Origin of the sequence: Kitasatospora sp. NPDC048722, from assembly GCF_040650235.1 — a bacterium.
Lineage (GTDB): Bacteria > Actinomycetota > Actinomycetes > Streptomycetales > Streptomycetaceae > Kitasatospora.
Genome location: NZ_JBEZGX010000029.1, coordinates 1 through 56,129 on the forward strand (window position 1 = coordinate 1; position 56,129 = coordinate 56,129).

A 56,129-nucleotide genomic window follows, 5' to 3' on the forward strand; every position below is an offset into this window, starting at 1 on the left:
ATGGCCGACGCGGTGGAGTGGGCGATCGACCTGGCGGGCACCGCGTCCGCGCTGCTGCTGGCGCTGCTGGCCTCGCACGGACAGAAGCCCGTCTAGGTGCCCGGCCGCACGGTGAACCGGATGGCCGGTGCATAGCGGGGCGAGGCGAAGAGCGACGCCCGCGACGCGTTCGTGATCGCGGAGACCTCCAGGGTGCTTGCCGGAATCGGGGTTCAGCTGCGGGAGAGGGGTCAGTTCTCGTGGAGCGCGCGCATCAGCGCGATCTGGCGGTGGTCGCGTTCGGCGGCCAGTTCGGTGACGCTGCCCTCGGCCAGGAACTCCTTGGCCTGGGCGATGAGCAGGGCGAGCGTGGGCTCGTCGAAGGAGGGAGTGCCGAGGGCCGGCCAGGCGGCTTCCATCTGGGGTCCGAGGTGGGCCAGGAAGTCGGGCAGTCCGCCCTGACCGCCGCCCAGGTGGAAGGAGCGGAAGGGGCCGTCCACCGCCCAGCGCAGGCCGATCGAGGAGGTGACGATGGAGTCCAGCTCCTGCTCGGTGACCACACCGGTGGCCACCAGGTGCACGGCCTCGCGGAACAGCGCGGACTGCAGTCGGTTGGCGACGAACCCGGGGACCTCCTTGCGCAGCACCTGGGGCTGCTTGCCGAGCGAGGCGTAGAACTGCCGTGCCTGCTCGACGGTTTCGGCCGAGGTAAGCGCGCCGGGGACGATCTCGACCAGCGGGATCAGATGCGGCGGGTTGAAGGGATGCCCCACCACCAGCCGCTCCGGGCTGCGCAGGGCCTCGGCGATGGCGGTGGCCGGGATGCCGGAGGTCGAGGTGGCCAGTAGCGCGTCCGCCGGGGCGCATTGCTCGATGCGCTGCCACAGCTCCTGCTTGAGCAGCAGCCGCTCCGGGCCGTTCTCCTGCACGACATCGGCCTGCGCGACAGCGAGAGCCACGTCGGGCTCCAGGCACAGGCGCGCGCTCAGATGCGAGGTGTCGAAGCCGAGTTGCCGCAGTGCCGGTTCACAGGCGGCGAGTTCGGTGTCCAGGTAGGCGTCCAGGTCGGGGCGCGGGTCGCAGACGGTGACCTCCAGGCCGCCTGCCAGGAACAGGGCGGTCCAGGAGGCGCCGATCAGGCCGGCGCCGACGACGGTTGCGCGGATGGGGCTCATGCGGAAGGCACTTTCTTGAGGTAGTCGTGCAGGGGTTCGGCGGGGGAGAGGGTGAGGTCGGCCAGCACATGGGTGGCGCGCACGACCTCGCGTACGGGCAGATCGGCCAGCGGTGCGAGCGCGTGCTCGAAGAGCTGGAGCCGTGCGGGCCCGGACCAGGCACCCTTGACGGTGAGATCGGTGATCCGGGTGCGGACGAGTTCGCAGCGCAGGGGAGCGCCGTCGTATCCGCGGTCGATACCCAGCAGGTAGGTGGGCGCGGCGAGTTCGGCACGGGCCTGGGCGGGGTCGAGCGGCTGGTGCTTGTAGCCCATGGTCGCGGTGGCCACCCGCAGCGAGCCGTGGTCGAGGGTGCCGACCAGGGTGTCGCCGTCGACGTACAGGCGGGGCCATCCCGCCTTCTTCGGGTACGCGCTCAGTTCGCGCCCCGAGGCGATGGCCGGTGCGCTGTCCACGTACATCGCCAGACTGAACTCGCCCTGCTCCCCGTCGAGTTCGACCGGGATCAGCTGGCCGGACTCGCTGTAGCTGCCGAGGCCGGTGACGTCCGGCATCCGGATGACCTCGAAGCGGACCAGCGGCTCGGGCACGGCCAGTGGCTCGGGGACGACGCGCCGCAGGGCGTCGGGGTCGGTGCGGTAGGTGATCGTCAGGTACTCGCGGTCGGTGAAGCGGTACGGGGGCAGCGGGTAGGCGGGGGAGTTCACCGGTGTGGTGAGCAGCAGGTCCGGGATGTCGCCGGCGCGCATCGGGATCACCAGGCCAGGGTGGAGGCACCGAGGGGCTCGGCGCCGCGGGTGAGACGGGGGCGCAGCGTGGAGTACGCGATGCGTGTCGGCAGATAGCCGGTGCTGCCGAACGGGCCCTCGACAGTGGCGAGGTGACCGGCGGCGTCGGTGGGGTCGGGGGCGGGCAGGCCGCGGACCTGCGCGCGCGGGAACAGCCCCAGGTCCTGCACCCACATCGAGACCTTGGCCAGATCCACGTGCACCCGCCAGGTCCCGCCCTCGCGGGCCCGGCGGCGCAGTGCCTCCACGGTCCCGGCTGCGCCCAGGATCGCCGCGAGGTAGTCGTTGAGCAGGTAGGTGGGCGGCAGCCTGGGCCCGTCGAAGGAGCCCTCCTCTGCGGAGAATCCGCTTGCTGCACAGGCGAGTTGGTCGAATCCGCCGCGCCGCGACCACGGTCCGGTCGTGCCCCAGCCGTGGAAGTCCAACAGGACGAGTCCGGGCCGCTCCTCGGCCAAGGCCGCCGGGCCGAAGCCCTTGGTGTCCAGGTTCAGGTAGTTGCTCACATACACGTCCGTCTCCGCCAGTACCCGGCGCAAGGCCTTCGCCTGGCCGGGGACGTTCAGGTCGCAGAAGGCGGCGCGCTTGCCGATGCCGGTCTCGATGATCATGCCGTTGGGGTCGGGGTGTGCGGGGGAGGACAGGTGTAGTACGTCCGCGCCCAGCTCGGCGGTCATCCTGGCGGCGATCGGCCCGGCGATGACGTGCGTGTTGTCCAGCACACGCACGCCGGAGAGTGGAAGTTCGGCCCCGCCGGGGAAGGGCTCGGGCGCGCTGTCGCCCAGTTTGTCGATGTGGATCAGCGGGCCCCGGTCGAGCAGCCGGCCCTGCGGGTGCTCGCGCCACTCGGCCCGCGTCCGTACGGCGATGGCGGTGCCGCCCCGCGCGCAGATCGCCTCCTCCAGTGCGAAGGCGTCCCAGTGTGCGACGGCGTCCGCGATCCGCTCCCGGTCGGGCTGGCAGTCCAGGACCTCGCACGCCGTATCGCGCAGATGCGGGTAGCTCAGCAGCACATAGACGTGGCGGCCGTCGGCGGCGCGGTAGAAGTCGCTGTTCCCGAGCAGGTTCGGGTCCTCGGCGAGTGCAGTGACGGCAACGCCGTTGACGCTGGTCAGGAACACGGCCATCAGCTGGTGCACGGCCGACTCCACCGACACGGTGACGTCCTGCCCGTCCCCGCCGCGCTCCCGCCACAGCGCGGCGACCTCCGTGCCGAGCGCCGCGAGCGCGGCCGCGGCGGCGTCGCCGATCCGGTGCACGGAGGGGGTGACCGGGTCGGCGCCGGTGATGGCGACCTTGCCGCCTGCGTCCGCGGCGCCGACGCCGAGTTCACGGTAGAGGTCGTCGAGTACGTCATGGGGAGTGTGTGGCATGACCGGGATCCTTCCGAAGGACTTCTGCTGCCTTCAGGAAAGCTGCGCCCCTTCGGTCCGGTCCAATATGACTTCCAGGCGGTGGTGATATGGCCCGTCATATAGAGGGCCGTTCACCTGCAGTGATATGCCTGACCCCTGATTTTCATAGGTGTATCGGTATTGGACGCAGGCTGCCTGTTCGGACTTTCCTGGATTCACTGAACGATCCCGAAAAGGAGGCGAAATGCCGAAGGAAGGAATGCTCGCCGGTGTCCGCGTCGTCGAACTCGGCAGCGTGATCATGGTGCCGTACGCCGCCCAGCAGCTCGGCGACCTGGGCGCCGACGTGATCAAGGTCGAGCCGCCCGGCGGCGACATGACGCGCAGCTACCCGCCGATCCGCCACGCCGGAATGGGCGGTGCGGCCCTCAACCTCAACCGCAACAAGCGCAGCGTCGCTCTCGATCTGAAGGCCCCGCACGGCCGCGAGGCGCTGCTTGCGCTGCTCCGTACCGCCGATGTGTTCCTGACCAACATCCGCCCGCAGGCCCTGGTCAGGCTCCGGCTCACCCCCGACGAACTCGCCGCCACCAACCCGGAGCTGATCCAGGTCAACGCCCAGGGCTTCCGCAGCGACAGCGAGCTCGGCACCCTCGCCGCGTACGACGACATCATCCAGGCCGTCTCCGGGCTGGTCTGGCTCAATCAGCAGGCCAGCGGGCAACCGCACTTCGTTCCTACCCTGCTCGCAGACAAGATCTGCGGCCTGCAGATCACCCAGTCCGTGCTCGCCGCTCTGCACCACCGAGCCAACGGCGGCGGAGGCCAGCACATCGAAGTGCCGATGGCCGATGTGATGATGGCCTTCAACCTCGTCGAGCACCTCGGCGAGGCCGTGCTGGAGCCCGACGGCTCCTTCGGTGCACCCCGCTCGATGAGCCGCGCCCGCCGCGCCCAGCGCACCGCCGACGGCTGGATGTGCATCCTGCCGCACAGCGACCGCAACTGGCGCGACTTCACCGCCTTCGCCGGCCGCCCCGAACTCGCCGACGACCCGCGGTTCGCCACCCGCGCCACGCGCGCCGCCAACGCCGACGAGCTCTACCCCGTACTGGACGAGCTCGCCCGGCAGCACACCACCGCGACCTGGCAGGACTTCTGCCACCGCGTGAGCATCCCCGCTGCTCCCGTGCACTCGATCGCCTCGGCCACGGCCAGCTCGTACGCCCGCGAAGGCGGCCTGCTCACCGAGGTCGAGCACCCCACCGAGGGCGCCTACCGGTCCATCGCCCGCCCGGTGCGCTACTCCGCCGACCCCGTCCCGCCGCTGCGCCCCTGCCCGGCCATCGGCGAGCACACCGACGAGGTGCTGCACGAGGCCGGCTTCGACACGAACCTGCTGCGCCCCGCGCACACCGCCTGAACAGGAGTTCGCCATGACCGGCACATCTGCACTGCTGCCCGCCCAAGCCCTCGAACTACGTCTGGAGGTCCGCCGGTTCCTCGACGAGGAGCGCGCCCGCGGCACCGTGCTCGGGCGCCCGGATTCCTGGCTGACCGGCTGGCTGCCGGAGTTCAGCCGCAGGCTCGCCGAGCGCGGCTGGGTGGGCATGGCCCTGCCCGAGGAGTACGGCGGGGGCGGCCTGGGCTTCGCCGCCCGAGTGGTGGTGATCGAGGAACTGCTCGCCGCCGGGGCTCCGGTCTCCGCGCACTGGGTCGCCGACCGCCAGGCCGCGCCCTCGATCCTGGCCCACGGCAGCGAGGAGCAGAAGAAGCGCTTCCTGCCCGCCATCGCGGAGGGCCGCTGCTTCTTCTCCATCGGGATGAGCGAGGCGCAGGCCGGTTCCGACCTGGCGAACGTGGCGACCCGCGCCGAGCGTACCGACGGCGGCGGCTGGAAGCTGACCGGCACCAAGATGTGGACCGGCGGTGCGCACGTCAACGACTACGCGATCGTCCTGGCCCGCACCAGCGACCACGCCGACCGCCACCAGGGGCTCAGCCAGTTCATCGTGGACCTGCGCGCCCCCGGGGTGCGCGTGGAGCCGATCCGGCTGCTGACCGGCGAGCACACCTTCAACTACTTCCACCTGGAGGGCGTCGAGGTCCCCGACAGCATGCTGCTCGGCAGCGAGGGCGACGGCTGGGCGCAGGTGACCGGTGAGCTCGCCTTCGAACGCAGTGGCCCGGAGAGGTACTTGAGTACCTTCCCGCTGCTTGTCGCGCTGGTGCGTGAGCTGTCGGGCCGCGCCACCACCGCCGACCAGCAGTCCCGCCTCGGCGCGCTCCTCGCGCGGGTGTGCGCCGTACGCCGGCTCTCCCTCGGGGTGGCCGCGGCGCTGGACGCGGGACGCCCCGCCGACGTCCAGGCAGCCCTGGTGAAGGACCTCGGAACCCGGCTCGAAGGCGAGGTGGTGAACGAGGCCCGGCGGATCCTGCCGGTGGCCGCCGACGCCGGAGCCACGCCCGGCACGTACCCCGAACTCCTCGCCATCGCGCTCCTGCACACCCCCGCATACACCCTGCGCGGCGGCACCAACGAAATCCTTCGCGGCATCATCACCCGAGCCCTTGAGCAGCAGGAGCAGCAGTCATGAGCATCTCGCAGCAGCTTGCCGACGTCCGTTCCGCAGGGCGCACCGCAGGGACCGGGTCCGGATCCGCGTCCGGGCCGGTCGCCGAAAGCATCCTCGTCGCCCGGCCGCTCGCCGAGCGCACCGGACTCGTCCTACCCGCAGGCCCCTTGACCTACTGCCTGGCCTCCGACCTGGCGATCACCTGGGCCCGCCCCGCCGCCTTCCACGTCGGCCCGGCGGGGACCATGGGCGAGGACCTCGCCCTACGCGTCTCGGGCACCCTGCCCCGCGTGCCCTGGGGCGGCAGCGCCACCGTACTGGTCGTGGCGCAGGGTCCGGGCGGACCCGTCCTGTTCCCCGTCGACCCCGCTCGTACGACGGTCGCAACCGGCTCCAACCTCGCCGGAGAGTCGCGTGACACCCTGCACCTGGCCGACTTCCAGGTCCCTGCCGAGCTCGTACGCCCCCTCCCCCCGGACCTGCTGACCGAGTGCGAGCTGCGCGCCGCCTTGGCGCGCGCGGCATTGATCGCCGGGGCGGCCGAGCGCTGCGTCGAGCTGACGGTGGCCCACACCTCCGGTCGCATCCAGTTCGGCCGGCCGCTCAGCCACTTCCAGGCCGTCAAGCAGGAAGAGGCCCGGCTCATCGAGGAGTCCGCGCTGGTCGGCGCCGCAGTGGAAGCAGCCGGTGAAGCGGTCGAACTCCACGGCTTCGAGGCCGTGTTCGCCATCGCCGCCGCCAAGGCCCAGGCATCCGCGTCGGTCGCAGAGATCACCAGGATCGCCCACCAACTGCACGGCGCCATCGGCTTCACCGAACTCAGCGAACTGCGCTTCGCCACCACCCGGCTGTGGTCCTGGCGCGACGAGGACGGGGACGAAGCTCACTGGTCGGCCCGCCTCGGCCGTACGGCGCTCGCACAGCGGGCGGAGGACCTCTGGCCCCTTCTCACCGGCACGAAGGCATGGTGAATCTCTAGGATCTTGGCATGGACCTCACGCCACGCCTGCTGGAGCAGTTCACGGTACTTGCCGAGGAGAAGCACTACGGCCGGGCGGCCGAGCGGCTGATGATGAGTCAGCCACCGCTCAGCCAGGCCATCCAGCGTCTGGAGCGGATCGTCGGCGCCCGGCTGCTCGACCGGAGCAGCAATGGCGTCGAACTGACCGCAGCGGGCGCGGCGTTCGCCGCAGATGCCCGTCACCTGCTGGACGCCCAGCAGGCCGCACTCGCCCGCGCCCGCCGGATCGCCTCGGGGGACGCGGGCGAGGTCCGTGTCGGGTACATCAGCGGTCTCGCGCACTGGCACATACCCCGGCTGTTGGCCAATGCGGCACGCGATCTGCCCGACCTGCGCATCCAGTTGACCCAGGCCTCCTCCATCGCCCTGGTCGAGGCGCTACGGCTGGGCTCCCTCGACCTCGCCTTCATCCGCACCGCACCCCTGCAGGCCGATGACCTGGAACTGCTGGAGCTCGGCCGTGAGCGGGTGTATGTCGCCCTGCCCGAGACCCACGCGCTCGCGGGTGCGGCCGAACTCTCCCTGTCCGCCCTCCGGGAGGACTGGTTCGTCTTCGTCAGCGAGCGGGCCCTGCCCGAGCTCGCCCGCAAGGGGCAGCTCATGTGCCGCCGCGCGGGCTTCACGCCCCGGATCAGGGCCCGCGCCGACGACCTCCCCGGACTCCTCGGCTACGTCGCCTCCGGGCTGTGTGTCGCCCTGGTCACCGAGCACACGGCCGATCTCTCCTTCCCCGGTGTACGCGTGGTCGCCCTCGCCGACGCCGGCCCCGAGTTCTCCGTCGCGATCCGGGTCGTGCACCGTCCGGACCCAGACCCGGCCGTCCCCGCACTACTGGGGCACACCGCGTCCTGGTTCGACGCGGACTACTGATCGCCCCCCGGGGGGCATGTGGACGAGGCAGCCGAGCGCATCCAGCGCGAGCGAGGGCGGCGCCCTTCCAGGACACCGTGTTGTGCTCTTCCGCCTGGTATCTGCCGACGGCGCAGGTGGGAGCGGATCCGCAGGTCAGGGCCCTGTCTGACCTGCGGAAACGAGGAGGGATCGAACGGCGTTTCCGCAGGCCAGAGGGGGTCCTACAGGTCGTAGTACAGCTCGAACTCGTGCGGGTGCGGGCGGAGGGCGATCGGGGCGATCTCGTTGGTGCGCTTGAAGTCGATCCACGTCTCGATCAGGTCGGGCGTGAAGACGTTGCCCGCGAGGAGGTACTCGTGGTCGGCCTCCAGGGCCTCCAGGACCGCCGGGAGGGAGGAGGGTACCTGCGGGACGTTCGCGTGCTCCTCGGGAGCGAGCTCGTAGAGGTCCTTGTCGACGGGCTCCAGCGGCTCGATCTTGTTGCGGATGCCGTCGAGGCCGGCCATCAGCATCGCCGAGAAGGCCAGGTACGGGTTGGAGGAGGGGTCCGGCGCCCGGAACTCGATGCGCTTGGCCTTGGCGTTGGAGCCGGTGATCGGGATGCGGATCGCGGCCGACCGGTTGCGCTGGGAGTAGACCAGGTTGACCGGCGCCTCGAAGCCCGGGACGAGGCGGTGGTAGGAGTTCACCGAGGGGTTGGTGAACGCCAGCAGCGACGGCGCGTGCCGCAGCAGGCCGCCGATGTAGTAGCGGGCGGTGTCGGAGAGTCCGGCGTAGCCCTGCTCGTCGTAGAAGAGCGGCGAGCCCTCGATCCACAGCGACTGGTGGACGTGCATGCCCGAGCCGTTGTCGCCGAAGATCGGCTTCGGCATGAAGGTGGCCGTCTTGCCGTTGCGCCAGGCGACGTTCTTGATGATGTACTTGAACAGCATCAGGTCGTCGGCCGCGTGCAGCAGGGTGTTGAACTTGTAGTTGATCTCGGCCTGGCCGGCGGTGCCGACCTCGTGGTGCTGGCGTTCGACCTCCAGGCCGGACTTGGCCAGCTCCAGCGACATCTCGGCGCGCAGGTCGGCGAAGTGGTCGACCGGCGGGGTGGGGAAGTACCCGCCCTTGTACTTGACCTTGTAGCCGCGCACGTCGCCCTCGGCCGCACCGGTGTTCCAGGCACCGGCCTCGGAGTCGATGTGGTAGAAGGACGCGTTGGCGCTGGTGTCGAACCGCACCGAGTCGAAGACGTAGAACTCGGCCTCGGGCCCGAAGAACGCGGTGTCGGCGATGCCGGAGGAGGCCAGGTAGGCCTCCGCCTTCTTGGCGACGTTGCGCGGGTCGCGGCTGTAGGCCTCGCCGGTGACCGGGTCCTGGATGAAGAAGTTGATGTTGAGGTGCTTCTCGGCCCGGAACGGGTCGAGCCTGGCCGTGGCGAGGTCCGCGACGAGGGCCATGTCGGACTCGTGGATGGCCTGGAAGCCGCGGATCGACGAACCGTCGAACATCAGGGTCTCGGACGGGTCGAAGGTCGCCGCAGGTACGGAGAAGTGCTGCATGACGCCCGGCAGGTCGCAGAAGCGGACATCGACGAACTTGACGTCGTTGTCCTGGATGAACTGCTTCACTTCGGCGGCGTTGTTGAACAAAGCATCCTCCTCGGCGTGCGAATGCGGCTCACCCTAGGAACGGTCCGTTTCCGATCGGTGACTCGCTCGTTTCCTAGATGTTAACCACACCCGCCGAACGGGCGGCAAAGTCGTACGGTCCTGGGCAAAACGCCCCACCGGCCTGCCCACCTCCCGATAAGTGGTCTGGACCATTCGGTAAGCCCGGTCACCGGGATTCACTCGGTCGGGGAAGGCTCGCGGACGACGGGGGAGCCGGTGGCGGCGCGCGGCGACCGCCCGGTTAGTGTGGATTCGTGGACACCAGAGAAGCGTTGGGATCGTGGATCGACGGCCCGAAGGCGGCCGCCGAGAAGATGGGCGCCGACTTCGGCTACCGCGGCGAGCGCCTCGGACTGCCCAAGGAGGGCCCCGGCTCGATCGCCGGCCCCGGCCGCCGGATCGGCGCCCTGTTCGTGGACGGCTGGCTGGTCTCCCTGGTCGCCTACGGACTGCTGGGCAAGGGCACCGCGTCCTCGGCCAACCTGTGGACGACGCCGCTGTTCTTCGGCGTCACCGCGCTGCTGCTCGCCACCTCCGGCACGACGGTCGGCAAGCGGCTGTTCGGCCTGAGGGTGGTCCGGCTGGACGGCCGCCGCGCGACCATCCCGCAGGTGCTGCTGCGCACGCTGCTGCTCTGCCTGCTGGTGCCGCCGCTGGTGTGGGACCGCGACACCCGCGGCCTGCACGACAAGGCGGTCGGCACCGTCGAGGTCCGGATCTAGCCGAGGCCCGTGAACGAGGCCCCGGGTCCCGTGAACGAGGCCCCGGGTCCCGTGAACGCCGAACGGCCCCGCCGCTCCAGAGGAGTGGCGGGGCCGTTCGTGTCGACGGGGGAGGGTCAGCGGGCCTGGCCGCCCTTGGGCATCCGGGCGCCCTTGGGCATCGGGCCCTTGGGGATCGGCGCCTTGGAGAGCAGGTCGCCCAGCGCGCGCAGGCGGTCGTTGGTCTCGGTGACCTGGGCCGGGGTGATGGCGCGGGGCAGGCGCATGAGGTGGATCTGCAGCTTCTTGAGCGGGATCTCACCCTCGCCGTTGCCCACGACGATGTCGTGCACCGGCACGTCGCCGACGACACGGGCCATCTTCTTCTTCTCGGACGCCAGCAGCTGGCGGACCCGGTTCGGATTGCCCTCGCCGATCAGCGCGATGCCGGCCCGGCCGACGGCGCGGTAGACCGCGTCCTGGTTGCGGGTGACCGCGACCGGGGTGGAGTTGGAGCTCCAGCCGCGCTTGATGTTGTTCAGCACCGCCGCGACGGCGCCCGGCTGCCCCTCCATCTGCCCGAACGCGGCGCGCTCGGCCCGGCGTCCGAAGACGATCGCCATGGCCAGGAAGGCCACGATGAAGCCCAGGATGCCCAGATAGACGGGGTGGTCGATTGCGAAGCCGATGGCGAGAAACACGCCGAAGGTCAGCAGGCCGACGCCGGCGATGATCAGGCCGATCTTGGTGTCGACCTTCTTGGTCATGATGTACGCCTGGCGGATCTGCTTCAGCCGCCCGGGGTTCTCGGATGTTTCCCTCGCCATAACGCTCATGGTACGTGCCACGGGTACGGGAACTCCAAGCCCGGGTACCCGTTCGCCCGAACCGTGACCCGTGTGCCGGGCAGCCGTCGCGGACAGCGACGAAACGCCCGCTTCCGTGAGCTCCGGGTGCCGTCCGGTCCCGGTGCCGCCGGCCGTCAGCTCCGGGCGGGCTCCACCCCTGTGCCGCCCGCCGCCGTCGGCGCGACGTGGTGCCGGTCCGCCGCGTGCCGGCGGTTCTCGCAGACCGCCGCCCAGGCGTTGCGCCTGGCGTGCCGCTGCCCGCCGGCCATCAGGACGCTCTCGGCGAACCGCACCGCAACTCCGACCGACCGGATCCGCATGCGCATCCCGGGCAACTCCCCTCGTGGCTGAGAAGGATCGAACGACGAAGGACCGAACGGTCTCATCGGGTCCATCGTCACCACTCCGTGTTACCAGTTCGTGACCCGCTGGTCAAAGGCTGATGAAAAACGGAAGGGCGGAGCCGGAGCTCCGCCCTTCAGAACGGCTCGAACCGAGGCGTCCGCGTCAGACCGCGGCCTGCTCGCGCCGCTCCAGCGCCTGCCGGTACAGCCGGCCGGCCCGGTACGAGGAGCGCACCAGCGGGCCCGACATGACCCCGGCGAAGCCCAGCTCCTCGGCCTCCTGCTGGAGCTCGACGAACTCGTGCGGCTTCACCCAGCGCTCGACCGGGTGGTGGCGCAGCGAGGGCCGCAGGTACTGGGTGATGGTGATCAGCTCGCAGCCGGCGCCGACCAGGTCGGCCAGCGCCTGGCTGACCTCCTCGCGGGTCTCGCCCATGCCCAGGATCAGGTTGGACTTGGTCACCAGCCCGGCCGCCCGGGCCTGGGTGATGACGTCCAGCGAGCGCTCGTAGCGGAACGCCGGGCGGATCCGCTTGAAGATGCGCGGGACCGTCTCGACGTTGTGCGCGAGTACCTCGGGGCGGGAGGAGAAGACCTCGGCCAGCTGCTCGGGCACCGCGTTGAAGTCGGGGATCAGCAGCTCGACGCCGGTGCGGCCGGCCTCGCGGTCGGCGGTCATCGCGTGCACCTGGCGCACGGTCTCGGCGTACAGCCAGGCGCCGCCGTCCTCCAGGTCGTCGCGGGCGACGCCGGTGATGGTCGCGTAGTTGAGGTCCATGGTGACGATGGACTCGGCGACGCGGCGCGGTTCGTCCCGGTCGAACTCGGCGGGCTTGCCGGTGTCGATCTGGCAGAAGTCGCAGCGGCGGGTGCACTGGTCACCGCCGATGAGGAAGGTTGCCTCGCGGTCCTCCCAGCACTCGAAGATGTTGGGGCAGCCGGCCTCCTGGCAGACCGTGTGCAGCCCCTCCTTCTTCACCAGCGACTGGAGGGCGTTGTACTCCGGGCCCATCTTCGCGCGGGTCTTGATCCACTCGGGCTTCCGCTCGATGGGGGTCTCGCTGTTGCGGACCTCCAGGCGGAGCAGCTTCCTGCCGTCGGGTGCGACAGCGGACACGTGCGACTCCTAGAACTAGACGGGGTACCCCCAGGGTACGCCTGTGGTTGTACGGGCTTCGCCGGGCGTGCCGCCCTGCAATCGCAGGGCAACAGAGCTACCGGCCAGTAGATTCCCCAGTGGTTCCCGAACCCCGGGGCGCGGCCGGGGCCATGGGCGGGGGCCGCGGCCGGAATCCTCAGCGGCTGAGCGCGGGCTCGGGCAGCTCGGCGAGCACGTCCGCCAGGTGCCGCTGGACCACCGGCAGCGCCGTGCCGACGGACAGCTCGCGGCCGAGCTCGTTGGAGAGCGAGGTCACACCCGCGTCCCGGATGCCGCACGGCACGATCTTGTCGAAGAAGGTCATGTCCTGGGCGCAGTTCAGCGAGAAGCCGTGCATCGTGACGCCGCGCGCGACGCGCACGCCGATCGCGGCGAGCTTGCGGTCGTCGCCGCGCTGGCCGGCGTTGGACGGCGCGTACTCGGGGCCGGCCAGCCGCGGGTCGATGCCCAGCGGCAGGCCCAGCCGCAGGGTGAGCTTGCCGATGTCGACCACCTGGGACGGGTCCACGACCGCGTCCGGGATGGTGTCGCCGAGCACCCAGACACCGCTGCGGCCCTCGACCCGGGTGGTCCCCACGCCGAACTCGGCGGCGGCGCGGATCAGCGCCTCCTCCAGCCGGCGGACGTACGCGATGACGTCGATCGGGTCGGGCAGCTTGACGATCGGGTAGCCGACCAGCTGGCCGGGGCCGTGCCAGGTGATCTCCCCGCCCCGGTTGACCTCGACCACCGGGGTGCCGTCCAGCGGGAGGTCGGCCGGGTTGGTGCGCTTGCCCATCGTGTAGACGGACTGGTGCTCCAGCAGCAGCACGGTGTCGGGGATCTCGTCCGCGACCCGCAGCGCGTGCAGGCGCTGCTGCTCCTCCCAGGCTTCCTGGTAGGGCACCGTGCGCTCGCCTATGCCCAACGAAACGAAACGTACGTTCTCGCTCACCGTTTGCCGCTCCTTGCCGGGCGTTCGAGACCAACCTCGCCACTGTACGCCCAAGCCCGATCGGACCGTTCAGCCGTCCACCGGGCACGCTCCCGGGAACGTCTCACGGCTCCGCCAGCAGCTGGAGCCGCAGCGCCAACTGCAGCTCCAGCGACCGCTCCGGCACGTTCCAGTCCCGCCCGAGCAGCGCCTCGACCCGGTCCAGCCGCTGGACGACCGTGTTCACGTGGACGTGCAGCTCGTCCTTGGCCCGCGTCAGGCTGCCCCCGCAGTCGAAGTACGCGCGGAGGGTGCGGACCAGCTCGGTGCCGCGCCGGGCGTCGTAGTCGAGCAGCGGGCCGAGCGTCGCCCCGACGAAGCCGTCCACGTCGTGCCCGTCGCCGAGGAGCACCCCGAGGAAGCCGAGCGCCCGCGCCGACGCGCCCTCGCCCGCGCGGCCGAGCACCCGCAGCGCCCGCAGGCAGCGCAGGCCCTCGGCGTACGAGGCGGCGATCGCCGGCGGGCCCGCGGCCGGGCGGCCCGCGCCGACGGTGACCGGGAACCCGGCCAGCCGGGCCAGCCGTTCGGCGGCCTGCCGGGCGGTCTCCTCGGGGTCGCCGCCGTCCGGTACCAGCAGGACGACGGCCTCGCCGTGCTCGGCGCCGATGCCCCGGGAGCCGAACAGGTACCGCCCGGCCGCGCCCGCGAGCCGGCCGCGGTCGGTGGTGGCGGCGGCTCCGGTGGCCCCGGCGGGTTCGGCGACCAGGACGAGGTGCGGGCGGCCGAGGTCGACGCCGAGCCGCCGGCCGCGCGCGGTGAGCCCGGCGGGGTCGCGGTCGGGGGCGGTCAGCAGGTCGGTGAGCAGCTCGCCGCGGACGCGGTTCTCGGTCTCGGCGACGGAGCGGCGCAGCAGCAGGAGGAGCGCGGTGACGACGCCGGCCCGCTCGAACAGCCGTCGGTCGGCGTCGTCGAGGTCGGGCCGGCCGCGCAGGACCATCGCGCCGAGCGCGTCCTGCCCGGCGAGGACGGCGCACACCCACAGGCCGCCGTGGCGGACGGACCGGCCCTCGGCGCGTGAGGCCGCGATCGCCTCGGTCAGTCCGGCGGCGGAGGCGACGCGGCCGGCCAGCGGCTCGCCCTCGGCGTCCAGGACCGCTATCTCGCCGTCCAGGAGGGCCGCGACGGCGGCGGCGACGTCCGGCACCTCGGCGCCGCGCAGGACGAGGTCGGTGAGCCGGTCGTGGGCCTGTTCGGCGCGCTGGACGGCGGCGGAGTGGGCGCGGACGAGTTCGTTGGCGGCGCCCAGCTCGGCGAGCGCGGCGCGGGTGTCGGCCAGCGACTTGGCGGTGTCCAGGGCGATCGCGGCGTGCGCGGCCAGCGAGCAGAGCAGCGCGACCTCGTCGGGGGAGAAGGCGCGCGGGGAGCGGTCGGCGGCGAAGAGGACGCCGATCACCCGCCCGCCGAGCAGCAGCGGCACGCCGATGATCGCGACCAGGCCCTCGTCGAGCACGCCCGCGTCGATGGTGCCGGTGTGGTGGAAGCGGTCGTCGGTGCGGTAGTCGGGGGTCGCGTAGGGGCGGGCGGCCTGTGCGACCAGGCCGCCCAGGCCGTCGCCGAGGCTCAGCCGCAGGGTCTGGAAGAGGACGGACACCGAGCCGTCGGTGACGCGCATGTACGTGTCGCCGGCGGCCTCGTCCGGGAGGGTCAGGTAGGCGGTGTCGGTGCCGAGCAGCAGGCGGGCGCGGCGGACGATCGCCTGCAGCACGGTGTCCAGGTCGCGGGAGGCCGCGAGGTCGCCGGCGGTGTCGAACAGCGCGGTCAACTCGGCCTCGCGGCGCCGGTGCTGGCGCAGCGTGCGGTGGACGCGAAGGGCCTGCCAGGTGGCGTCGTCGATCTCCTGCAGCACCGCGGCCGGCGCCCCCCTGCGGCGGGCGTCGGCCAGCACCTCGGCGAAGTCCTCGGTGGCGGCGCCGGATCCGAGCAGGTCGAGCAGCCGCCGCAGGGCGGGCGCGGCGCTGGTCTGGGGGTCGTTCATGGTGCGTGCCGCCAATCGGCAGTGGGGCGGGAGCGCGATCGTAGCGGCTGGGCCGTCACGCGGTGGCGGGCTTGGCGACCGGGGCGGTATCGGCCGCCGGGGCTTCGACGTCGGCCTCGGCCAGGTCCTGCCCCTTCGTCTCCCGTGCGCAGAGGACGGCGAGCACCGTGAGCGCCGCTGCCGCGGCCACGTACACCGCGATCGGCGTGGCGCTGCCGTAGTCCTTGAGGAGCGCGGTGGCGATGAGGGGAGCCGGCGCCCCCGCGGCGACGGACGAGAACTGCGCCCCGATCGAGGCGCCCGAATAGCGCATCCGGGTGGCGAACATCTCGGAGAAGAAGGCGGCCTGGGGCGCGTACATCGCGCTGTGGAAGACCAGCCCGACCGTAACGGCGCAGACGAGGGCGGGGAACGACTTCGTGTCCACCAGGCCGAAGAAGACGAACGCCCACACCCCGACGCCGACCGCGCCCACCAGGTACACCGGCTTGCGCCCGACCCGGTCCGACAGCGCTCCGAACGCCGGGATCAGGGCGAACTGGACGGCAGAGGCGATCAGTACGGCGTTCAGCGCGGTCTGCTTGGAGAAGTGCGCGTGCGAGACCGCGTAAGCGAGCACGAAGGTGGTCATCACGTAGTAGGAGATGTTCTCCGCCATGCGGGCCCCCATGGCGACGAGGACCTCCCGCCAGTGGTGCCGCAGGACGGCGACGAGCGGCGGCTGCTCGACGGTCTTGCGCTCCTTCTGGGCGGCCAACGCCGCCTGGAACAAGGGCGATTCGTCGACCGCGAGCCGGATCCACATGCCGACCCCGACCAGCACCGCCGACAGCAGGAACGGCACCCGCCAGCCCCACGCGAGGAACGCGGCGTCCGACTGCACCGCCGTCATCAGCGACAGCACCCCGGCTGCGAGCAGGTTCCCGGCGGGCGCGCCGCCCTGCGGCCATGAGGCCCAGAAGCCCCGCCGGCGCTGGTCCCCGTGCTCGGACACCAGCAGCACGGCCCCGCCCCACTCCCCGCCGAGCGCGAACCCCTGCACCAGCCGCAGCACCGTCAGCAGCACGGGCGCGGCGACGCCGATCGAGTCGTACGTCGGCAGCACCCCGATGAGGGTGGTGGAACCGCCCATGAGCAGCAGGCTCACGACGAGGAGCCGCTTGCGCCCGACCCGGTCCCCGAAGTGCCCGAACACCAGGGCCCCGAGCGGCCGTGCGGCGAAGCCGATCGCGTACGTGAGGAACGCGAGGAGCGTCCCCGTCAGCGGATCGCTGTTCGGGAAGAACACCTTCCCGAACACGAGCGCGGCGGCCGTGCCGTAGAGGAAGTAGTCGTACCACTCGATGGTGGTCCCGATCAGACTGGCCGCCACTACCCGAGGGAGTGAGCGGCTGGGGGCTGCTGCGGTCATGGTCACCACTTCCAGGCCGGGGGAGACGATGTCGCCACAACGTAGGAAGCCCGGCGGCCGGGGCCTATGTGCCCAACCCACATAGTCGCCCCCTGTCTTGCAGCCCTCCACCCCATAACCGGCCCAGCCCGAGGACCGTTGCCCACCCCTCGCCCCGCAACCCCACCCAGCCTCAAGTGGGGCCACTCAAGACCGTCACGTCGACTTCCCACGCGGTGCGTGGGAAGTCGGCGAGGTCGACTTCCCACGCGGCTTGTTGGCGGTGATCCGTGGGTTTCGGAGGTGACTGTGACAGCCCTTGGATGGTCCAGGTCCAGGTCCAGGTCCAGGTCCAGCTGCAGCAGCAACGGCGGAGAGTGCATCGAGGCATCCGGCGGCGTCCCTGATGCGGTCCCTGCGGTCCCTGCGGTCCCTGTCCGTGACTCCAGGGACCCCGAGGGCCCCGTGCCGGCCTTCCCTGTCGAAGCCTGGTCGGCCTTCGTGGCCGTCGTCCGCTCGGGGGAGTTCGGCGAGGTCTGAAGCGGCGGGTTGGTGCGATAAGCACCCTTCCGGCCATGGGCAGTTGACCGACCACCCCGCGTGTTACGTTCCGAACCCGAACAGAAAACAGGTGACCCCGGCGGTGCTACCAACACCCCGGGGTCCGGCACCAGGAGTCAGAGCTCCCACGTGCATCCAACGTACCGAACAGGTACGGCACGTCACCGTGCTTCCCAACGCCGTCCTCCAGTACCGCAAGCCCAGCTACACCGCCCGCGGCCTCCTCGTCGACCTCCTCTCCCGCCCCGACGGCTGGCGCGAGGACGGCCGCCACACGGCCGCCACCAGTCCCCAGGGTCGGGGCGCCCCCCCGGGCCTTCCCCGCCGAGTGCCACCCGTCCGGCGCCCGGTGGCCCGGCTGCCGGTCGCACAGGCAGCCCTCCCGTGAAGAACCGGCAGCAAGAACCCACCCTCCCCGCGAGTCCGGCTGCCGACGGGCGGACCCGACAAGCCGTGGCCGCCCTGTTCCGGGCGATCCGCCCCGAGCCCCGCCTGCGCCTCGGCCAGGCCGAGGCGGGAAAGCTCGCGCCCCTCGTCGCCCAACGGCTGGAGCGCGGCAGCACCCCGGGCGACCTCCCCCAGGCCCTCCTCCCCGGCCTGCCCAACCCACTGCACTGCGCCGCAGCCGTGCGCCGCCACCGCCTGGAGCACAAGATGCCGCCCTGCCGAGCCCCGGAACGCCCACCCACACCCCGGTACGCCGAGTGCGCGGAATGCCGCGACCCCGTCCCCCGCCCGGGCCTCTGCCGCACCTGCAGCGACCTCGGGGCGGTCGCCGTCGGCCATGGCGCCGCAGCCGCTCGGGCCCGCACAGCGCCGAGAAGCGTCCCTAGTGCGCCGTCCAGCCCCCGTCGACCGGCAGGCTCGCGCCCGTGATGTAGGAAGCGGACGGCGTGCAGAGCCACAGGGCCAGGGCGGCGACCTCCTCCGGCTCGATGAGGCGCTTCACGGCCGTGCGGTCGAGCATGATCCGCTCGACCACCTCCGCCTCCGGGATGCCATGCGCCCCCGCCTGGGCCGCGATCTGCTTCTCCACCAACGGAGTCCGGACGTAGCCGGGGTTGATGCAGTTGCTCGTGACGCCGTACGGCGCCGCCTCCAGCGCGACGGTCTTGCTGAGCCCTTCCAACCCGTGCTTCGCCGTCACGTAGGCGGACTTGAACGCGCTGGCCCGCAGGCCGTGGACGGACGACACGTTGATGACACGTCCCCACTCCTGCGCGTACATGTGGGGCAGGGTGCGGCGCAGGATGCGGAACGGGGCCTCCACCATCACGCGTTGGATGAGGGAGAAGCGCTCGGGCGGGAACTCGTGGACGGGGGCGACGTGTTGGAGGCCGGCGTTGTTGACCACGATGTCGGCGTCGGCCGGCAGGGCGTCGACGGCCTGCGGGTCGGCGAGGTCCGCGACGACGGCGCGTCCGCCGATCCGCGCCGCGAGCTCCCGGGCCGGTTCGGCCGCCAGGTCGACGACGTAGACCCGGGCACCGGCCCCGGCGAGGGCCTCGGCGCAGGCCCGGCCGATGCCCGAGGCGGCGCCGGTGACCAGGGCCGTGCGGCCGTCGAGCGGGCGGGCTGTAGTGGTGTCCATGGGCCAGAACGGTAGGAATCCGGCGGCTCGGCTCCCATGTGCCGGGCCACTACAGCATGCTGATGGGCGGTGGTGGTCACCACTATGACGGTCGATCGACGGTTCGACCGTGGAAGCCCAAACCCATCCTGTCCCGGCTTCCCCACAATGGGCGCGGTTGCTTCACCCGTTCGGAGGATTGCTCGGTCAGATCCACCCATAGCGCCCGAATGCTCGCTACATTCACGCCGATTCCCGACAGGGGGCGCCGCCACAGGCAGCCGAAGCGCTGGTAGAGCCCGGTGCGGCGTCCGAGAGGTGTTGACTGATATGCCCCAACGGCCTGCAACCGACAGCCCGGCGTACGGACCGCTCGACCCGCTCGACCAGCACTGCGGTCCGGTCGGCCGGGCCCTTCCGGACGCCCCTGACGCCCTGACCGCCCACGCCCCGGCCGCCGACGAGCTGCGGCTGCCCGAGCAGGCCACCCCCGACCGGCACCAGCCCGCGACAGCCACGGCCGCCGCGGGCACCGCGACGGCGACGGCCACCGCGACCGCCGCGCCCCCGGCGCCCGCCGCCGGCCACGCGGGCCACTCCGGGCCGGCCCCGCAGAACGGCCAGCTGGCGGCGCTGATCGAGGAGGCCGGCTTCTCGCACGCCGGCCTGGCCCGCCGGGTCGACCAGCTCGGCCTGGAGCACGGCCTCGACCTGCGCTACGACAAGACCTCGGTCACCCGCTGGCTGCGCGGCCAGCAGCCGCGCGGCGCCACGCCCGCGCTGATCGCCGAGGTCTTCACCCGCCGCCTCGGCCGCCGCCTCACCGCCCAGGACCTCGGCCTGGACGCCTGCGCCCCGGTCTACGCGGGCCTGGAGTTCGCCGAGACGCCGCAGGAGGCGGTGGACATCGTGGCGAGCATGTGGCGCAAGGACAACGGCCCCCAGTCCGAGCTGCGCCGGATCGCCTTCACCCCGGCCGGCCTGGTCGTCCCCAGCCGGGACTGGCTGATCGGCCGCACCGACGAGCGCGTCGCCCGGGACGGCTCCACGCTGGCCCGCCCGGACGCCGCCACCGGCCCACCGCCTGCGGGCCCGCCGACGGCGAACGCGCCGGGGGCACCGGCCCTGGGCCCGGTGCGCGGACCGGCCCCCGGCGGCCCCGGCCCGCGCCCCGCGGCCACGGCCGCCGCGCTCAACCGCGTCCCCACCCAGAGCCGCCGGCCGCCCGCGGCCGTCGAGCCGCCGTACGCCGACCCGGCCCGCGAGCAGCGCCCCGCCCTGCGCGTCGGCCGCGGCGACATCGCCGCCATCCGGGCCGTCGGCGACCTCTTCCGCGCGCTCGACCACGCCTACGGCGGCGGCCACGCCCGCCAGGCACTGGTGCGCTACCTGGAGAGCGAGGCCGAGCCGATGCTGCGCGGCCGCTACGGCGAGCAGATCGGCCGCGCCCTGTTCGGCGCGGTCGCCGACCTCACCAGGCTGGCCGGCTGGACGTCCTTCGACATCGCCGCCCACGGCCTCGCCCAGCGGTACTTCGTCCAGGCGCTGCGCCTGTCCCAGGCCGCCGGCGACCGGGCTCTCGGCGGGTACGTGCTGGTGACGATGAGCCAGCAGGCCGTCCACCTCGGCCACGGCCGGGAGGCGGTCCAGCTGGCCCGGGTCGCCCAGCAGGGCGTGGGCACCGCGGTCCCGCCCGTCGTCCAGTCGCTGCTGCACGCCGCCGAGGCGCGCGGGCACGGCCTGCTGGGCGACGTCCGGGCGTGCACCACGGCCCTCGTGCGGTCCGAGCGGTCCCTGGCCGCGGCCCGACCGGGCGACGAACTCCCCTCCTGGGCCCGGTACTTCGACGAGGCCCAGCTCTCCGACGAGTTCGCCCACTGCTACCGCGACCTCCAGCAGTGGCGCACCTCCGCCCAGCACGCCGAGAAGTCGCTGCGGCTGCGCTCGCCCGCGTACGCCCGCAGCCGGATCTTCTGCCGGCTGGTGCTCGCCACCGCGCGGCTCGGCATGGGCGACCTCGACGAGGCCTGCACGATGGCCACCGACGCGCTGCGGGCGGCGGGGGAGATGCGCTCGGCCCGCTCGCTGGAGTACGTCCGGGACTTCCACCGCCGTCTCACGCCCTACCGGGGCAGCCCGGTGGCCAGGGCGTTCGAGGAGACGGCCCGCCAGGCGGGGGTGATCTGACCCAGCAGGCCGGACGACGGATGCCGACGGATGCAGGGCCGGGCGCACGACGACGCCCGGCCCGCACCGGCTTCGGCCCCACGAGCAGTCCGGCTCACCAGCTCTCGGCGCGCACCCGCGGCCGCCCCGCCTCCGGCGCCGGAGGCCGGATGTCGCCGCGCAGCCGCTGTGCGGCGAGCGGGAGGAGGAGCACCGGGAGCATCCCCGCGCCGACCAGCGCGGCGGCCGTCGAGGACGGCATGTGCCCGGCCCCGACCTCGATCGTCGTGATCACCACGACCAGCGGCGGCGCCGTCGCGCCGTACAGCCCGAGCGCGCCGCGGTCGCGCCGCCCGAGCCCGGCCGGGGCGAGCAGCGCCGCCGGCGCCCCGCGCATCGCGAGCAGCAGCACGAGGAACGCCGGGACGAGCAGCAGCGCCCTCGGGGTGGGCGCGCTGGTCAACCGGGACCCCTTGGACGGCGCCTTCGCCGGGTTCGCGCTCACCACCACCTGGGAGAGCGCGGTGACCAGGTCGTCGACGTGCGCCCAGCCCAGGACGTCCGGTCCGATCAGGACGCCGAGCACGACCTCGAACACCACGGTCGGTACGGCGATCCACCGCAGCAGCCGGTCGGCGAGCAGCGGCGCGGCCACCGCGGCGGCGGGGATCAGGATCAGCGTGACCGGGTGGACGGCGGCGCTCGCCGCGCGACCGGCCGCAGGGCCCGGGTGGCGGCCGTCGCACCGGGCGGGACCATCCGCGTAGCGGTCGTAGCGGGCATGTCGGCATCCTGGCACGATGCCGGTCCGCCGCCCCGGCAGGCCGTCCCCGTGTTCCGGGCAGCCGCGACCGCCGTCAGGCCGCGGCCTCCGCCTCCCGCGTGGACGCCGGCAGCCCGAGGTCGCGCAGCACGGCCCGCGCCGCCCGCTGTCCGGAGACGAGGGCGCCCTGCACGGAGCTGGTGTCCCGGTGGTCCCCGGCGACGTACAGCCCGGCGAGCACCCGGACCGGCCGCTGCGGGTTGTGCGGCGGCGGCATGGCGGGCAGCGCGTCGGGCAGGTGCCGGACGCTGAGGAACTGCCAGCCCCGGGTCGACGTCCCGTACAGCTCCGCGAGCCGGGCCCGGACGGCCGGTTCGAGCCCGGCCGGGCCGCCCGCGTCGAAGGCGCGCCGCCCGAGCACGGTGGTCGCGACGAGCGCCTGCCCGGCCGGGGCGTACGAGGGGTCCAGTTCGCTGAGCACCAGCGAGTGCGCGACGAGCGGCGGCTGACCGCCGGGCCGGTCGGCGTCCAGGAGGAGGACGGGTTCGTTCACCGGGGACCGGTCGGCGGCGTGGAAGAAGGTCGTGACGGGGTGGAAGTCCGGCAGCCGCAGTCCGGGCATGAGCTCGACGGCGGAACGGGCGTCGGTGGCGATGACGACGGCCTGCGCGCCGATCCGGCCGTGCGCGGCGGTCTCGACGCCGTCGGCCGCGATCCCGGTGACCTCGATCCCGGTGCGCACGGTGCCGGCGGGCAGTGCGGCGGCCAGCTGGGCCGGCACGGTCGCGATGCCGCCGGCGGGCAGGCAGAGCCGCCCGCGGGCGTAGCAGCGCAGGACCAGCTCGGCGACCCGGCTGCTGGTCCCGAGCGCCGGATCGCCGAGCAGGGCGCTGAGCAGCGGCCGCAGGAAGCCGTCGACGGTGCGCGGGGCGAGCCCGTGGCCGGTGAGCGCGCGGGCGGCGGTGGTCTCGGGGCGGGCGTGGATCCGCCCGGCCGGGGTGGCGGCGAGCCGGGCCAGGTAGCTGCCGAGGCGGGCCTTGTCCAGCGGGCTGCCGAGCGGGGCCCGGACGGCGGCCTGCCGGGCGGCGGTGAGCTGCGGGTCCCCGGCGCGGTAGCGGCGGCCGGCGCTGTGCACGAGTACGCCGGGCGCCAGCGGGCGCAGATCCAGGCGGTCGACGTCGAGCGCGCGGCGCAGTTCGGGGAACGCGGTGTTGAGCAGGTGGCTGGCGTCGTCGAGCCGGAACCCGTCCAGCTCGCGGGTGGCCGTCCGGCCGCCGATCCGGTCGGCGCGTTCGAGGAGCTGAACGGTGAGGCCCTGGCCGGTGAGCGCGCGGGCAGCGGTCAGGCCCGCGAGGCCGGCGCCCACCACGACGACGTCCGGGTCGGACGGTCGGCGGGCGCGGCGGGTGAAGTCGTACGTGGGCACGGGCGTGCTCCCTCCCTGGTTCCCGGGGCTCCGGCCGACGCAGGCAGCGGGGTGCCGGGACACGGTCCGACGATGTGATGCCCAGTCAGTGTGAGCGTCAGACAAACGCATCGGGCTGGATCGGGTGCCGGGAAGGGCGCGGGAGGGGGCGCGGTCACGGACTGTGCGCCGTGGTGGCCGGGTTCGGGGGTCGGCGGGCGCGCACGGTCACCGGGGGCGTGCAACGCGCCCGCCGCGTGCTCCCGTGCGCCCCCTGTCGGAGCCCCGTCCGACCCCCGCTCGGCATATGCCCCTGGCCAGCACGAACGCCGTACGCCCGGTACGTTTCCGGGCCCCGGCGCGGTACGCTCCGGGGCCCGGCGCGAGCCCGCGGAGGGCAGTCAGAACCTCTCAGAGCGCCGCCCGCACCGCCGCGTCGACGTCCGTGTGCGTGAACTCGAAGCCGGCGTCGAGCAGGCGCCGGGGCACCACCCGGTGGCTGCCGACGACCTCGATCGCGAGCTCCCCGAGCACCGCCTTCAGCACCGCCTCCGGCACCGGGAACAGCGTCGGCCGGCCGAGCACGCGCCCGAGGGCCGCGGTCAGCTCGGCGTTGGTCACCGGCTCCGGCGCGGTGAGGTTGAAGGCGCCGGAGAGGTCGCCCCGGTCGATCAGGAAGCGCAGCGCGGCGACCTCGTCGGCCAGCGAGATGTAGCTCCAGTACTGCCGCCCGTCGCCGAGCCGCCCGCCCAGGCCGAGCTTGAACAACGGGAACAGTCGCCCGCCGGCCCCGCCGGCCGCGGACAGCACGAGCCCGGTGCGCGGGTGGACGACCCGGATCCCGGCGCGCTCGGCGGGCCGCGCGGCGGCCTCCCACTCCACGCACACCTCGGCGAGGAAGTCGTCGCCGAGGGGGGAGCCCTCGTCGATCACCCGGTCGCCGGTCTGCCCGTACACGCCGACCGCGGAGGCGCTGACGAAGACCTTCGGCGCCTCCTCGAGCTCGGCCAGTGCGACGGCGAGCGTCTCGGTGCCGAGCACCCGGCTCTCCCGGATCTCCCGCTTGTAGGCGTCCGTCCAGCGGTGGTCGCCGACCCCGGCACCCGCCAGGTGCACGACGGCGTCGACGCCGGCCAGTCCGTCCCGGTCCACCTGGCCGAGCAGCGGGTTCCAGCCGATGGCCGTGGTGCCGTCGGGCTGCGGACCCGTCCTGGAGCGGTGCCGGACCAGCCGGACCACCTCGTGGCCGTCCGCCGTCAGGGAGCGGACGAGCGCCGAACCGATCAAACCCGTGGAGCCTGTGACAGCGATGCGCATGGGCCCATCCTCCCAGCTCTTAACCCGTGGGAAGTTTGGACACCCCTCATTAGGCTGACGCGCATGCACGATGACGATCTGATCATCCGACCTGCCAGGCCCGAGGACGAGCGCGAACTCGCGGCCCTCAACCGCGCCGTGTGGTCCCCCCTGTCCGAGGTCGCCCCGCAGCCGCCGGAGGAGGACGGCGTCTTCGACGAGCGACACGCCCCGGAGCAGTACCTGCTCGCCCTCCTCGACGACCGGATCGTCGGCTACATCCGCCCGGTCCCGGCCACCCCGCTCGCCAGCAACCGGCACGTCCGCCAGATCCAGGGCCTGGCCGTCGACGCCTCCGTGCGCGGCCGGGGCGTCGGCCGGAAGCTCGTCGAGGCCGCGTGCGCCGCGGCGCACGCCGAGGGCGCGCGCAAGATGACGCTGCGCGTCCTCGGCTGGAACACCCCGGCCCGGCGCCTCTACGAGAGCTGCGGCTTCGTCGTCGAGGGCTCGCTCGCGGAGGAGTTCCTGATCGACGGCTCGTACGTGGACGACATCTGGATGGCCCGCCGCCTCACCGACTGAGCGCCCCGGCCGGTCGTTCGCCCACCACTCCTGACGGCACGTCAGTTGTGAACGAGTGGTGCAGAGTCGTGACCGACCCGCACTGTCTCGACCGCCGTCGCGCCGGGTACGGTACGCCCGTGAGCAACTCGACGCCTCCCGGGTGGTACCCGGTACCCGGTGCGGACGGCGCCCCCGGTCAGGAGCGCTGGTGGGACGGCAACGCCTGGACCTCCGAGGTGCGCCCGCTCCAGGGCGGCGCCGCCCAGGTCGCCGACGCGCCGACCCAGGGCTGGCAGCCGCCCGGGCCGCCGGCCCCGGCCGCCGGGTACGGCTACGGCGCCCCGGGCCCGCAGGACGCGTCGCCGCCCGGCTACGGCTACGGCGGCGGCCAGGCCCCCGGTTACGGCTACCCGGGCCAGGGCTACGGCGCTCCCGAGTACGGCCAGGGCTACGGGAACCAGGAGTACGGCCCGGCGTACCCCGGCGCCCAGCCGCCCGGCTACGGCTACCCGCCGCCGGCCCGCGGCGGAGGCGTGAAGCCGGGCGTCGTCATCGGCATCGCCGCCGCGCTCCTCGTCGTCGGTGCGGTGATCGCCGGCCTGACGCTCGCCGGCGGCTCCCCGACGGCCGACCCGACCCCGAACCCGACGGTCACCGTCACCCGGAGCCAGGACCCGGTCCCCAGCCCGACCTACACGCTCCCGACCACCGTGCCGACCCCGAAGCAGACGCAGCAGGCGCCCAAGCCCGCGCCCGTCCTCAAGAGCACCGTGCCGGACCCCCAGCACGCCATCACCGTCCCGGTGTTCGAAGGCTGGGAGGCGCAGACCGACAGCACCAAGTCGACGGTCTACCTCGGCTCCGGCCGCTACACCTGCCCGGACGGGAACAACACCTGCATCCGCGGCCAGTTCGCGATCCAGAAGGACACCGCCCAGGGCGCCACCGCCAAGGCCGCCGCCGAGGCCGCGATGCCCGACTACGCGGCCGCGATCTTCACCGGGATCACCTCGCACACCGACTCCGGTTCGGGCTACGTCACCGTCGCCGGGGTGCTCGGCTACGCGTCCCGCTGGCACGTCCGCACCTCGGACGGCACCCAGGGCTACGTCCTGCTGGCCGCCGTCCCGGCCAAGGGCGGCGGGTTCGTCGTGTTCGAGGGCGGCGTGGACGACGACCCGGCCGCGCCGGACGCCTCCGTGCTGGACCAGATCCTCCGGGGCATCAAGCAGGACGGCAGCGCCGGCACGGGCACCACGACCTGACCCGCACCGGCGACCGGGAGGAGCGCGCGCTCAGTCCCCGTAGCGCTCCCAGAGCTTGGGGAAGCGTTTCGCCATCGCGTCCGGATCCTCGAAGTCCAGCGGCGTCCCGGACGGACGGCCCGCCTGCCGCCCGCCCACCTCGGGCAGCGGCAGGCCGGTGAGCTGCTCGTAGGCCTCGTCGGCGGCGTAGCCGAGGTCCTCGGCCTCGCCGTCCTCCTCCTCGTCGAACTCGGGCAGGAGGTCGGCCAGGTCGTCCGGCTCATGCAGCCCGCCCTCGAAGACGTCCCGGCCCTGGCCGATCAGCCAGCAGCGGAAGAAGTCGAAGGTGTCCTCGGAGGCGCCGTCGAGCAGCAGGTGGGCGGCGCCCCACAGGTCGTACCGGTAGGCGCGCTGGAACCGGGCCTCGAAGAGCCGGGCGAAGTCGATGACGTCGTCCGGGGTCAGCTGGACGAGGTGCTCCACCAGCCGGTCGGCCTGCTCGTCGGGGTCGCCGTCGGCGGCCTCCCGGGTCTCGTCGATGATCTGCCAGAAGTCGGTCTCGTCCATCACCGCTCCAGCATCCCCGTTCGCCCGCCTCCGCGCATGCCATGGCCCGGCGAAACGCTGGAGACGCCCGGCGGAACGTTCGTCGGCGGCCGTCCGGGAACGGCGGAACCCCGCGCCGTCCGGGGACGGCGCGGGGTTCCGCGGGGACCTCGTGGGGTCAGAGGCCGAGCTCGACCTCGAACTCGCCGGCCTCCAGGATCTCCTTGACCGCGACCAGGTAGCGGGCGGCGTCGGCGCCGTCCACCAGGCGGTGGTCGTAGGAGAGCGACAGGTAGGTCATGTCGCGGATGCCGATGGCGGTGCCGCCGTCGGCCTCGATGACGACCGGGCGCTTGACGGTGGCGCCGATGCCCAGGATGGCGACCTGGTTCGGCGGCACGATCACGGTGTCGAACAGCGCACCGCGCGAGCCGGTGTTGCTGATGGTGAAGGTCGCACCGGACAGCTCGTCCGGGGTGATCTTGCTGTCGCGGACCTTGGTGGCCAGCTCGGCGGTCTTCTTCGAGATGCCGGCGATGTTGAGGTCGCCCGCACCCTTGATGACCGGGGTCATCAGACCCTTCTCGGAGTCCACCGCGATGCCGATGTTCTCGGTGTCGAAGTAGGTGATGGTGCCCTCGGCCTCGTTGATCCGGGCGTTGATGACCGCGTGGGCCTTCAGCGCCTGGGCGGCGGCCTTGACGAAGAACGGCATCGGGGACAGCTTGACGCCCTCGCGGGCGAGGAAGGAGTCCTTGGCCTTGGCGCGCAGCGACATGATCTTGGTGACGTCCACCTCGACCACGCTGGTCAGCTGGGCCTGCTCGTGCAGGGCCTTCAGCATGTTGTCGCCGATGACCTTGCGCATGCGGGTCATCTTGACCGTCTGGCCGCGCAGGGCGGACGGAGCGGCGGCGGCCTTCGGCGCGGCGGCCGGGGCGGCGGCGGCGACCGGAGCCGGCGCGGCCTTGGCGGCCTCGGCGGCGGCGATGACGTCCTGCTTGCGGATGCGGCCGCCGACACCGGTGCCGGTGACGGCGGACAGCGCGATGCCGTGCTCGGCGGCGAGCTTGCGCACCAGCGGGGTGACGTAGGCGTCACCGGCGTCGGCCACCGGGGCGGCCGGGGCAGCCGGGGCGACCGGAGCCGGGGCGGCGACCGGAGCCGGGGCGGCCGGAGCGGCGGCGACCGGAGCCGGGGCGGCCGGGGCTGCCGGGGCCGGGGCGGCGACCGGGGCCGGGGCGGCAACGGGAGCCGGGGCGGCGACCGGGGCCGGAGCGGCAGCAGCCGCACCCGGGGCGCCGATCAGCGCGAGCTGGGCGCCGACCTCGGCGGTCTCGTCCTCGCCGACCAGGATCTTGACGACGACGCCGGCGACCGGCGACGGGATCTCGGTGTCGACCTTGTCCGTGGAGACCTCGAGCAGCGGCTCGTCGATCTCCACGGTCTCACCCTCGGCCTTCAGCCAGCGGGTGACGGTGCCCTCGGTGACCGACTCGCCCAGCGCGGGCAGCAGGACCGGGGTGGCGTCGCCGGCCGGAGCGGCCGGAGCGGCGGCGACCGGGGCGGCCGGGGCGACCGGAGCCGGAGCGGCGGCGACCGGGGCCGGGGCGGCGGCGGGCGCGGCCTCGGCGGCCGGAGCAGCGGCGGCGACCGGGGCGCCGGAGCCGTCGTCGATGATCGCCAGCTCGGCGCCCACCTCGACGGTCTCGTCCTCGCCGACCTTGATCGAGGCCAGGATGCCGGAGGCCGGCGCCGGGATCTCGGTGTCGACCTTGTCGGTCGAGACCTCGAGCAGCGGCTCGTCGACCTCGACACGCTCACCCTCGGCCTTCAGCCAGCGGGTGACGGTGCCCTCGGAAACGCTCTCGCCCAGCGCGGGCAGTGTTACTGAGACCGCCATGGTTTCAGCGACTCCTATCAAGTCTTGCGTACGGAAGTACGGGAAGTACCGGGAACGGGGGTGGAGGCGTGATCAGTCGTGCGCGTGCAGCGGCTTGCCGGCCAGCGCCAGGTGCGCCTCGCCCAGGGCCTCGGACTGGGTCGGGTGCGCGTGGATGAGCTGCGCGACCTCGGCCGGCAGGGCCTCCCAGTTGTAGATCAGCTGGGCTTCGCCGACCTGCTCGCCCATGCGGGCGCCGACCATGTGGACGCCGACCACGGCGCCGTCCTTGACCTGGACGAGCTTGATCTCGCCGGCGGTCTTCAGGATCTTGCTCTTGCCGTTGCCGGCCAGGTTGTACTTGAGGGTGACGACCTTGTCCTTGCCGTACAGCTCGACGGCCTTGGCCTCGGAGATGCCGACGGAGGCCACCTCGGGGTTGGAGTACGTCACGCGCGGGACGCCGTCGTAGTCGATCGGCACCGGCTTGAGGCCCGCCAGGCGCTCGGCGACCAGGATGCCCTCGGCGAAGCCCACGTGGGCGAGCTGCAGGGTCGGGGCGAGGTCACCGACGGCCGAGATGGTGGGCACGTTGGTGCGCATGTACTCGTCGACGAGGACGTAGCCGCGGTCCATCGCGACGCCGTTCTCCTCGTAGCCCAGGCCGGCCGAGACCGGGCCGCGGCCGATGGCGACGAGCAGCAGGTCGGCGTCGATCTGCTTGCCGTTCTCGGTCGAGACGCGGACACCGGCCTCGGTGTACTCGACGCCCGAGAAGCGGGCCTTCAGCTCGAACTTGATGCCGCGCTTGCGGAACGCGCGCTCCAGCAGCTTCGAGGAGTTCTCGTCCTCCAGCGGGACGAGGTGCGGCAGCGCCTCGACGATGGTGACGTCGACGCCGAAGGACTTCCAGACCGAGGCGAACTCGACGCCGATGACGCCGCCGCCGAGGATGACGGCCGACTTCGGGATGCGGTCGAGCTTGAGCGCGTGGTCGGAGGAGATGACGCGGTCGCCGTCGATCTCCAGGCCCGGGATCGAGCGCGGCACGGAGCCGGTGGCGAGGATGATGTGGCGGCCCTCGATGCGCTGGCCGTTGACGTCCACCGAGGTCTGCGAGGAGAGCTTGCCCGCGCCCTGGATGAAGGTCACCTTGCGGGAGGCGACCAGGCCCTGGAGGCCCTTGTACAGGCCGGCGACGACGTCGTCCTTGTACTTGTGGACGCCGTTGATGTCGATGCCCTGGAAGGTGGCCAGCACGCCGAACTCGGCGGCCTCCTTCGTCTCGTCGGCGATCTCGGCCGCGTGCAGCAGCGCCTTGGTCGGAATGCAGCCGCGGTGCAGGCAGGTGCCGCCCAGCTCACCCTTCTCGACCAGGGCGACGCTCAGGCCCAGCTGAGCGGCGCGGAGCGCCGCGGCGTAACCGCCGCTTCCGCCTCCGAGAATGACTACGTCGAAAACGGTGCTGGCGTCGTTCGCCACGTCACGTCCTCCATGCAATGGGGTGTGGATCGCCGGGCCGGTCGCGGTCCGGTGGGTCGGAAGCCTTTGTGGGGCGCCCAGTCGTGCCGGAAATACATCTTCGCACTTGTTCACGGTGGCTGATGTCCGGGTCCGCCCCGCGGGTGTCCCACAGGGTGGTCACGGGGGTGGGAACACCCCCGACGGAAGGGCATCATTGCAGCTCAACGCCGGGTTGGCAGCCGCCGGGCGGGCGCCGCGAAGGCCTTCGGGCACCATCGCTTCCGCACTGCGGAACAAAGTTTCGCCCGCAGCGAACAGGGGTGCGGGGTCGGGTGGTGGCCTACCAGCGGGTAACCCGTCCGGAACGCCGGAGGGGGCCCGGCGCACGCGCGCCGGGCCCCCTCCGAACGGGTGGGCCGGGTCAGGCCTTCGCCGCCGCCGTCCGCTCGGCGTAGGCGACCAGGGTGCGCACCGCGCTCGCGGTGCCGCCCTTCGGGGTGTAGCCGAACGGCGCGCCCTCGTGGAACGCCGGGCCGGCGATGTCCAGGTGCGCCCAGTCGGTGCCCTCGGCCACGAACTCCTTCAGGAACAGGCCGGCCACCAGGCCGCCGCCCATGCGCTCGCCCATGTTGGCCAGGTCGGCGATGGTCGACTCGGTCATGCCCTTGCGCAGCTCGGCCGGCAGCGGCATCGGCCAGGACTGCTCGCCGACCTCGCCCGCGACGGTGTGCAGGGTCTCGCGCAGCTCGTCGTTGTTGGACATCACGCCGAAGGTGCGGTTGCCCAGGGCCAGCACCATGGCGCCGGTCAGGGTGGCCACGTCGACGATGGCGTCCGGGTTCTCCTCGCCGGCGCGCACGATCGCGTCGGCCAGCACCAGGCGGCCCTCGGCGTCGGTGTTCAGCACCTCGACGGTCTTGCCGCCGTACATGCGCAGCACGTCGCCCGGGCGGGTGGCGGAGCCGGACGGCATGTTCTCGGCCAGCGCGAGCCAGCCGGTGACGTTGACGGCCAGGCCGAGGCGCTTGGCCGCGACCACGGCGGCGAACACGGCGGCGGCGCCGGCCATGTCGCACTTCATGGTCTCGTTGTGGCCGGCCGGCTTCAGCGAGATGCCGCCCGAGTCGTAGGTGATGCCCTTGCCGACGAAGGCGAGCGTGGCCTTGGCCTTGGGGTGGGTGTAGGCCACCTTCACCAGCCGGGGCGGGTTCGCCGAGCCGTTGCCGACACCCAGCAGGCCGCCGAAGCCGCCCTTGGTGAGCGCCTTCTCGTCCAGCACCTCGACCTTGAGGCCGTGCTCCTTGCCGGCGGCCTGGACGATCGCGGCGAAGCTCTTCGGGTTCAGGTCGTTCGGGGCGGTGTTGACCAGGTCGCGGGCCCGGTTCATCTCCTCGCCGATGGCGACGGCGCGCTCGACGGCGGCCTTGGAGTCCTTGCTGCCCTTGCGCGGGGCCAGCACGACGAGCTCGCCGACCGGCTCCTTGCCGCCCTCGCCCTTGTAGGTGCCGAAGGCGTACGAGCCGAGCAGACCGCCGAGCGCGACGGCCTCGACCTCGTCCACGGACTCGGCGGGCAGGGCCAGCGCGGCCTTCTTGGCACCGGCCAGGGTGCGGGCGGCGACACCGGCGGCGCGGCGCAGCGTCTCCAGGCCGTAGCCCTCCTCGGCCGCCTCGCCGAGGCCGACCGCGAGCACGAGCGCGGCCTTCAGGCCGGCGGGCGAGGGGACCTTGACGGCCTCGCCCTCGGCGCCGGTCGCGCCCAGGGTGGTGAGGACCTCGGCCAGCTTGCCCTCGAACGCCTCGTTCACGGCGTCGGTGCCGGCGGCCAGCACGATGCCCTTGGGGCCCTTCGCGACACCGACCACCAGCGCGTCCGCACGCAGCGAGGCGGCGGCGGAGGTGCTCACAGACAATGCAGTCACGTAATGCGTCCTGTTCTTTCGCGGTCCACGGCCGGGTGCGGCGAGGCTGCCGCACCGGCGCAGCCCGGCGGGCGTCGCGGGTGTCCCTCCGGCGCGGTCCGGGTCCGGGTCCCCTGGCTACGCGCACCCGCCGTTCGCGGACACGCACACCAGAGGCCCCGGCTCCACGCTCGGCGCCGGGCGGGCAGGACCTGCGACGGTGCAGGGCTGCGGTGCTCCCCGCATGGTAGTCCGCATGGTGGGATCACGCGCCGCCCGGTGTCAGGCCAGCAACGCCAGGGCGAACAACGAGCCGGTCGCGGCGGTCTCCGCAACGGCGCCGAGCACGTCCCCGGTGATGCCGCCGAAGCGCCGTACGCAGCGGCGGAGCAGCAGCCACGCGCAGCCGACCCCGAGGGTGAGGGCCAGGGGGAGGCGAATGTATGACGATCCGTCAAGCAGGCCGGAAATGGCCAGAAGGAGCGCCGCCGCGGCCGTCGCGGCCAGGGCGGCCGGGGGAGCGACGGTGCTCGCCACCATCGCCCCGAGTCCGCCCGGTCGCGCGGGCGGAACCGACCGCAGGCAGCCCCACGCGAGCGCGCACCGCGCGGCCGCCGCGGAACACAGGACCGCGAGCGCCCCGCGCAGCGGCGAGTGCCCGAACTGCCCGGCCAATGCGGCGATCTGGGCGAACAGGACGAGAAGCAGCACAAGTACGCCGAAGGGCCCGATATCGGACTGCTTCATGATGCGCAGCGCGTCCTCGGCGGGCTTCCCGCTGCCCAGTCCGTCGGCGACGTCCGCGAGCCCGTCCAGGTGCAGTCCCCGGGTGAGCGCCGCGAGCACACCCACCGCCGTGACCGCCCCGAGCAGCCCGCCGGCCCGCCAGGCGACGAGCGCCCCGGCCCCGGCCGCGATCCCGCCCAGCACGAGCCCCACGGCCGGCGCCAGCACCATGGCCCGCCCCCCGGCCGCCCGGTCCCACCGCTCGACCCGCACCCGCAGGACCGACAGCGTCCCGAACGCGAACCGCAGCCCGTCGCTCCAGTTGGCCTGCTCCCGTTCGCCCGCCACCGTCGTCACTCCTCACCAGAAGGAATCCCCGCGCCCCTCAGGGACGCGGGGAGCTGCGCGAATTCGGCGGGCTGCGACCCAGAGCCAACCGCCAAGGGGCAGTTGCACGTGCTCCCGGTCGAACGCTCCGGGCACGCGCCGCTACAGCCGCCGCAGCAGGTCCGCCGCCGACGGCAGCCTCGGCTGCTCCTTGGGCGCCGCCGGCACGTACGCGCGCGGCGCCTCGTCCGCGAGCGCGTCCCCGGCGGCCTGGAGCAGCGGCAGTGCCAGCAGCGCGCCGACGCCCTCGCCCATCGTGATCCCCTGGTCCTGCATCGGCGTCAGCGTCAGGCGGTCGTACGCCTTGGCCTGGGCCGGCTCCCCGCTGGACTGCCCGGCCCGCCACCACTCCGGCGCCCGGAAGGCGATCCGCTGCGCGACCAGCGCGCAGGCCGCGGAGACGACCCCGTCCAGCACGACCGGCAGCTTGCGCACGGCGGCCTGGAGCAGGAAGCCGGTGATGGCCGCGAAATCCGCGCCGCCGGTGGCGCCGAGCAGCGCCAGCTGGTCGCCGAGGACCGGCCGGGCCCGCCGCAGCGCGTCGCGGACGGTCGCGCACTTGACCATCCACACGCGGTCGTCGATACCCGAGCCGCGCCCGGTCACCGCGGCGGCGTCCGTCCCGCACAGGGCGCCGATCAGCACCCCGGCGACGGTCGTCGAGCCGACCCCGAGGTCGCCGAGGAGGACCAGGTCCGTCCCGGCGTCGGCCTCCTCGTCGGCGACGGACATGCCGGCCCGGAAGGCCCGGACGGTCTCCTCGGGCGTGAGGGCGTCCTCGATGTCGATCCGCCCGGAGCCGCGCCGGATCCGGTGGCCGACCACCTCGTCGGGAAAGTCCGCCGGGTCGGTGTCCACCGCGACGTCGACGATCCGCACGTCGGCGCCGTACCGGGAGGCCAGCCGGGCGACCGGCGCGGTGCCGTCGAGCACGGCCCGCACCCGGGCCGCGGTGCCGCCCTCGGCGGGCAGCCGGGACACCCCGAGCGCGGCCACTCCGTGGTCGGCGGCGAACAGCAGCACCTTGGGCGCCGAGACCGGCCGCACCGGGGAGCGCCCCTGCACGGACGACAGCCAGCTGCCCAGCTCCTCGAGCTTGCCGAGCCCGCCGCGCGGCCGGTCAGCGGCCTGCCAGCGTTCGTCGGCGGCCCGCCGGGCGCTGTCGTCGGGGCGCTCGACGAGCGAGGAGAACGTATCGAGATCCACGGTCGTGTCCATCGTCCGAGAGGCTACACGCCACAGGTGTTCACGCTGCGGCTGGCTTGACCGTCAGAACCTGCCCGGCCACGACCAGCAGCACACGCTGCGAGGCGTCCGCCACGGCCATGTTGAGCCGTCCCAGGGTGTCGCGGAAGCGGCGGCCGGCGGCGGTCGCCGGGACGACACCCATGCCGACCTCGTTGCTCACGGCGACGACGTGCCGCCCGGTCGCCGCCCAGGCCCGCGCGAGGGCGTCGCACCGCCGCTGCACGGCGGCCTCCGCGCCGCCGGCCCAGGCCGCGTCGTCCCAGGCGCCGCACTCGTCCATCACCGAAGTCAGCCACAGGGCAAGGCAGTCGACGAGCACCGGCGCCGGATCGGCGGTGTCCGCGAGGACCGCCTCCAGGTCGCAGGTCTCGGCGGTGCGCCAGCTCGCCGGGCGCCGGTCGCGGTGCAGGGCGACCCGCTGGGCCCACTCGGCGTCGCCGTCCCGGGTGCCACCGGTGGCGACGTACAGGACGTCCGCCCGGTCGGCGAGGAGCAGTTCGGCCTTGGTGGACTTGCCGGAGCGCGCACCGCCGAGGAGGAGCGTGCGGGAGGGTTCGGGGTGGGTCGCCATGGTTCCCATCCTGCCGGACCGGGCATACGGAAGATCGTGCCGGGCAGGCTAAGGTGCGCAGCACACTGGCAGGGTCGTCGGCGGGAGGAGCCGGGCATGGTCTGGACGTGGCGGTACGAGAAGGCGGACGGCACCGAGGTGGCGCCGGGCGTCGGGCACGAGGAGTTCGCCGGCCAGGGCGACGCCGAGACCTGGATCGGCGAGACCTGGAAGCAGCTCGCCGAGGACGGCGTCGACAACGCCGTCCTGCTGGACGACGACCGGGTCGTCTACTCGATGAGCCTGCACGAGGACTGACCGGCGCAACCGCCCGCCCGGGGGCGTTACTTGGCCCCGATGACGTGCAGCAGCGCGGCCACCTGCCGGTAGGGGTCGGTGCGCCCGGCGCGGTCCTCGGCCTCCAGCAGCTGGGCCAGCTGGCGCCCGTCCACCGGCGGGGCCGCGTCGTCGGGGGCGTTGTCGGTGAAGACCCGCACGCCGTACCAGTGCCTGAGCGGCACCGACACCTCGGAGAGGGTGACGGACAGGTCGGCGAGCCGGTCGGCGCGGGCGGCCAGCCCGAGCCGGTTGTAGTAGCGGTCGCTCTCGAACGCGTGCAGGGCGGCCCGCCAGTCCCCGGCGGCGGCGGGCCGCAGGGCGAGCGCGTCGCGGTTGCGGACGAGCAGCGAGAGCAGTCCGCCGGGCGCGAGCAGCCGGGCCAGCGAGGCGATCATCGGGTCCGGGTCGGGCAGGTACATCAGGACGCCGTGGCAGAGCACGACGTCGAAGCTGCGCGGGCCGAACCAGCGCCCGCACTGGTGGCCGTCGCCGCTGAGCAGCTGGATCCGCCCGCGGACCTCGGGCGCCTCCTCGGCGAGCGCCCCCTGGGCGACGCCGAGCGCGACCGGGTCGGAGTCGATGCCGGTGACGTAGTGCCCGGCCCGGGCCAGGCGCAGCGCCTGGGTGCCCTGGCCGCAGCCGATGTCGAGGACGCGCTGCGCGGCGCGGCCGGCCAGCTGTTCGGCGAGCTGCCGGGCGACGAGCTCCTGGCGCACGAAGTTGCGCAGTCCGCCGAGCCGGTCCAGCCACGCGGCGGTGCCGCCCGCGAAGGAGCCGCTGCGGGAGGGCAGCCGACGCTCCTGGCCGGCACGCTCCTGGCCCTCGCGTTCCTGGCCGAGCCGGTCGTGCCCGCCGTCGCCCTGGCCCGGCAGCGCGTAGAGGCCGGGCCCCTCCCAGGACGGGGGGGCCCAGCCGGAGTCCACCGGTTCGGCGGTCAGGGCCGCTCCCCGCGACGGACCTGCGGCTTGGGCAGCCGCAGTCGGCGCATCTGCAGGATGCGCATCAGGCCGTAGGCGACCGTTCCGCGGGTGTTCTGGCCGGCGAAGCGCTCGCCGAGCTGCTTGCGCAGGCCGAGGCCGAGGCGGACGAAGTCCAGCGCGACCAGGACGAAGAACAGCAGGAACAGCAGGGTGGAGAGCAGCTGCAGCGCCGGCACCTTGACGATGCTGAGCACCAGGATGAGCACGGCCGCGGGGAGGAAGAACTCGGCCAGCGACCAGCGGGCGTCCACGTAGTCGCGGGCGAACTTGCGCACCGGGCCCTTGTCGCGCGCGGGCAGGTGGCGCTCGTCACCGTCCATGAGCGCCTGGCGCTGCTTCTCGCGCTCGACCCGCATCCGGTCGCGGGCCTGCTTGGCGGCCTCCTTGCGGTCCTTGGGCACGACCACCCGGGTACGCCGGTTGGCCTCGGCCTCACTGCGCTTGGGCGTGGGCCGGCCCTTCTTGGCCTGCGGGTCGCGGGCCTGGGTCGTCTCGTCCTGCTTCTCCAGCACGGTGGAGGCAGCGGCATCATCTGAACGGCGTCGGAACACACCACCAGCGTACGGGGTGCGGAGGAGCTTCTCGGGGCGGCCTCGGACGCAAACGCGTATCGATCCGCGAGGTGGGAACCGGCCCGGGGTTTTCCGGCCCCTTCCCGTAGGGGATCGGTCGGGTGGAGGATTGGGGGGATGAGAGCGGGATCCACCCGGGGGATGAGGAAGAGGCGCCCAGCGCTGTAGCAGTCTTGTTGCAGGCAGGTGCACTGCGGCGACGGGCTCGCTGCACATACACTCGTCGTGTCTGGTAACGAGATAGAGACCGCAGGCCGGAGAAGGGGGCACCCGAGGCCCATGAGCGACGGAATCATGAAGCGTATGGGGTTGATCTTCCGCTCCAAGGCGAACAAGGCCTTGGACCGGGCGGAGGATCCCCGTGAGACGCTCGACTACTCCTACCAGAAGCAGCTCGAACTGCTGCAGAAGGTACGGCGTGGCGTCGCGGACGTCGCGACCTCGCGCAAGCGCCTGGAACTCCAGCTGACCCAGCTCCAGCAGCAGTCCGCGAAGTACGAGGACCAGGGCCGCAAGGCGCTGTCGCTCGGCCGCGAGGACCTCGCGCGCGAGGCGCTGACCCGCAAGGCCAACATGCAGTCCCAGATCAACGACCTGGAGACGCAGTACCAGGCGCTCCAGGCCGAGGAGGAGAAGCTCACGCTCGCCTCCCAGCGGCTGCAGGCCAAGGTGGACGCCTTCCGCACCAAGAAGGAGACCATCAAGGCCACCTACACCGCGGCCCAGGCGCAGACCCGCATCGCCGAGTCCTTCTCCGGGATCTCGGAGGAGATGGGTGACGTCGGCCTGGCGATCCAGCGCGCCGAGGACAAGACCGCGCAGATGCAGGCGCGGGCCGGCGCGATCGACGAGCTGCTGGCCTCCGGCGCGCTCGACGACGCCAGCGGCCTCGGCCGCAAGGACGACATCGAGGCGGAGCTGGAGCGCGTCGCCGGCGGTTCGGACGTCGAGCTGGAGCTGGCCCGCATGAAGGCCGAGCTGTCGGGCGGTCCGGCCTCGGGTCCGGCCGCGATCGAGCAGGGCAAGCCGCAGCAGCAGCCGCAGGACGCGCACCCGCAGGACACCCCGCGCATCAACTACAACAAGTGAGCTGAGCTCCACCCACGAACCAGGGAGACGCACGGCATGATCATGAGGGTCATGGGTGAGGGGCAGTTCGAGCTCGGCGAAGCCCACCTCAACCTGCTCAACGAGCTCGACGCGGAGCTCGTGACCGCGGTCGACTCGGGGGACGAGGAGCTCTTCCGCTCGGCGTACGGCAAGCTGCTGGCTGCCGTGAAGCAGTACGGCACCAGGCTGCCGGACGACTCGCTGGAGCCGTCCGAGCTGATACTGCCTGCCGCGGAGGCGACGATCGACGAGGTCCGCGCCCTGTTGATGGCCGATGACGAGGGCGTCATCCCCGGGTACCCGGAGTAGCCTTCCGCACCGCTCGGCGCCAGACGAAAGGGCGGGCCCCCTCCACCCGGAGGGGGCCCGCCCTTCGTGCGTCCGGGGCCGTTACGGCAGGGCGAGCATCCGGTCCAGCGCCGCCTTGGCGTACCGCTCGGTCTCCGGGTCGACGGTGATCACGTTCGGCACCCGGCCCTCGACCAGCGACTCCAGCGCCCAGACGAGGTGCGGCAGGTCGATCCGGTTCATGGTGGAGCAGAAGCAGACCGCGCGGTCCAGGAAGACGATCTCCTTGTCCGGGTGCGCCTTGGCGAGGCGGCGGACGAGGTTCAGCTCGGTGCCGATGGCCCACTTGGAGCCGGGCTCGGCGGCGTCGAGCGCCTTGATGATGTACTCGGTCGAGCCGACCATGTCCGCGGCGGCGACGACCTCGTGCTTGCACTCCGGGTGCACCAGGACGGTGACGCCGGGGATGCGCTCGCGGACGTCGTTCACCGAGTCCAGGCTGAACCGGCCGTGCACCGAGCAGTGGCCGCGCCAGAGGATCATCTTGGCGTCGCGCAGCTGCTCGGCGGTCAGGCCGCCGTTCGGCTTGTGGGGGTTGTACAGGACGCAGTCGTCCAGCGAGAAGCCCATGTCGCGCACCGCGGTGTTGCGGCCGAGGTGCTGGTCGGGCAGGAACAGGACCTTCTGCCCCTGCTCGAAGGCCCACTCCAGGGCGCGCTTGGCGTTGGAGGAGGTGCAGATGGTGCCGCCGTGCTTGCCGGTGAAGGCCTTGATGTCGGCGGAGGAGTTCATGTACGAGACCGGGACGGTCACGTCGGCTATGCCGGCGTCGGTCAGCACGTCCCAGCACTCGGCGACCTGCTCGGCGGTGGCCATGTCGGCCATCGAGCAGCCGGCCGCGAGGTCGGGCAGGACGACCTTCTGGTCGTCGCCGGTGAGGATGTCCGCGGACTCGGCCATGAAGTGCACGCCGCAGAAGACGATGAACTCGGCCTCCGGGCGGGCGGCCGCGTCCCGGGCGAGCTTGAAGGAGTCGCCGGTGACGTCGGCGAACTCGATCACCTCGTCGCGCTGGTAGTGGTGGCCGAGGATGAAGACGCGCTCGCCCAGCGCGGCCTTGGCCGCCCGGGCGCGCTCGACGAGGTCGGGGTCGGAGGCCGGGGGGAGGTCACCGGGGCACTCGACGCCGCGCTCGCTGTTCGGGTCGGCCTCTCGGCCGAGCAGCAGCAGAGCGAGCGGCGTCGGAGTGGGGTCGACGCCGTAGGTCTCGGTGATGGTGGTGGTCACGGGCGGGTGCCCTTCTGTGCGGCCGATCAAGCGGTGAAGCCTTTTCGTCTATCTGACACTATCTATTCTAACCGGTTAGCGTCAGAGTGACGATGGCCATCCTGTCGATGTGACGAGAACCGCTCGCCGGAACGGATGCTTCCTGGCGTGGCCGAATCGGTATCCGGGCGGCTCCGGGTATGGCTGGGCGCATGAAGGCAATCGCGATCAACCGCTACGGCGGCCCCGAGGTGGTCGAGTACACCGAGCTGCCCGACCCGAAGGTCGGCCCGGACTCGGTGCTGGTGGAGGTCCGCGCGGCCGGGGTGAACCCGGTGGACTGGAAGGTCCGCGAGGGCGCGCTCGACGGGATGCTGGACGCGCACTTCCCGCTGGTCATGGGCTGGGACGCGGCCGGCGTGGTCCGTGCGGTCGGCGGCGGGGTCACCGAGTTCGCGCCGGGCGACGAGGTCTACGGCTACGTCCGCAAGGACGCCGTCGAGCACGGCACCTACGCCGAACTCGTCGCCGCGCCCGTGCGCACCCTCGCCCGCAAGCCCGCCGCGCTCGACTGGGCGCAGTCCGGCGGCCTCCCGCTGGCCGGGCTCACCGCCCTGCAGTGCCTCGACGCGCTCGGCGTGAAGGCCGGGGAGACCCTCCTGGTGCACGCGGCGGCCGGCGGGGTCGGCCACCTGGCCGTCCAGATCGCCCGCGCCCGCGGCGCGCGCGTGATCGGCACGGCCGGCGAGCGCAACCACGACTACCTGCGCGGCCTCGGGGCCGAGCCGGTCGCGTACGGCGAGGGCCTGGCCGACCGGGTCCGCGCGCTCGCCCCGGGCGGCGTGGACGCGGCCCTCGACCTGGTCGGCCACGGCGCCGTCCAGGTCTCGGCGAGCCTGGTCCGCGACCCGTCACGGACCGCCTCGACCACCGACTACCGGGTCAAGGAGCTCGGTGGCCACTACGTGTGGGTGCGTCCCGACGCGGCCGGGCTCGCCGAACTCGCCGCGCTGGCCGACGACGGCCGGCTCACCGTGACCGTCGCCTCCACGTTCCCGCTCGCCCAGGCCGCCTCGGCCCAGGCGCTGAGCGCCGAGGGCCGTACCCGCGGGAAGATCGTGCTGCTGGTGACCTGAGCCACGAGTGACGCCCTGGTGTACGCCTCCCGGTCATCTGTCAGCGATGAACTCGGTCATGTCATCCGCCAGAATGGGTGCCGAACCGTTTCGGCAGACCGGCCACTGCCGTCCCGTCCGCCGATCCCCGCACGACCCGTGGAGCCCCGCACCGATGAGCAGCAGCCGAGCGCACGAGGTGACCGGGGCGGACCTGGACGAGACCGACCGGCTGCTCCTCGCCCGCCTCGGCAGCGACGGCCGTGCCTCCTACGCCGAGATCGGCCTCCAGGTGAACCTCTCCGCCACCGCCGTCCGCCGCCGGATCGACCGGCTGCGGGCGCGCGGGGTGGTCCGCGGCTTCACCGTGGTGCTCGACCCGGCCGTGCTCGGCTGGCAGACCGAGGCCTTCGTCGAGGTGTACTGCCGCGAGCGGACCGCGCCGGAGGAGATCCTCGCGAGCCTGCGCCAGTTCCCCGAGGTGGTCGCCGCCTGGACGGTCACCGGCGACCCGGACGCCCTGGTCCACCTGCGCGCCGCCGACATGCGCCATCTGGAGGCCGTCATCGAGCGCATCCGCCGCGAGCCCGGCGTCCAGCGCAGCCGTTCCTCCGTCGTCCTGTCCCAGCTGATCGGCTGAGGGGCCCGTCCACGGACACCCCGGGTCGTACGCAGGAATCCTGCGCGGACCGGCCCGAAGACGCTCGAAACCTGCCTGACCAGCCGCGTTCCGACGCGCGGCCCGCCCCGTTCGCTGCCTACGCTGATCACGTCCGGTCAGCGCGGTGAACGCTCCCCGCCCGGCCGGATCCCCCGCCACCCCCAGCCGAGAGGGACAGCCGTGTCCGCAGCACCCGACCGCATGCACCGGCCCGACAACGAACTGGTCGACCTGGTATTCGACTACATGCGGGAGCGGCTGCAGTACGACCCCGTCCCGCTCGACCACCCCGGCGACGGCGAGCACCTGCGCGCCCAGCTGGCCGGCCTGCTGAACCCCGAGGGCAACAGCCCGGCCGACGTGCTCAAGCTCTACGACCACGAGCTGTCCCGCGCCGTCATCTCCGCCGACAGCCCGCGCTACCTGTCCTTCATCCCGTGCGCCCCCACCAAGGCCGCGCTGCTGTTCGACATGGTCGTCTCCTGCGCCTCCCTCCAGGGCATCTCCTGGCTGGAGGCGGCCGGCGCCATCGCCGCCGAGAACCAGGTGCTGCGGCTGATCGCCGACCGCGCGGGCCTGCCCGAGACGGCCGGCGGCTGCTTCGTCTCCGGCGGCTCGGCGGGCAACCTGTCCGCCCTGGTCGTCGCCCGCGACACCGCGCGCCGCAAGCTGGGCGTCGGCCCGGAGGCGCGCCTGCGCATAGCCGTCGCGGACCAGGTGCACTCCTCGGTCAAGAACACCTTCAACATCATCGGCGTCGAGGCCTTCAAGGTCCCGACCGTCGACCGGCGGTTCACCGGTGAGGCGCTGCGCGCGGCCCTGGCCGCCGACCCCGCCCCGGAGACGGTGATCGCGGTCGTCGGCACCGCCGGCACCACCAACGAGGGCATCGTCGACGACCTCCAGGGCCTCTCCGAGGTCGCCCGCGAGCGCGACATGTGGTTCCACGTGGACGGCGCCTACGGCGGCGCGGGCCTGTTCGCCCCCTCGGTCCGTGCCCGCTACAACGGCATCGAGCACGCCGACTCCTTCGTGGTGGACCCGCACAAGTGGCTGTTCGCACCGTTCGACTGCGCCGCGCTGATCTACCGCAACCCGCAGCTCGCCCGGGCCGTCCACACCCAGGACGCCTCCTACCTCGACGTCCTGCACACCGAGGGCGACGAGTGGAACCCCACCGACTACGCCTACCACCTGACCCGGCGCGCCCGTGGCCTGCCGCTCTGGTTCTCGCTCGCCGTGCACGGCACCCAGGCGTACACCGACGCCATCGAGACCGGCCTCAAGCTGGCGCAGGACACCGCCCAGCTGATCCGCGACACCGAGCACCTGGAGCTGCTGTTCGACCCGCAGCTCTCCGCGGTCTGCTTCAAGCGCACGGGCTGGACCAACGACGACTACTACCGCTGGTCGCAGCAGCTGCTCGCGGACCAGATCGGCTTCGTCACCCCCACCGGCTGGGACGGCGAGACGGTCGCCCGCTTCGCCTTCCTGCACCCGGGCACCACGATGGAGATGGTCCGGGAGATCCTGGACACCATGGCCTGAGCGCCACGCTCATCGCCGCGGCCCCGCCGGAGCACCTCCGGCGGGGCCGCGGCGCGCCCACGGGAACGTCGCTACAGGAAGGCCCCGCTCGGCAGGTACGGCGCCGGCGGCCGCATCCCGTGCAGGCCGACGTAGCCCCCGGGCTCCGGGCTGAGCCCCACCTCCAGGCCGACGTCCAGCGCCCACTCCTGCTCGGCGGTGAGGAAGTCCACCCGCGCGCGCACCCCCTCCGGCACCCGGGCCAGCGCCTCGCGCAGCAGCCGGGCGGCGATCCGCTTGGTGGTGGCGGCCAGCAGCTTCACCTCGCCGCCGTCGCGGTAGCAGTAGCCGCTGCCGGCCAGCGCGTCGGCGATCAGCAGCTCCTCGAAGTGGCCGAGCATCAGCTCGTGGTCCGGCCCGTGCGCCGAGCCGCGCAGCCGCCGGTCCACCGAGTCCAGCAGGTGCCGGTGGGTCGCGTTGCCGCGGTGCACCGGGATGTCCCCGGGATCGACCAGGCCGGCCCGGTCCACCCGGCCGTCCAGCCGCATCGCCGGGTGCAGTGTGAACCCGGCCATCCGGTAGCGGCGGGCCGCCGCCGCGGACTGCGGCACGCACACCATCCCGCGCAGGCACCCGCGCCCGTGGGCCGCCGCCCGTTCCAGCAGCAGCCGCCCGACGCCCTTGCCCTGCGCCTGCGGCCGGACGGCGAACAGGGACGGCGTCCACAGCCCCTCCCGGCGCATCGACAGCACCGCGCCGACCGCCTCCCCGGCGCTCTCGGCGAGCCAGCAGCCCGACGGATCCGTGCGGGCCAGGTGTCTGGTGCGCGCCAGCTGCACCGGCGTCGGCGCAGCGCCCGGGGTGCCGGGCCCGGAGGCGGCGGACGAGGCGAGGGCGATCTCCTGGACGGCCTCCGCGTCGGCGGCGGTGTCCCTGACCTGGCGCAGGATCATGCCCACCATCCTGGCGTCCGCCGCGCCGCCGCGAGGCCGCTTCGCCCGGATCGGGGGATCGCGCGGTGACCGCTCCATCCCGGTTGTGCGAGCATGGGAACCGTAGGGGACGCGGGTGGCACACCCGGCCCACGGAAAATCCGCCGCCGAGAGGCCGCAAAACCACAGCCGTCCGGGAAATGAATCCGGACGGCCCTTGGTTGGCACTGGCGGCAGACCGTTCTCAAAGACCGGGAGAAAGCAGATGACCGTCCAGGACGAGACCACCGTAGAGAGTGGCATCCTCCTCACCGATGCCGCCGCGGGCAAGGTCAAGGCCCTGCTGGAGCAGGAAGGCCGCGACGACCTCGCGCTGCGTGTCGCCGTCCAGCCCGGTGGCTGCTCCGGCCTGCGTTACCAGCTGTTCTTCGACGAGCGCTCGCTCGACGGCGACGTCATCAAGGACTTCGGCGGTGTGAAGGTCGTCACCGACCGGATGAGCGCCCCGTACCTGGGCGGCGCCACCGTCGACTTCGTCGACACCATCGAGAAGCAGGGCTTCACGATCGACAACCCGAACGCCACGGGCTCCTGCGCCTGCGGCGACTCGTTCAGCTGAGCCCCAGCGGCTCAGCGCTCGAACGACTGACGAAGGCGGCCCCGGGGAACACCCGGGGCCGCCTTCGTCGTGCCCGCGTCCCGCTACTTCGCGGCGCCGTCCGGCGAGACCGGGTCCGGGCCCGCGTGCGGGTCCGCGTCCAGCGGGATCGCGTTGCCGGTGGACAGGTCGTTCACGGTCCGCCCGGCCAGCGGCGCGCGCAGGTCGGCCGTCACCGTCTGCCGCTTGGCCAGCTCGCTGCACACCTGCCCGGACTTCACCGGTGCCGCCACGACGACCTTGACGTCCACCTGGCCCGGGTGCGACTCGTCCGCCTTCAGCGCGTACTGCTGGCACACCCCGCCGTAGAAGTACACGGTCAGCTTGTTGCTGCCGTCCACCCGGTAGGTGACCGCCGGACGCACCGCCGGCGACGGCCCGTTCGGGTTCGGCTCGCCGACCGCGATGCCGGGCCCCGGGGGAGTGACCCCCGTCGGCTGCGCCGGAGCCGGCGGCACCGAGCCCGGGGCCGTCCCGGCCGGTGCCGGAGCCGTGGCCGACGCGGCCGGCCCACCGGAGGCGCCTGCGGTGGGCGCGCCCGCGGACGCGCCGGCCGACGCACCGTCGGACGGCGTCGGCGCCACCGGGGAGCCCGTGGCCGTGGCCGTTGCCGCCGCCGTGGCCGCCGCCTCCGAGGACGACTTGCCGTCCCCGTTGCACCCGGCCACCGTCACCGCCGCCGCCAGCACCAGACCCGCCAGCGCCACCGCCCGCCGACCGCGCGGCATCCTCTCCTGCTCCATGTGCACATCCTCCCGAGGGCTCAGCGGTGCCGCCTCCGGGGGCCGCTCCGCGCGGATGTGACGTGGCCCGGACGGATCCGGTTCCGTCCGGGCCCCAGGAGCCTCAGTTGCCGTACTCGGCCATCCCCGCGACCAGCCGCTGGGCGCCGGACGGCACCCGGAAGCCCGCGAGCACGGGGGCGCTCGGCTGGGGGCCGGCCGCCAGCAGTGGCCAGAACCGGCGCAGCCGCCGGGAGGAGTCCACCAGGGCGTCGAGCGTCTCGCCGTCCGCGTCGCCGCGCAGCACGGGGAGCGAGGAAGGACTGGGCATCATCGGGCACCGCTCCGATCCAGGTCGTGCCGCGGCCGCACTGCCGCGGTCACCGGGGCCGGCCGGTCCGGCGCACCCCTGCGGCCAACCTAGGACCACGTTCTTCCCGCCCACCAGTGCTACTCGGAGGTAGTACACGTTCGCCTGCAGCCGGTGCCATTTCCGGCACTCGTGGGACCTCCTCGCGCCCGCCCGGTACCGTGAACGGGTTAACAACCCCGCTCGCCCATGGCCCCGCCGCCATCCTGAGGAGACCTCCCGTGCGCATCGCCGTCGCCGGCTCGATCGCTACCGACCACCTGATGACGTTCCCCGGCCGGTTCGCCGACCAGCTGGTCGCCGAGCAGCTCCACACAGTGTCGCTGTCCTTCCTGGTCGACACCCTGGACATCCGCCGCGGGGGCGTCGCCCCGAACATCGCGTTCGGCATGGGCGTGCTCGGGCTGAACCCGATCCTCGTCGGCGCGGCCGGGGCGGACTTCGCCGAGTACCGCAGCTGGCTGGAGCGCAACAACGTGGACTGCCGGTCCGTCCACATCTCCGAGACCCGCCACACCGCCCGGTTCATGTGCACCACCGACGAGGACCACAACCAGATCGCCTCGTTCTACACCGGCGCCATGGCCGAGGCCCGCAGCATCGAGCTGAAGCCGATCGCCGACCGGGTCGGCGGCCTGGACCTCGTCCTGATCGGCGCGGACGACCCGCAGGCGATGGTCCGCCACACCCAGGAGTGCCGCACCCGCGGCTACGCCTTCGCGGCCGACCCCTCCCAGCAGCTGGCCCGCCTGGCGGGCGACGACATCCGCGAGATCGTCGACGGCGCCGCGTACCTGTTCACCAACGAGTACGAGGCCGCGCTGATCGAGAGCAAGACCGGTTGGGGCGCCGACGAGCTCCTCGCCCGGGTCGGCACCCGGATCACCACCCTCGGCAGCAAGGGCGTGCGCATCGAGCGCAAGGGCGAGACCGCCATCCTCGTGGGCTGCGCCCCCGAGGAGACCAAGGCCGACCCGACCGGCGTCGGCGACGCCTTCCGGGCCGGCTTCCTCACCGGCCTCTCCTGGGACCTGGAGCTGGAGCGCTCCGCCCAGCTCGGCTGCATGCTCGCCACCCTGGTGATCGAGACCGTCGGCACCCAGGAGTACGAGCTGCGCCCGGCCGCCTTCCTGAAGCGCTTCGAGGACGCCTACGGCGCCGCCGCAGCCGCGGACGTCCGCCCGCACCTGGTCAAGTAGTCCGCCGCACCAGGTAGGCCGCGCCCCGGTCGCCGCCGTAGTCGGCGGCCGGGGCCTCGCCCGCGTACTCCTGGCCGCGCATCGCGCACCACGCCGGGATGTCGAGGCGGGCCGCCTCGTCGTCCGCCAGCACGGCGACCGTGCCGCCCACCGCCACCTCGCCGATCCGCTTGGCCAACTCGATCACCGGCAGCGGGCAGCGCTTGCCGAGCGCGTCGATCACTGTGACCGGCCCGCTCGCCTCCGGGCGCACCCCCTGGGTGCCCGGCGCCGGCAGGTCCAGCCCCAGCGGCGCCCGGACGCCGGCCACCAGCTCCGGCAGGACGGCCAGGAACCGCTCGACGTCCGCCTCGGCCGTCCCGTACGGCAGCGAGACCCGGACGTTCCCCTCGGTGAGCACCCCCATCGCGGCCAGCACGTGGCTGGGCGTCAGCGTGGACGAGGTGCAGGACGAGCCGGAGGAGACGGCGAAGCCGGCCCGGTCCAGCTCGGTCAGCAGCACCTCGCCGTCCACGTACAGGCAGGAGAAGGTGACGATGTGGGGCAGCCGCCGCACCGGGTCGCCGACCACCTCGACCTCGGGCACCAGCTGCGGCACCCGGGTCCGGATCCGCTCCACCAGCGCGTGCAGCCGGGCGTTCTCCCGCTCGGCCTCGGCCCGCACGGCCCGCAGCGAGGCGGCGGCGGCCACGATCGCCGGGACGTTGACGAAGCCGGGCACCCGGCCGCCCTCGCGCTCGTCGGCCGGCAGCGGCGACGCGTACCGGACGCCCTTGCGCACCGCCAGCACCCCGACCCCCGGCGGCCCGCCCCACTTGTGCGCGCTCGCGGTCAGCAGCGACCACCCGGCGGGCACGCCGACCCGGCCGGCGCTCTGGGCGGCGTCGACCAGCAGCGGGACCCCGGCCTCCCGGCAGAGCCCGGCGACCTCCTCGACCGGCTGGACCGTCCCCACCTCGTGGTTGGCGCTCTGCAGCACGGCCAGCGCGGTGTCCTCCCGGAGCAGCCCGGCGAAGCCGTCCACCGGGACCCGCCCGGCCCGGTCCGCCGGCGCCACCGAGACGGATCCGCCGGCCGCCTCGTGCCTCTCGGCGACGTGCAGCACGCTGGAGTGCTCCACCGCCGAGTGCACCAGGTGCCCGCCGCGCCGCCGGTTGCCGCTCAGCGCGCCCAGCATGCCGAGCTGGACGGCCTGCGTGCCGCTCGCGGTGAAGGAGATCTCGTCGGCCCGGGCGCCGAGCACCTCGGCCACCGTCTCGCGGGAGGCGTCCAGCAGCATCCGGGCCTGCCGCCCGGAGCGGTAGAGTCGCGCCGGATCGGCCCACCCCTCGTCCAGCGCGGCGGTCAGGGCCTGCCGCGCGACGGGGTGGAGCGGCGCCGTCGAAGCCACGTCGAAGTACACGGTCACATTTAACGACACGCCGGGCCGCTCCGGAGCCCGGCGCAGGTGCTCACCGCTCGTCAGTCGATCATCCCGAATGTCCGCTTCGTCCGCGTCCGACGGACCGTCACCCGCGTTGCGAGAGGTCATCCCCCGATCGGGGGATCGGACCTCGAATGCCTGCGATGACCTGCGGCGCAGCCCCCGCCGGGCCTGATCGGGCGACCGGGCGGCGCGTTACCGGGGGCTGCCCGTCAGGAGCGCATAAGGCTGGAGTAGGGTTTGGCCCGCATAAGCATTCAAACCGTGCCCGTGGACGGGTCGCCGGGGAGGGACAGTCCTCCTCGGGGCGACGCGAAGGCGGGCGAGACTTCGGGAAGGCGCTACGTGAGTCCCAACGGCTCCGACCGCTCGCCGCGGCGCACGATGCGGCGGAAGCTGCCTCAGGCGCTGGCACTGGGCCTCGTCATCGCGACCGCCACCGGCTGCTCGGCCAACGACCTCCCCAGGCTTGGCCTCCCGAGCCCCGTCACCTCGGAAGGACCCCTGGTCCTTCACATGTGGCAGGGCTCCTGGATCGCGGCGCTGGTGGTCGGCGTACTGATGTGGGGTCTGATCATCTGGAGCGTGATCTTCCACCGGCGCAGCCGCACCGGCGTGGAGATCCCCCCGCAGACCCGGTACAACGTGCCCATCGAGGCGCTCTACACCGCGGTCCCCATCATCATCGTCTCGGTGCTCTTCTACTTCGTCGCCCGCGACGAGAACAAGCTGACCTCCGTCTCCGCGAAGCCGCAGCACTACGTCAACGTGGTCGGCTTCCAGTGGAGCTGGGCGTTCAACTACGAGAACACCGAGAACCCCGACCCGGCCAACAAGGACGCCGCGTACGAGGTGGGCACCCCCAAGGACGCGCCCACGCTGTGGCTGCCGGTCAACGAGTCGGTCCAGTTCCGTCTCACCTCGCGTGACGTCATCCACGACTTCTGGCCCGTCAACTTCTTGATGAAGATGGACGTCGTGCCGGGCGTGGTGAACAAGTTCGAGGTCACGCCGACCGTCAAGGGCGAGTACAAGGGCAAGTGTGCCGAGCTCTGCGGCACCGATCACTCGCGCATGCTGTTCAACGTCAAGGTCGTCGACCGAGCCGACTACGACAAGCACCTGGCTGACCTCCGGGCCAAGGGCCAGGCCGGCGCGGTGCCCTCGGGCGTCATCTCCATGGGAAGTGAAGAGAAGTGACCATCCTCAACGAGCCCGCCGCGGCCGGCGGGGGCGCCGAGGCCGTCACGGTCGGGGCGCAGCGGACCCGCAAGCCGGGTGCGACCATCATCAAGTGGCTCACGACCACTGACCACAAGACGATCGGCACCCTGTACCTGGGCACGTCGTTCGCCTTCTTCCTGATCGGTGGCATCCTCGCCCTGGTCATGCGTGCCGAGCTGGCTCGTCCCGGGACCCAGATCCTGTCGAACGAGCAGTTCAACCAGGCGTTCACGATGCACGGCACGATCATGCTGCTGATGTTCGCGACCCCGCTGTTCGCGGGCTTCGCGAACTGGATCATGCCGCTCCAGATCGGCGCCCCGGACGTGGCCTTCCCGCGTCTGAACATGTTCGCGTACTGGCTGTACCTGTTCGGCTCGACCATCGCGGTCGCCGGCTTCCTCACCCCGAACGGCGCCGCGAGCTTCGGCTGGTTCGCCTACTCGCCGCTGTCGGACGCCGTGCACTCGCCGGGCGTCGGCGGCGACATGTGGATCATGGGTCTGGCCTTCTCCGGCTTCGGCACGATCCTCGGTGCGGTCAACTTCATCACCACGATCATCTGCATGCGCGCTCCGGGCATGACGATGTTCCGCATGTCGATCTTCGTGTGGAACGTCCTGCTGACCGCGGTGCTGGTCCTGCTGGCCTTCCCGGTGCTGGCCGCCGCGCTGTTCGCCCTGGAGGCGGACCGCAAGTTCGGTGCGCACGTCTTCGACCCGACCAACGGCGGTGCGCTGCTCTGGCAGCACCTGTTCTGGTTCTTCGGTCACCCCGAGGTGTACATCATCGCGCTGCCGTTCTTCGGCATCGTGTCGGAGATCATTCCGGTCTTCAGCCGCAAGCCGATGTTCGGCTACTCCGGTCTGATCGCGGCCACCATCGCGATCGCCGGTCTGTCCGTGACGGTGTGGGCGCACCACATGTACGTCACCGGACAGGTGCTGCTGCCGTTCTTCTCCTTCATGACCTTCCTGATCGCGGTCCCGACCGGTGTGAAGTTCTTCAACTGGGTCGGCACCATGTGGAAGGGCTCGCTGAGCTTCGAGACCCCGATGCTCTGGACGGTCGGCTTCCTGGTCACCTTCCTCTTCGGCGGTCTGACCGGTGTCCTGCTGGCCTCCCCGCCGATCGACTTCCACGTCTCGGACTCGTACTTCGTCGTCGCCCACTTCCACTACGTGGTCTTCGGCACCGTCGTCTTCGCGATGTTCGCCGGCTTCCACTTCTGGTGGCCGAAGATGACCGGCAAGATGCTGGACGAGCGCCTCGGCCGGATCACCTTCTGGACGCTGTTCTTCGGCTTCCACACCACCTTCCTGGTGCAGCACTGGCTCGGCGCGGAGGGCATGCCCCGCCGCTACGCCGACTACCTGGCCTCGGACGGCTTCACCACGCTGAACACCGTCTCGACCATCGGCTCGTTCGTGCTCGGCCTGTCGATCCTGCCGTTCCTGTACAACGTCTGGAAGACGGCCAAGTACGGCGAGAAGGTCGAGGTCGACGACCCGTGGGGCTACGGCCGTTCGCTGGAGTGGGCGACCTCCTGCCCGCCGCCGCGGCACAACTTCCTCACCCTCCCGCGGATCCGCTCCGAATCCCCGGCCTTCGACCTCCACCACCCGGAGATCGCCGCGCTGGACTACCTGGAGAACCACGGTGAGGAGGCCAAGCACCTCGCCGGCGTGACCCCGGCGAAGTACGACGCCCCGCAGCTGGGCAAGGGCAAGAAGGACGGCGACGCCTGATGAAGGAACAGGGAAAGATCTTCCTCGGCCTGGCGGTCTTCGTCCTGGCGATGGCGATCACCTACGGCCTGTGGACGAACCAGTCGGACCACGGCATCGAGGCCGCCGGTACCACCGCGCTGTTCCTGGCCTTCGCGCTGTGCGCCTTCATCGGGTACTACCTCGCCTTCACCGCCCGCCGGGTGGACAGCGGCGCGGGTGACAACCCCGAGGCCGAGGTCGCGGACGACGCCGGTGAGCTGGGCTTCTTCGCCCCGCACAGCTGGCAGCCGCTCTCGCTGGCCATCGGCGGCTCGCTGGCCTTCATGGGCGTGATCTTCGGCTGGTGGCTGCTGTTCTGGTCGATCCCGATCATCCTGATCGGTCTGTTCGGCTGGGTCTTCGAGTTCTACCGGGGCGAGAACCAGAACCAGTAGGTTCCGTCGCACCGGCAGGGGCCGGACCTCCCACACGGGAGGTCCGGCCCCTGTTGCGTCTCCGGGGTGAGCCCCTCACTCACCCGGGTGAACGCGGGGTCGCTCGGATGTCGCTCCAGGGCCAGGCGTTCCTACGATCTGATCAATCGTGCGAACCCCCGGAGGCGGTCATGGCCGACAGGCGCGGAATAGCGGGTCTCGGCGGCATCACGCTGGCCCTCGCAGTACTCACCCCGCTCGCCGCCTGCTCGGCCGGTGGTGACGAACCCACCGGCCCGCACAAGGTCGACGCGGCGCAGCTGGTCCACCTCTCGGCCGAGGGCAAGGTCGACCCGGCCCAGTCGGTCACCGTGACCGCCGCCGCCGGCAGCAGGCTGACCGACGTCACCGTGGTCGGCCCGGACGGCCGGGTGGTGGCCGGCAAGCTCGCGGACGACCAGCGCAGCTGGCAGACGACCGGCCGGCTGAAGGCCTCGGCTTCGTACAGCGTCCGGATCGCCGCGGACGACGGCAGGGGCGGGCGCGGCGAGACCACCCAGGCCTTCAGCACCCTCGCCGCCCAGCGCCTGCTCACCGCGAAGCTCGGCCCGGACTCCTCCGGCAGCGGCGTCTACGGGGTCGGCCAGCCGCTGACCGTGCAGCTCTCCGAGGCCGTCAAGGACCCGCAGGCCCGGCAGGAGGTCGAGCAGGCCCTGACGGTCACCTCCCAGCCCGCCGTCACCGGCGCGTGGTACTGGGTGGACGACAAGAACCTGCACTTCCGCCCGGAGGAGTACTGGCCCGTCGGCACCACCGTCGGCCTGGCCTTCGACGGCACCGGCACCCGGATCGCCGACGGCCTGTACGGCGGCGACCGAAGCAGCCTGAAGCTGCGGATCGGGGCCCGGGTCGAGTCGGTGATCGACGCCGCCGCCCACGAGCTCACCCTGAAGCGCGACGGCGAGGTGATCCGGACCATCCCGGTCACCACCGGCAAGCCCGGCTTCGACACCCGCAACGGTGTCAAGGTGGTGCTCGGCCAGGAGCGCTCGGTGCGGATGAACGGCGAGACGATCGGCATAGCCGCGGGCAGCTCGGAGGCCTACGACCTCAACGTCGAGTGGGCCACCCGGGTGACGTGGAGCGGCGAGTACGTCCACGCGGCGCCGTGGTCGGTCGGCTCACAGGGCTACGAGAACGTCAGCCACGGCTGCACCGGCATGAGCACCGACAACGCCAAGTGGTTCTACGACAACACCCGGGTGGGGGACCTGGTGACGGTGGTCAACAGCCACGGCGCCACGATGGAGCCGTTCGGCAACGGCTTCGGGGACTGGAACGTGTCCTGGGCGGACTGGGTCAAGCACAGTTCCCTCGGGAAGCCCTTCAGCACCACCGTCCCGGCCTCCCAGGCCCCCGCCACGGGGATGATCCGCCCGGAGCTCTGAGCGGCCCTCCGGAGGCCGTCCTGGTCCTCCTAGTTCTCCTGCTCCTCCGGGAAGGCGACCCGCAGCGCGGTGTCCAGGGCCGCCAGGGCGTCCCCGCGGGACAGCCCGAGCCGGCGCACCCGTTCGGCGTACTCGGTGGCCGCCTCGGCGGCCAGCCGGTGCGCGGTGTCGCCGGTGGAGGCGATCAGCGTGCCGCGCCGGCCGTGCGTCTCCACGACGCCGTCGGCCTCCAGCTCCCGGTAGGCGCGGGCGACCGTCCCGGCGGACAACTCCAGCTCCTCGGCCAGCGCCCGGACGGTGGGCAGCCGCAGTCCGGTGGGCAGTTCGCCGGAGCGGGCGAGCTCGGCGATCCGGGCGCGGATCTGCTCGTACGGGGGAGTGGCGGAGGAGGGGTCGACGGACAGCTGCACGATGGGCTCCTGAGGGTGCCTGGGGGCTGGGGAGACGGCAAAGCCCGAGGGCCGCCGACCAGAAGAAGTCTGGTCAGCGGCCCTCGGGTGTGGCGCTGCGGTGCGTACGGGATCAGTGGTGGCCGTGGCCGCTGGTGATCTCGTGGTGCTCCTCGGCGGTGGGCTTGGGGATCTGGCTGCCCTCGCCGTAGAAGCCGCGGGACAGCTTGGCCCGGGTGCGGGTGAGGACGCCGGCCTTGCCGGCCACGCCGTTCTCGTCCGTCTGGGCCGGCAGCTGGACCGGCTGGTTCTGCTCGTGCGCGGTGAGCTTGAACAGGTCCTTCTGCGGCAGCTGGGCGTGCACCTCGACGAACTCGCCGTGCGGCAGGCGCTTGATGACGCCGGTCTCGCGGCCGTGCAGCACCTTCTCCTTGTCACGGCGCTGGAGGCCGAGGCACCAGCGCTTGGTGACGATGAAGGTGATGACCGGCACCACGAAGAAGCCGGCGCGCACGAAGTAGGTGATCGAGTTGATCGACAGGTGGAAGTGCGTGGCGAACAGGTCGTTGCCACCACCGACCAGCAGGACCAGGTAGAGGCTGATCCAGGCGGCACCCAGGGCGGTGCGGACCGGGGCGTTGCGCGGGCGGTCCAGGATGTGGTGCTCGCGCTTGTCGCCGGTGATCCAGCCCTCGATGAACGGGTAGACCGCGATCGAGACCAGGACCAGCGGGAAGATCATCAGCGGGATGAACACGCCCAGGTTCAGGGTGTGGCCCCACAGGCTGATCTCCCAGCCCGGCATGACGCGGATCAGGCCCTCGGAGAAGCCCATGTACCAGTCCGGCTGGGCGTCGGTGGACACCTGGTCGGGGCGGTACGGGCCGTACGCCCAGATCGGGTTGATCGTGGCGATCGCCGAGATGGCGGCGATGATGCCGAACACCAGGAAGAAGAAGCCACCGGCCTTGGCCATGTAGACCGGCATCAGCGGCATGCCGACGACGTTCTTCTCGGTCTTGCCTGGGCCCGCCCACTGGGTGTGCTTGTGGTAGAAGACCAGGATCAGGTGCGCCACCAGCAGGCCGAGCATGATGCCCGGGATCAGCAGCACGTGGATCGTGAAGAACCGCGGCACGATGTCGTGGCCGGGGAACTCGCCCCCGAACAGGAACATCTGGATGTAGGTGCCCACCAGCGGGACGGCGAGGATCGCGCCTTCCATGAAGCGGATACCGGTGCCCGACAGCAGGTCGTCCGGCAGCGAGTAGCCGAAGAAGCCGTCGAACATGCCCAGGACCAGCAGCAGGAAGCCGAAGACCCAGTTGATCTCACGCGGCTTGCGGAACGCGCCGGTGAAGAACACGCGCATCATGTGCACGAGCATGGCGGCCACGAAGACCAGGGCGGCCCAGTGGTGGATCTGGCGGATCAGCAGGCCGCCGCGGACCTCGAAGCTGATGTCCACGGTCGACGCGTACGCCTCGGACATGCCGATGCCCTTGAGGGGCACGTACGAGCCGTTGTAGACGACCTCGGCCATCGACGGCTTGAAGAACAGCGTCAGGTACACGCCCGTCAGGATGATGATGACGAACGAGTAGAGGCAGATCTCGCCCAGCATGAAGGACCAGTGGTCCGGGAAGATCTTGCGCAGGTTGGCCTTGGCGAGGGAGTAGATCCCCAGCCGGCCGTCCGTCCAGTCAGCCGCGGCCTCCCACTTGTTGGCGGGGTTGGCGCGCGTGCTGGCGGGCTTGGCGGCACCGGAGGTGGTGCTGCTCGCGCTACTCATCGAGCACGCTCCCAGTAGCTCGGGCCGACGGGCTCATCGAAGTCGCCGGTGGCGATCAGGAAGCCCTTCTCGTCAGTTGAGATCTTCAGCTGCGGCAGCGGGTGGCCGGCCGGGCCGAAGATGACGCGCGCGCCGTCCGACAGGTCGAAGGTCGACTGGTGGCACGGGCAGAGCGCGTGGTGGGTCTGCTGCTCGTAGAGGCTGATCGGGCAGCCGACGTGGGTGCAGATCTTCGAGTAGGCGAGGATGCCGTCGAAGCCCATCTCCCGGGACTTGTCGTCCTTGATGTCCTCCGGCGCGATGCGGACCAGCATCAGGGCGTCCTTGGCGATGGCCTGCTGGAAGTCCTCGTCGTGGACGTGCAGACCCTCGGGCATGGCGAAGGTCAGCGAGCCGATGACGATGTCGTCGGCCTTCATCGGCTGGTTGGTGCTCATGTTGATGAGCTGCAGCGGCTTGGCCGGGGTCGCCTCCCTCCAGCCCGTCTCCTTCAGCTTCTTCTCGGGCAGCGGCCCGAGGTCGCGGAGCAGGACCACGCCGGAGAGCGGGACCAGCGCCATCGAGCCGATGAGGGTGTTGCGGATCATCTTCCGGCGACCGAAGCCGGACTCGGCGGCACCGGTCTTGAACTGGTTGATGACGTCCGCGCGGACCTCGTCGTCGGCCTCGATCGGGTGACGCTCGGCCGGCAGCTCGACGTCCGACATCAGGGTGCGGGCCCAGTGGACCGCGCCCGCGCCGATCAGGAACAGCGCGACGCCCAGGGTCAGGCCGAGCGCGAAGTTCAGCGCGCTGACGTGACCGAGCGGGAAGATGTAGACGATCTTGTCGGGGTCGATGCCCACGTACGACGCGATGAAGCCGATGGTGGCGATCATCGAGATCACGAACATCAGCGAGACCTGGCGCTC

The 56,129-nt window shown here is 72.4% G+C and carries 52 protein-coding genes and 2 pseudogenes (1 of these 54 running past the window's edge); 23 read left to right on the forward strand and 31 right to left on the reverse strand.

The window, feature by feature from the left end; genetic code table 11:
• Positions 1–132, forward strand: a pseudogene (locus AB0C76_RS21680) (IS110 family transposase); the annotation flags it as partial.
• A gap of 98 nt (positions 133–230) precedes the next feature.
• On the opposite strand, the gene AB0C76_RS21685 reads toward AB0C76_RS21680, so the two are convergent.
• From AB0C76_RS21685 to AB0C76_RS21695, 3 genes are read right to left on the reverse strand one after another with little or no spacing between them, the layout of a single operon-like run.
• Entirely contained in the window at positions 231–1,154 is a 924-nt protein-coding gene (locus tag AB0C76_RS21685) for a 3-hydroxyacyl-CoA dehydrogenase NAD-binding domain-containing protein (protein ID WP_359967737.1), read from the reverse strand.
• A complete protein-coding gene (locus AB0C76_RS21690; RefSeq protein WP_359967988.1) occupies positions 1,151–1,903 on the reverse strand; it encodes an acetoacetate decarboxylase in 753 nt (250 codons plus the stop codon). The genes AB0C76_RS21685 and AB0C76_RS21690 overlap by 4 nt, the downstream gene beginning before the upstream one ends.
• Before the next feature lie 5 nt (positions 1,904–1,908).
• A complete protein-coding gene (locus AB0C76_RS21695) occupies positions 1,909–3,312 on the reverse strand; it encodes a CoA transferase (protein ID WP_359967740.1) in 1,404 nt (467 codons plus the stop codon).
• A gap of 226 nt (positions 3,313–3,538) precedes the next feature.
• On the opposite strand from AB0C76_RS21695, the gene AB0C76_RS21700 reads away from it, so the two are divergent.
• The 4 genes from AB0C76_RS21700 to AB0C76_RS21715 are packed head-to-tail and all read left to right on the forward strand — an operon-like array spanning position 3,539 to position 7,761.
• Positions 3,539–4,717, forward strand: a complete 1,179-nt coding sequence (locus tag AB0C76_RS21700; protein ID WP_359967741.1) for a CoA transferase — start codon at positions 3,539–3,541, stop codon at positions 4,715–4,717.
• A 13-nt stretch (positions 4,718–4,730) separates the two neighbouring features.
• Entirely contained in the window at positions 4,731–5,891 is a 1,161-nt protein-coding gene (locus AB0C76_RS21705) for an acyl-CoA dehydrogenase family protein (RefSeq protein ID WP_359967743.1), read from the forward strand.
• Positions 5,888–6,841 carry an acyl-CoA dehydrogenase family protein gene (locus AB0C76_RS21710; protein WP_359967746.1) on the forward strand — a complete coding sequence of 318 codons (954 nt, stop codon included), beginning with the start codon at positions 5,888–5,890 and terminating at the stop codon, positions 6,839–6,841. The genes AB0C76_RS21705 and AB0C76_RS21710 overlap by 4 nt, the downstream gene beginning before the upstream one ends.
• Positions 6,842–6,858: 17 nt before the next feature.
• Positions 6,859–7,761: a LysR family transcriptional regulator gene (locus AB0C76_RS21715; protein ID WP_359967749.1), complete on the forward strand. Its 903-nt coding sequence runs from the start codon at positions 6,859–6,861 to the stop codon at positions 7,759–7,761.
• Positions 7,762–7,964: 203 nt separating this feature from the next.
• Here AB0C76_RS21715 and glnA read toward each other — a convergent pair whose 3' ends face one another.
• Positions 7,965–9,377, reverse strand: a complete 1,413-nt coding sequence (gene glnA / locus AB0C76_RS21720) for a type I glutamate--ammonia ligase (protein ID WP_359967752.1) — start codon at positions 9,375–9,377, stop codon at positions 7,965–7,967.
• 275 nt (positions 9,378–9,652) lie between these two features.
• On the opposite strand from glnA, the gene AB0C76_RS21725 reads away from it, so the two are divergent.
• Positions 9,653–10,120 carry an RDD family protein gene (locus AB0C76_RS21725; RefSeq protein WP_359967755.1) on the forward strand — a complete coding sequence of 156 codons (468 nt, stop codon included), beginning with the start codon at positions 9,653–9,655 and terminating at the stop codon, positions 10,118–10,120.
• Between the two features lie 116 nt (positions 10,121–10,236).
• Here AB0C76_RS21725 and AB0C76_RS21730 read toward each other — a convergent pair whose 3' ends face one another.
• From AB0C76_RS21730 to AB0C76_RS21755, 6 genes are all read right to left on the reverse strand, one after another.
• Positions 10,237–10,926, reverse strand: coding sequence for a DUF4191 domain-containing protein (locus tag AB0C76_RS21730; RefSeq protein WP_359967758.1), 690 nt, complete (start codon positions 10,924–10,926; stop codon positions 10,237–10,239).
• 155 nt (positions 10,927–11,081) lie between these two features.
• On the reverse strand, positions 11,082–11,273 hold the full coding sequence (locus AB0C76_RS21735) for a hypothetical protein (protein WP_359967761.1): 192 nt from the start codon (positions 11,271–11,273) through the stop codon (positions 11,082–11,084).
• A gap of 181 nt (positions 11,274–11,454) precedes the next feature.
• Entirely contained in the window at positions 11,455–12,408 is a 954-nt protein-coding gene (gene lipA, locus AB0C76_RS21740; RefSeq protein WP_329928437.1) for a lipoyl synthase, read from the reverse strand.
• Between the two features lie 178 nt (positions 12,409–12,586).
• On the reverse strand, positions 12,587–13,384 hold the full coding sequence (lipB, locus tag AB0C76_RS21745) for a lipoyl(octanoyl) transferase LipB (protein ID WP_359967764.1): 798 nt from the start codon (positions 13,382–13,384) through the stop codon (positions 12,587–12,589).
• 103 nt (positions 13,385–13,487) lie between these two features.
• The gene (locus tag AB0C76_RS21750; RefSeq protein ID WP_359967767.1) at positions 13,488–15,398 is read right to left on the reverse strand and encodes a GAF domain-containing protein; all 1,911 of its coding nucleotides are present in this window, start codon (positions 15,396–15,398) and stop codon (positions 13,488–13,490) included.
• A gap of 55 nt (positions 15,399–15,453) precedes the next feature.
• On the reverse strand, positions 15,454–16,809 hold the full coding sequence (locus tag AB0C76_RS21755; RefSeq protein WP_359967770.1) for an MFS transporter: 1,356 nt from the start codon (positions 16,807–16,809) through the stop codon (positions 15,454–15,456).
• 66 nt (positions 16,810–16,875) lie between these two features.
• Here AB0C76_RS21755 and AB0C76_RS21760 point away from each other — a divergent pair, with 66 nt between their 5' ends.
• Together AB0C76_RS21760 and AB0C76_RS21765 are read left to right on the forward strand one after the other, a co-directional pair.
• The gene (locus tag AB0C76_RS21760; protein WP_359967773.1) at positions 16,876–17,328 is read left to right on the forward strand and encodes a DUF397 domain-containing protein; all 453 of its coding nucleotides are present in this window, start codon (positions 16,876–16,878) and stop codon (positions 17,326–17,328) included.
• Positions 17,329–17,515: 187 nt separating this feature from the next.
• The gene (locus tag AB0C76_RS21765) at positions 17,516–17,737 is read left to right on the forward strand and encodes a hypothetical protein (RefSeq protein ID WP_359967775.1); all 222 of its coding nucleotides are present in this window, start codon (positions 17,516–17,518) and stop codon (positions 17,735–17,737) included.
• A gap of 441 nt (positions 17,738–18,178) precedes the next feature.
• On the opposite strand, the gene AB0C76_RS21770 is transcribed toward AB0C76_RS21765, so the two are convergent.
• Positions 18,179–18,940, reverse strand: coding sequence for a 3-hydroxybutyrate dehydrogenase (locus AB0C76_RS21770; protein WP_359967778.1), 762 nt, complete (start codon positions 18,938–18,940; stop codon positions 18,179–18,181).
• A gap of 309 nt (positions 18,941–19,249) precedes the next feature.
• Here AB0C76_RS21770 and AB0C76_RS21775 point away from each other — a divergent pair, with 309 nt between their 5' ends.
• Positions 19,250–21,106, forward strand: a complete 1,857-nt coding sequence (locus AB0C76_RS21775; protein WP_359967781.1) for a regulator — start codon at positions 19,250–19,252, stop codon at positions 21,104–21,106.
• Between the two features lie 94 nt (positions 21,107–21,200).
• Here the strand turns inward: AB0C76_RS21775 and AB0C76_RS21780 are convergent, their stop codons facing one another.
• The 3 genes from AB0C76_RS21780 to AB0C76_RS21790 all read right to left on the reverse strand — a co-directional run bounded on the left by AB0C76_RS21780 (position 21,201) and on the right by AB0C76_RS21790 (position 24,570).
• Entirely contained in the window at positions 21,201–21,884 is a 684-nt protein-coding gene (locus AB0C76_RS21780; protein ID WP_359967784.1) for a hypothetical protein, read from the reverse strand.
• A 58-nt stretch (positions 21,885–21,942) separates the two neighbouring features.
• Entirely contained in the window at positions 21,943–23,274 is a 1,332-nt protein-coding gene (locus tag AB0C76_RS21785; RefSeq protein WP_359967787.1) for an NAD(P)/FAD-dependent oxidoreductase, read from the reverse strand.
• A gap of 390 nt (positions 23,275–23,664) precedes the next feature.
• The gene (locus tag AB0C76_RS21790; protein WP_359967790.1) at positions 23,665–24,570 is read right to left on the reverse strand and encodes a TIGR01777 family oxidoreductase; all 906 of its coding nucleotides are present in this window, start codon (positions 24,568–24,570) and stop codon (positions 23,665–23,667) included.
• A gap of 63 nt (positions 24,571–24,633) precedes the next feature.
• Here AB0C76_RS21790 and AB0C76_RS21795 point away from each other — a divergent pair, with 63 nt between their 5' ends.
• Together AB0C76_RS21795 and AB0C76_RS21800 are read left to right on the forward strand one after the other, a co-directional pair.
• Complete coding sequence (locus AB0C76_RS21795) at positions 24,634–25,131, forward strand: GNAT family N-acetyltransferase (protein ID WP_359967793.1); 498 nt, start codon at positions 24,634–24,636, stop codon at positions 25,129–25,131.
• A 119-nt stretch (positions 25,132–25,250) separates the two neighbouring features.
• A complete protein-coding gene (locus AB0C76_RS21800) occupies positions 25,251–26,378 on the forward strand; it encodes a DUF2510 domain-containing protein (protein ID WP_359967796.1) in 1,128 nt (375 codons plus the stop codon).
• A gap of 30 nt (positions 26,379–26,408) precedes the next feature.
• Here AB0C76_RS21800 and AB0C76_RS21805 read toward each other — a convergent pair whose 3' ends face one another.
• The 7 genes and pseudogenes from AB0C76_RS21805 to cobU all read right to left on the reverse strand — a co-directional run.
• Positions 26,409–26,924 carry a DUF4240 domain-containing protein gene (locus AB0C76_RS21805; protein WP_359967799.1) on the reverse strand — a complete coding sequence of 172 codons (516 nt, stop codon included), beginning with the start codon at positions 26,922–26,924 and terminating at the stop codon, positions 26,409–26,411.
• A gap of 157 nt (positions 26,925–27,081) precedes the next feature.
• Positions 27,082–28,806 carry a 2-oxoglutarate dehydrogenase, E2 component, dihydrolipoamide succinyltransferase gene (sucB, locus tag AB0C76_RS21810; RefSeq protein WP_359967802.1) on the reverse strand — a complete coding sequence of 575 codons (1,725 nt, stop codon included), beginning with the start codon at positions 28,804–28,806 and terminating at the stop codon, positions 27,082–27,084.
• A gap of 72 nt (positions 28,807–28,878) precedes the next feature.
• Entirely contained in the window at positions 28,879–30,267 is a 1,389-nt protein-coding gene (gene lpdA / locus AB0C76_RS21815) for a dihydrolipoyl dehydrogenase (protein ID WP_359967804.1), read from the reverse strand.
• A 403-nt stretch (positions 30,268–30,670) separates the two neighbouring features.
• Positions 30,671–32,170 carry a leucyl aminopeptidase gene (locus AB0C76_RS21820; protein ID WP_359967807.1) on the reverse strand — a complete coding sequence of 500 codons (1,500 nt, stop codon included), beginning with the start codon at positions 32,168–32,170 and terminating at the stop codon, positions 30,671–30,673.
• A gap of 261 nt (positions 32,171–32,431) precedes the next feature.
• The gene (locus AB0C76_RS21825) at positions 32,432–33,223 is read right to left on the reverse strand and encodes an adenosylcobinamide-GDP ribazoletransferase (RefSeq protein ID WP_359967810.1); all 792 of its coding nucleotides are present in this window, start codon (positions 33,221–33,223) and stop codon (positions 32,432–32,434) included.
• Between the two features lie 141 nt (positions 33,224–33,364).
• Positions 33,365–34,480, reverse strand: a complete 1,116-nt coding sequence (locus tag AB0C76_RS21830) for a nicotinate-nucleotide--dimethylbenzimidazole phosphoribosyltransferase (RefSeq protein WP_359967813.1) — start codon at positions 34,478–34,480, stop codon at positions 33,365–33,367.
• A 28-nt stretch (positions 34,481–34,508) separates the two neighbouring features.
• Positions 34,509–35,069, reverse strand: a pseudogene (gene cobU / locus AB0C76_RS21835) (bifunctional adenosylcobinamide kinase/adenosylcobinamide-phosphate guanylyltransferase); the annotation flags it as partial.
• Positions 35,070–35,177: 108 nt separating this feature from the next.
• Between cobU and AB0C76_RS21840 the strand changes: the two are divergent.
• On the forward strand, positions 35,178–35,378 hold the full coding sequence (locus AB0C76_RS21840) for a hypothetical protein (RefSeq protein WP_359967816.1): 201 nt from the start codon (positions 35,178–35,180) through the stop codon (positions 35,376–35,378).
• A 26-nt stretch (positions 35,379–35,404) separates the two neighbouring features.
• Here the strand turns inward: AB0C76_RS21840 and AB0C76_RS21845 are convergent, their stop codons facing one another.
• Both AB0C76_RS21845 and AB0C76_RS21850 read right to left on the reverse strand, forming a co-directional pair.
• Positions 35,405–36,145: a methyltransferase domain-containing protein gene (locus AB0C76_RS21845; protein WP_359967990.1), complete on the reverse strand. Its 741-nt coding sequence runs from the start codon at positions 36,143–36,145 to the stop codon at positions 35,405–35,407.
• 188 nt (positions 36,146–36,333) lie between these two features.
• Positions 36,334–36,930 (reverse strand): DUF3043 domain-containing protein, encoded by a 597-nt coding sequence (locus tag AB0C76_RS21850; RefSeq protein WP_359967819.1) that lies wholly within the window; start codon positions 36,928–36,930, stop codon positions 36,334–36,336.
• Positions 36,931–37,230: 300 nt separating this feature from the next.
• Here AB0C76_RS21850 and AB0C76_RS21855 point away from each other — a divergent pair, with 300 nt between their 5' ends.
• Both AB0C76_RS21855 and AB0C76_RS21860 read left to right on the forward strand, forming a co-directional pair.
• Entirely contained in the window at positions 37,231–38,040 is an 810-nt protein-coding gene (locus AB0C76_RS21855) for a PspA/IM30 family protein (RefSeq protein WP_359967822.1), read from the forward strand.
• Between the two features lie 36 nt (positions 38,041–38,076).
• A complete protein-coding gene (locus AB0C76_RS21860; RefSeq protein ID WP_359967825.1) occupies positions 38,077–38,370 on the forward strand; it encodes a hypothetical protein in 294 nt (97 codons plus the stop codon).
• Between the two features lie 81 nt (positions 38,371–38,451).
• Here the strand turns inward: AB0C76_RS21860 and nadA are convergent, their stop codons facing one another.
• Positions 38,452–39,624 carry a quinolinate synthase NadA gene (nadA, locus tag AB0C76_RS21865; RefSeq protein ID WP_359967993.1) on the reverse strand — a complete coding sequence of 391 codons (1,173 nt, stop codon included), beginning with the start codon at positions 39,622–39,624 and terminating at the stop codon, positions 38,452–38,454.
• A gap of 203 nt (positions 39,625–39,827) precedes the next feature.
• Here nadA and AB0C76_RS21870 point away from each other — a divergent pair, with 203 nt between their 5' ends.
• From AB0C76_RS21870 to AB0C76_RS21880, 3 genes are all read left to right on the forward strand, one after another.
• Positions 39,828–40,751, forward strand: a complete 924-nt coding sequence (locus AB0C76_RS21870) for an NADP-dependent oxidoreductase (protein ID WP_359967827.1) — start codon at positions 39,828–39,830, stop codon at positions 40,749–40,751.
• A gap of 154 nt (positions 40,752–40,905) precedes the next feature.
• Positions 40,906–41,370: an Lrp/AsnC family transcriptional regulator gene (locus tag AB0C76_RS21875; RefSeq protein WP_359967830.1), complete on the forward strand. Its 465-nt coding sequence runs from the start codon at positions 40,906–40,908 to the stop codon at positions 41,368–41,370.
• Positions 41,371–41,571: 201 nt separating this feature from the next.
• Complete coding sequence (locus tag AB0C76_RS21880; RefSeq protein WP_359967832.1) at positions 41,572–42,939, forward strand: pyridoxal-dependent decarboxylase; 1,368 nt, start codon at positions 41,572–41,574, stop codon at positions 42,937–42,939.
• Positions 42,940–43,010: 71 nt separating this feature from the next.
• Here AB0C76_RS21880 and AB0C76_RS21885 read toward each other — a convergent pair whose 3' ends face one another.
• A complete protein-coding gene (locus tag AB0C76_RS21885; RefSeq protein WP_359967835.1) occupies positions 43,011–43,871 on the reverse strand; it encodes a GNAT family N-acetyltransferase in 861 nt (286 codons plus the stop codon).
• A 244-nt stretch (positions 43,872–44,115) separates the two neighbouring features.
• On the opposite strand from AB0C76_RS21885, the gene AB0C76_RS21890 reads away from it, so the two are divergent.
• Positions 44,116–44,469 (forward strand): iron-sulfur cluster assembly accessory protein, encoded by a 354-nt coding sequence (locus AB0C76_RS21890; protein ID WP_196950018.1) that lies wholly within the window; start codon positions 44,116–44,118, stop codon positions 44,467–44,469.
• 83 nt (positions 44,470–44,552) lie between these two features.
• Here AB0C76_RS21890 and AB0C76_RS21895 read toward each other — a convergent pair whose 3' ends face one another.
• Positions 44,553–45,251 carry a hypothetical protein gene (locus AB0C76_RS21895; RefSeq protein WP_359967838.1) on the reverse strand — a complete coding sequence of 233 codons (699 nt, stop codon included), beginning with the start codon at positions 45,249–45,251 and terminating at the stop codon, positions 44,553–44,555.
• 103 nt (positions 45,252–45,354) lie between these two features.
• Positions 45,355–45,564 carry a hypothetical protein gene (locus AB0C76_RS21900; protein WP_359967841.1) on the reverse strand — a complete coding sequence of 70 codons (210 nt, stop codon included), beginning with the start codon at positions 45,562–45,564 and terminating at the stop codon, positions 45,355–45,357.
• A 257-nt stretch (positions 45,565–45,821) separates the two neighbouring features.
• Here AB0C76_RS21900 and AB0C76_RS21905 point away from each other — a divergent pair, with 257 nt between their 5' ends.
• Entirely contained in the window at positions 45,822–46,799 is a 978-nt protein-coding gene (locus AB0C76_RS21905; RefSeq protein WP_359967844.1) for a carbohydrate kinase family protein, read from the forward strand.
• Here AB0C76_RS21905 and AB0C76_RS21910 read toward each other — a convergent pair.
• A complete protein-coding gene (locus AB0C76_RS21910; protein WP_359967847.1) occupies positions 46,792–48,201 on the reverse strand; it encodes an aminotransferase class V-fold PLP-dependent enzyme in 1,410 nt (469 codons plus the stop codon). The two genes, AB0C76_RS21905 and AB0C76_RS21910, sit on opposite strands and share 8 nt — an antisense overlap.
• Positions 48,202–48,567: 366 nt before the next feature.
• Here AB0C76_RS21910 and coxB point away from each other — a divergent pair, with 366 nt between their 5' ends.
• From coxB to AB0C76_RS21930, 4 genes are all read left to right on the forward strand, one after another.
• Positions 48,568–49,422: a cytochrome c oxidase subunit II gene (coxB, locus tag AB0C76_RS21915; RefSeq protein ID WP_359967850.1), complete on the forward strand. Its 855-nt coding sequence runs from the start codon at positions 48,568–48,570 to the stop codon at positions 49,420–49,422.
• Positions 49,419–51,194 (forward strand): cytochrome c oxidase subunit I, encoded by a 1,776-nt coding sequence (gene ctaD / locus AB0C76_RS21920; RefSeq protein WP_359967853.1) that lies wholly within the window; start codon positions 49,419–49,421, stop codon positions 51,192–51,194. Before coxB ends, ctaD begins: the two co-directional genes overlap by 4 nt.
• Positions 51,194–51,610 (forward strand): cytochrome c oxidase subunit 4, encoded by a 417-nt coding sequence (locus AB0C76_RS21925; protein ID WP_359967856.1) that lies wholly within the window; start codon positions 51,194–51,196, stop codon positions 51,608–51,610. Before ctaD ends, AB0C76_RS21925 begins: the two co-directional genes overlap by 1 nt.
• A gap of 170 nt (positions 51,611–51,780) precedes the next feature.
• Positions 51,781–53,037 (forward strand): Ig-like domain-containing protein, encoded by a 1,257-nt coding sequence (locus tag AB0C76_RS21930; protein ID WP_359967859.1) that lies wholly within the window; start codon positions 51,781–51,783, stop codon positions 53,035–53,037.
• A gap of 29 nt (positions 53,038–53,066) precedes the next feature.
• On the opposite strand, the gene AB0C76_RS21935 is transcribed toward AB0C76_RS21930, so the two are convergent.
• The 3 genes from AB0C76_RS21935 to AB0C76_RS21945 form a co-directional block, all read right to left on the reverse strand.
• On the reverse strand, positions 53,067–53,447 hold the full coding sequence (locus AB0C76_RS21935; RefSeq protein ID WP_359967861.1) for a GntR family transcriptional regulator: 381 nt from the start codon (positions 53,445–53,447) through the stop codon (positions 53,067–53,069).
• Between the two features lie 112 nt (positions 53,448–53,559).
• A complete protein-coding gene (locus AB0C76_RS21940; RefSeq protein ID WP_359967863.1) occupies positions 53,560–55,218 on the reverse strand; it encodes a ubiquinol-cytochrome c reductase cytochrome b subunit in 1,659 nt (552 codons plus the stop codon).
• A protein-coding gene (locus AB0C76_RS21945) for a Rieske 2Fe-2S domain-containing protein (RefSeq protein WP_359967866.1) crosses the window boundary here: on the reverse strand, positions 55,215–56,129 show its 3' portion. It continues 138 nt past the right edge of the window; only the last 915 of its 1,053 coding nucleotides appear in the window; the start codon falls outside the window, past its right edge; its stop codon occupies positions 55,215–55,217. The genes AB0C76_RS21940 and AB0C76_RS21945 overlap by 4 nt, the downstream gene beginning before the upstream one ends.

Coding starts and splice junctions, on each gene's coding strand:
- AB0C76_RS21685 (WP_359967737.1), bottom strand. CDS start 1,154: ATGAGCCCCATCCGCGCAACCGTCGTCGGCGCCGGCCTGATCGGCGCC.
- AB0C76_RS21690 (WP_359967988.1), bottom strand. CDS start 1,903: ATGCGCGCCGGCGACATCCCGGACCTGCTGCTCACCACACCGGTGAAC.
- AB0C76_RS21695 (WP_359967740.1), bottom strand. CDS start 3,312: ATGCCACACACTCCCCATGACGTACTCGACGACCTCTACCGTGAACTC.
- AB0C76_RS21700 (WP_359967741.1), top strand. CDS start 3,539: ATGCCGAAGGAAGGAATGCTCGCCGGTGTCCGCGTCGTCGAACTCGGC.
- AB0C76_RS21705 (WP_359967743.1), top strand. CDS start 4,731: ATGACCGGCACATCTGCACTGCTGCCCGCCCAAGCCCTCGAACTACGT.
- AB0C76_RS21710 (WP_359967746.1), top strand. CDS start 5,888: ATGAGCATCTCGCAGCAGCTTGCCGACGTCCGTTCCGCAGGGCGCACC.
- AB0C76_RS21715 (WP_359967749.1), top strand. CDS start 6,859: ATGGACCTCACGCCACGCCTGCTGGAGCAGTTCACGGTACTTGCCGAG.
- AB0C76_RS21730 (WP_359967758.1), bottom strand. CDS start 10,926: ATGGCGAGGGAAACATCCGAGAACCCCGGGCGGCTGAAGCAGATCCGC.
- AB0C76_RS21735 (WP_359967761.1), bottom strand. CDS start 11,273: ATGCGCATGCGGATCCGGTCGGTCGGAGTTGCGGTGCGGTTCGCCGAG.
- AB0C76_RS21750 (WP_359967767.1), bottom strand. CDS start 15,398: ATGAACGACCCCCAGACCAGCGCCGCGCCCGCCCTGCGGCGGCTGCTC.
- AB0C76_RS21755 (WP_359967770.1), bottom strand. CDS start 16,809: ATGACCGCAGCAGCCCCCAGCCGCTCACTCCCTCGGGTAGTGGCGGCC.
- AB0C76_RS21760 (WP_359967773.1), top strand. CDS start 16,876: ATGTGCCCAACCCACATAGTCGCCCCCTGTCTTGCAGCCCTCCACCCC.
- AB0C76_RS21770 (WP_359967778.1), bottom strand. CDS start 18,940: ATGGACACCACTACAGCCCGCCCGCTCGACGGCCGCACGGCCCTGGTC.
- AB0C76_RS21775 (WP_359967781.1), top strand. CDS start 19,250: ATGCCCCAACGGCCTGCAACCGACAGCCCGGCGTACGGACCGCTCGAC.
- AB0C76_RS21790 (WP_359967790.1), bottom strand. CDS start 24,570: ATGCGCATCGCTGTCACAGGCTCCACGGGTTTGATCGGTTCGGCGCTC.
- AB0C76_RS21795 (WP_359967793.1), top strand. CDS start 24,634: ATGCACGATGACGATCTGATCATCCGACCTGCCAGGCCCGAGGACGAG.
- AB0C76_RS21805 (WP_359967799.1), bottom strand. CDS start 26,924: ATGGACGAGACCGACTTCTGGCAGATCATCGACGAGACCCGGGAGGCC.
- sucB (WP_359967802.1), bottom strand. CDS start 28,806: ATGGCGGTCTCAGTAACACTGCCCGCGCTGGGCGAGAGCGTTTCCGAG.
- AB0C76_RS21830 (WP_359967813.1), bottom strand. CDS start 34,480: ATGGACACGACCGTGGATCTCGATACGTTCTCCTCGCTCGTCGAGCGC.
- AB0C76_RS21840 (WP_359967816.1), top strand. CDS start 35,178: ATGGTCTGGACGTGGCGGTACGAGAAGGCGGACGGCACCGAGGTGGCG.
- AB0C76_RS21855 (WP_359967822.1), top strand. CDS start 37,231: ATGAGCGACGGAATCATGAAGCGTATGGGGTTGATCTTCCGCTCCAAG.
- AB0C76_RS21860 (WP_359967825.1), top strand. CDS start 38,077: ATGATCATGAGGGTCATGGGTGAGGGGCAGTTCGAGCTCGGCGAAGCC.
- AB0C76_RS21870 (WP_359967827.1), top strand. CDS start 39,828: ATGAAGGCAATCGCGATCAACCGCTACGGCGGCCCCGAGGTGGTCGAG.
- AB0C76_RS21875 (WP_359967830.1), top strand. CDS start 40,906: ATGAGCAGCAGCCGAGCGCACGAGGTGACCGGGGCGGACCTGGACGAG.
- AB0C76_RS21885 (WP_359967835.1), bottom strand. CDS start 43,871: ATGATCCTGCGCCAGGTCAGGGACACCGCCGCCGACGCGGAGGCCGTC.
- AB0C76_RS21890 (WP_196950018.1), top strand. CDS start 44,116: ATGACCGTCCAGGACGAGACCACCGTAGAGAGTGGCATCCTCCTCACC.
- AB0C76_RS21895 (WP_359967838.1), bottom strand. CDS start 45,251: ATGGAGCAGGAGAGGATGCCGCGCGGTCGGCGGGCGGTGGCGCTGGCG.
- AB0C76_RS21900 (WP_359967841.1), bottom strand. CDS start 45,564: ATGATGCCCAGTCCTTCCTCGCTCCCCGTGCTGCGCGGCGACGCGGAC.
- AB0C76_RS21925 (WP_359967856.1), top strand. CDS start 51,194: ATGAAGGAACAGGGAAAGATCTTCCTCGGCCTGGCGGTCTTCGTCCTG.
- AB0C76_RS21930 (WP_359967859.1), top strand. CDS start 51,781: ATGGCCGACAGGCGCGGAATAGCGGGTCTCGGCGGCATCACGCTGGCC.
- AB0C76_RS21940 (WP_359967863.1), bottom strand. CDS start 55,218: ATGAGTAGCGCGAGCAGCACCACCTCCGGTGCCGCCAAGCCCGCCAGC.